At 43.1% G+C, this 49,912-nt stretch carries 36 protein-coding genes and 2 pseudogenes; 17 read left to right on the top strand and 21 right to left on the bottom strand.

Annotation, left to right across the window (positions count from 1 at the left end; genetic code table 11):
• Nucleotides 1-223 precede the first annotated feature (223 nt).
• The 6 genes from ACLGGO_RS21775 to ACLGGO_RS21750 all read left to right on the top strand — a co-directional run bounded on the left by ACLGGO_RS21775 (nucleotide 224) and on the right by ACLGGO_RS21750 (nucleotide 9,130).
• Nucleotides 224-1,447 carry an ISL3 family transposase gene (locus ACLGGO_RS21775; RefSeq protein ID WP_446420888.1) on the top strand — a complete coding sequence of 408 codons (1,224 nt, stop codon included), beginning with the start codon at nucleotides 224-226 and terminating at the stop codon, nucleotides 1,445-1,447.
• Between the two features lie 505 nt (nucleotides 1,448-1,952).
• Nucleotides 1,953-3,707, top strand: a complete 1,755-nt coding sequence (locus ACLGGO_RS21770) for a choline/carnitine O-acyltransferase (protein WP_446420887.1) — start codon at nucleotides 1,953-1,955, stop codon at nucleotides 3,705-3,707.
• Between the two features lie 252 nt (nucleotides 3,708-3,959).
• Nucleotides 3,960-6,716 (top strand): type I polyketide synthase, encoded by a 2,757-nt coding sequence (locus ACLGGO_RS21765; RefSeq protein WP_446420886.1) that lies wholly within the window; start codon nucleotides 3,960-3,962, stop codon nucleotides 6,714-6,716.
• Nucleotides 6,717-7,940 (top strand): hydroxymethylglutaryl-CoA synthase family protein, encoded by a 1,224-nt coding sequence (locus ACLGGO_RS21760; RefSeq protein WP_446420885.1) that lies wholly within the window; start codon nucleotides 6,717-6,719, stop codon nucleotides 7,938-7,940.
• Entirely contained in the window at nucleotides 7,931-8,731 is an 801-nt protein-coding gene (locus tag ACLGGO_RS21755; RefSeq protein WP_446420884.1) for an enoyl-CoA hydratase/isomerase family protein, read from the top strand. The genes ACLGGO_RS21760 and ACLGGO_RS21755 overlap by 10 nt, the downstream gene beginning before the upstream one ends.
• Nucleotides 8,732-8,878: 147 nt before the next feature.
• Nucleotides 8,879-9,130 (top strand): phosphopantetheine-binding protein, encoded by a 252-nt coding sequence (locus ACLGGO_RS21750; RefSeq protein ID WP_446420883.1) that lies wholly within the window; start codon nucleotides 8,879-8,881, stop codon nucleotides 9,128-9,130.
• 351 nt (nucleotides 9,131-9,481) lie between these two features.
• Here ACLGGO_RS21750 and ACLGGO_RS21745 read toward each other — a convergent pair.
• Nucleotides 9,482-9,667: pseudogene (locus ACLGGO_RS21745) on the bottom strand (IS701 family transposase); the annotation flags it as partial.
• 86 nt (nucleotides 9,668-9,753) lie between these two features.
• Here ACLGGO_RS21745 and ACLGGO_RS21740 point away from each other — a divergent pair.
• Nucleotides 9,754-11,166: pseudogene (locus ACLGGO_RS21740) on the top strand (transposase).
• A gap of 65 nt (nucleotides 11,167-11,231) precedes the next feature.
• Here ACLGGO_RS21740 and ACLGGO_RS21735 read toward each other — a convergent pair.
• The 15 genes from ACLGGO_RS21735 to ACLGGO_RS21665 all read right to left on the bottom strand — a co-directional run bounded on the left by ACLGGO_RS21735 (nucleotide 11,232) and on the right by ACLGGO_RS21665 (nucleotide 30,327).
• Nucleotides 11,232-12,143: a TauD/TfdA family dioxygenase gene (locus tag ACLGGO_RS21735; protein WP_446420882.1), complete on the bottom strand. Its 912-nt coding sequence runs from the start codon at nucleotides 12,141-12,143 to the stop codon at nucleotides 11,232-11,234.
• A 219-nt stretch (nucleotides 12,144-12,362) separates the two neighbouring features.
• Nucleotides 12,363-13,493, bottom strand: coding sequence for a beta-methylarginine biosynthesis bifunctional aminotransferase (locus ACLGGO_RS21730; protein ID WP_446420881.1), 1,131 nt, complete (start codon nucleotides 13,491-13,493; stop codon nucleotides 12,363-12,365).
• Between the two features lie 4 nt (nucleotides 13,494-13,497).
• A complete protein-coding gene (locus ACLGGO_RS21725; RefSeq protein WP_446420880.1) occupies nucleotides 13,498-14,031 on the bottom strand; it encodes a hypothetical protein in 534 nt (177 codons plus the stop codon).
• A gap of 11 nt (nucleotides 14,032-14,042) precedes the next feature.
• The gene (locus ACLGGO_RS21720; RefSeq protein ID WP_446420879.1) at nucleotides 14,043-14,897 is read right to left on the bottom strand and encodes a phytanoyl-CoA dioxygenase family protein; all 855 of its coding nucleotides are present in this window, start codon (nucleotides 14,895-14,897) and stop codon (nucleotides 14,043-14,045) included.
• 280 nt (nucleotides 14,898-15,177) lie between these two features.
• The gene (locus tag ACLGGO_RS21715) at nucleotides 15,178-16,209 is read right to left on the bottom strand and encodes a fatty acid desaturase (protein ID WP_446420878.1); all 1,032 of its coding nucleotides are present in this window, start codon (nucleotides 16,207-16,209) and stop codon (nucleotides 15,178-15,180) included.
• A 12-nt stretch (nucleotides 16,210-16,221) separates the two neighbouring features.
• Nucleotides 16,222-17,442 (bottom strand): phytanoyl-CoA dioxygenase family protein, encoded by a 1,221-nt coding sequence (locus tag ACLGGO_RS21710; RefSeq protein WP_446420877.1) that lies wholly within the window; start codon nucleotides 17,440-17,442, stop codon nucleotides 16,222-16,224.
• Between the two features lie 179 nt (nucleotides 17,443-17,621).
• The gene (locus ACLGGO_RS21705; protein WP_446420876.1) at nucleotides 17,622-18,917 is read right to left on the bottom strand and encodes a tryptophan 7-halogenase; all 1,296 of its coding nucleotides are present in this window, start codon (nucleotides 18,915-18,917) and stop codon (nucleotides 17,622-17,624) included.
• A gap of 115 nt (nucleotides 18,918-19,032) precedes the next feature.
• The gene (locus ACLGGO_RS21700; RefSeq protein WP_446420875.1) at nucleotides 19,033-20,577 is read right to left on the bottom strand and encodes an NAD(P)/FAD-dependent oxidoreductase; all 1,545 of its coding nucleotides are present in this window, start codon (nucleotides 20,575-20,577) and stop codon (nucleotides 19,033-19,035) included.
• Nucleotides 20,578-20,933: 356 nt separating this feature from the next.
• Entirely contained in the window at nucleotides 20,934-22,946 is a 2,013-nt protein-coding gene (locus tag ACLGGO_RS21695; RefSeq protein WP_446420874.1) for an iron uptake porin, read from the bottom strand.
• A gap of 60 nt (nucleotides 22,947-23,006) precedes the next feature.
• Complete coding sequence (pstS, locus tag ACLGGO_RS21690; RefSeq protein WP_446420873.1) at nucleotides 23,007-24,020, bottom strand: phosphate ABC transporter substrate-binding protein PstS; 1,014 nt, start codon at nucleotides 24,018-24,020, stop codon at nucleotides 23,007-23,009.
• Nucleotides 24,021-24,166: 146 nt separating this feature from the next.
• Nucleotides 24,167-24,712, bottom strand: a complete 546-nt coding sequence (locus ACLGGO_RS21685; RefSeq protein WP_446420872.1) for a hypothetical protein — start codon at nucleotides 24,710-24,712, stop codon at nucleotides 24,167-24,169.
• Nucleotides 24,713-24,814: 102 nt separating this feature from the next.
• A complete protein-coding gene (locus ACLGGO_RS21680) occupies nucleotides 24,815-26,248 on the bottom strand; it encodes a hypothetical protein (protein ID WP_446420871.1) in 1,434 nt (477 codons plus the stop codon).
• 832 nt (nucleotides 26,249-27,080) lie between these two features.
• Nucleotides 27,081-28,160: a hypothetical protein gene (locus ACLGGO_RS21675; protein ID WP_446420870.1), complete on the bottom strand. Its 1,080-nt coding sequence runs from the start codon at nucleotides 28,158-28,160 to the stop codon at nucleotides 27,081-27,083.
• Between the two features lie 90 nt (nucleotides 28,161-28,250).
• Nucleotides 28,251-28,760: a dihydrofolate reductase gene (locus tag ACLGGO_RS21670; RefSeq protein ID WP_446420869.1), complete on the bottom strand. Its 510-nt coding sequence runs from the start codon at nucleotides 28,758-28,760 to the stop codon at nucleotides 28,251-28,253.
• A gap of 997 nt (nucleotides 28,761-29,757) precedes the next feature.
• On the bottom strand, nucleotides 29,758-30,327 hold the full coding sequence (locus ACLGGO_RS21665; RefSeq protein WP_446420890.1) for a glutamate-cysteine ligase family protein: 570 nt from the start codon (nucleotides 30,325-30,327) through the stop codon (nucleotides 29,758-29,760).
• Nucleotides 30,328-30,523: 196 nt separating this feature from the next.
• Between ACLGGO_RS21665 and ACLGGO_RS21660 the strand changes: the two genes are divergently transcribed.
• From ACLGGO_RS21660 to ACLGGO_RS21645, 4 genes are all read left to right on the top strand, one after another.
• Complete coding sequence (locus ACLGGO_RS21660) at nucleotides 30,524-30,940, top strand: XisH family protein (RefSeq protein ID WP_446420868.1); 417 nt, start codon at nucleotides 30,524-30,526, stop codon at nucleotides 30,938-30,940.
• Nucleotides 30,928-31,263: a XisI protein gene (locus tag ACLGGO_RS21655; RefSeq protein WP_446420867.1), complete on the top strand. Its 336-nt coding sequence runs from the start codon at nucleotides 30,928-30,930 to the stop codon at nucleotides 31,261-31,263. Before ACLGGO_RS21660 ends, ACLGGO_RS21655 begins: the two co-directional genes overlap by 13 nt.
• A gap of 344 nt (nucleotides 31,264-31,607) precedes the next feature.
• Entirely contained in the window at nucleotides 31,608-31,862 is a 255-nt protein-coding gene (locus tag ACLGGO_RS21650) for a YlcI/YnfO family protein (RefSeq protein WP_446420889.1), read from the top strand.
• Nucleotides 31,855-32,277: a type II toxin-antitoxin system VapC family toxin gene (locus ACLGGO_RS21645; RefSeq protein ID WP_446420866.1), complete on the top strand. Its 423-nt coding sequence runs from the start codon at nucleotides 31,855-31,857 to the stop codon at nucleotides 32,275-32,277. The genes ACLGGO_RS21650 and ACLGGO_RS21645 overlap by 8 nt, the downstream gene beginning before the upstream one ends.
• Nucleotides 32,278-32,442: 165 nt before the next feature.
• Here ACLGGO_RS21645 and sph read toward each other — a convergent pair whose 3' ends face one another.
• The 3 genes from sph to ACLGGO_RS21630 form a co-directional block, all read right to left on the bottom strand.
• Nucleotides 32,443-34,008 (bottom strand): sphingomyelin phosphodiesterase, encoded by a 1,566-nt coding sequence (sph, locus tag ACLGGO_RS21640; protein WP_446420865.1) that lies wholly within the window; start codon nucleotides 34,006-34,008, stop codon nucleotides 32,443-32,445.
• Between the two features lie 322 nt (nucleotides 34,009-34,330).
• A complete protein-coding gene (locus tag ACLGGO_RS21635) occupies nucleotides 34,331-35,485 on the bottom strand; it encodes a hypothetical protein (protein WP_446420864.1) in 1,155 nt (384 codons plus the stop codon).
• A gap of 363 nt (nucleotides 35,486-35,848) precedes the next feature.
• The gene (locus ACLGGO_RS21630) at nucleotides 35,849-39,445 is read right to left on the bottom strand and encodes an AAA-like domain-containing protein (RefSeq protein ID WP_446420863.1); all 3,597 of its coding nucleotides are present in this window, start codon (nucleotides 39,443-39,445) and stop codon (nucleotides 35,849-35,851) included.
• Nucleotides 39,446-39,862: 417 nt separating this feature from the next.
• Between ACLGGO_RS21630 and ACLGGO_RS21625 the strand changes: the two genes are divergently transcribed.
• The 3 genes from ACLGGO_RS21625 to ACLGGO_RS21615 all read left to right on the top strand — a co-directional run bounded on the left by ACLGGO_RS21625 (nucleotide 39,863) and on the right by ACLGGO_RS21615 (nucleotide 41,680).
• Nucleotides 39,863-40,420: an EF-hand domain-containing protein gene (locus ACLGGO_RS21625; protein WP_446420862.1), complete on the top strand. Its 558-nt coding sequence runs from the start codon at nucleotides 39,863-39,865 to the stop codon at nucleotides 40,418-40,420.
• A 198-nt stretch (nucleotides 40,421-40,618) separates the two neighbouring features.
• Complete coding sequence (locus ACLGGO_RS21620) at nucleotides 40,619-40,924, top strand: histidine phosphatase family protein (RefSeq protein ID WP_446420861.1); 306 nt, start codon at nucleotides 40,619-40,621, stop codon at nucleotides 40,922-40,924.
• Nucleotides 40,925-41,368: 444 nt separating this feature from the next.
• Entirely contained in the window at nucleotides 41,369-41,680 is a 312-nt protein-coding gene (locus tag ACLGGO_RS21615; protein ID WP_446420860.1) for a hypothetical protein, read from the top strand.
• Nucleotides 41,681-41,729: 49 nt separating this feature from the next.
• Here ACLGGO_RS21615 and ACLGGO_RS21610 read toward each other — a convergent pair whose 3' ends face one another.
• Together ACLGGO_RS21610 and ACLGGO_RS21605 are read right to left on the bottom strand one after the other, a co-directional pair.
• Nucleotides 41,730-43,088, bottom strand: a complete 1,359-nt coding sequence (locus ACLGGO_RS21610) for an AAA-like domain-containing protein (protein WP_446420859.1) — start codon at nucleotides 43,086-43,088, stop codon at nucleotides 41,730-41,732.
• Nucleotides 43,085-44,035, bottom strand: coding sequence for a pentapeptide repeat-containing protein (locus ACLGGO_RS21605; RefSeq protein WP_446420858.1), 951 nt, complete (start codon nucleotides 44,033-44,035; stop codon nucleotides 43,085-43,087). Before ACLGGO_RS21605 ends, ACLGGO_RS21610 begins: the two co-directional genes overlap by 4 nt.
• Before the next feature lie 446 nt (nucleotides 44,036-44,481).
• On the opposite strand from ACLGGO_RS21605, the gene ACLGGO_RS21600 reads away from it, so the two are divergent.
• Genes ACLGGO_RS21600 through ACLGGO_RS21590 form a run of 3 tightly spaced genes read left to right on the top strand, consistent with a single transcriptional unit; the run spans nucleotide 44,482 to nucleotide 49,754 of the window.
• The gene (locus ACLGGO_RS21600) at nucleotides 44,482-47,082 is read left to right on the top strand and encodes an adenylate/guanylate cyclase domain-containing protein (protein ID WP_446420857.1); all 2,601 of its coding nucleotides are present in this window, start codon (nucleotides 44,482-44,484) and stop codon (nucleotides 47,080-47,082) included.
• 56 nt (nucleotides 47,083-47,138) lie between these two features.
• Nucleotides 47,139-48,629: a mechanosensitive ion channel family protein gene (locus tag ACLGGO_RS21595; protein ID WP_446420856.1), complete on the top strand. Its 1,491-nt coding sequence runs from the start codon at nucleotides 47,139-47,141 to the stop codon at nucleotides 48,627-48,629.
• 60 nt (nucleotides 48,630-48,689) lie between these two features.
• Complete coding sequence (locus tag ACLGGO_RS21590; protein WP_446420855.1) at nucleotides 48,690-49,754, top strand: substrate-binding domain-containing protein; 1,065 nt, start codon at nucleotides 48,690-48,692, stop codon at nucleotides 49,752-49,754.
• Nucleotides 49,755-49,912: the final 158 nt, after the last annotated feature.

Raw genomic sequence — 49,912 nt, 5'->3', positions numbered from 1 at the left:
AGCTAGTTATTAACTGGGGGCGCAAACTGAAAAATAAGGGTAATGCTCTTATCACAGTTTAAATGCATGACAGCTTATGATAAATTACCTGTAAAAAAAACAAATACTTGCAATATTTTTATGCTCAAAGTCGCTTTAAGTCCTTGCTGTGCCTTGATTTAAGGTTGGGTTTTATGATATAAAATATTCTGACGATTTACAGCAAAAATCAAGAGTTAATACTATGCCATCTAACTCCCTTCTATTTTTCGTTACAAAACTTATCAAGTTTGAGGGTTTTAAAGCAACTAACTATTGGTTTATAACCGAAAATGAAATATTAATTGAATTAGCGAATAAAGCCAATAGAGCAACCTGTCCTTATTGCCACCAATCAACTGACAAAATACATCAATCTCATCCCTATAAAGTAAGAGATATTCCCCTGAGTAGCTTTGATGTTTTTTTATTCGTTAATCGTCGCCAATTCAGATGCAAAAATTGTCGTCAAGTTTTTTCAGAAGAATTAACTTTTGTCAAAAAAAGAAGAACCTATACAAAAAGATTGGCGCAAAAAGTAATAGAAGAAGTTCTGGCAACAGATGTGGCTAATGCTGGCAAGAGAAACCGAATGACTTCAGCGGAAATAGAAACAATACTTAAAGAACTAGAGGAGGATTTATTGAAGGAGAAACCTCAGGGATTAAAAAGGTTAGGGATTGATGAAATAACCCATCTAAAAGGAGGTAAGAATTATGCCGCAGTCTTAGTGGACTTGGATAAACGAAAACCGATAGCATTGTTAGAGAAAAGAAATAAAGAAGCAATAGCAGAATACTTACAGAGCTTGGGTTCGGAGATATTAAGTCAAATAGAAGAAGTCAGCATAGATTTATGGAGACCTTATAAAACTGTAGTAGAAGAATTAATCCCTAATGCACAAGTAGTAGCCGACAGATTCCATGTAATGAAACAAATAAATGAAGAATTAGACGAGCAAAGAAAGTTTGAAAAAAGGCAGGCGGCGAAACTAAAAGACAAAAGAGAAAGAGAAAAAAAGGTGCGAGGAATTGCTCACAGTAAATATCCTTTACTCAAGAAAAAGGAAAGACTTAATGAGAGCGAAAAAGAGAAGTTAAACGAAGTCAAAAACGTGTCTGCTAAACTCATAGAAATGTATCAAATCAAAGAAAGTATACGGGATATATTTGAAAGTCAGATAACCGGGTATAAAGCTTTATGGGATATCGCGGAATGGATGAAAAAAGCTTATAAATATTTTCCCAAAAGTTGTCAAACAATAAAAAGATGGATTGATGAAATATTAGCCTATTTTGACAATCGTACTACACAGGGTACAGTGGAGGGAATTAATCAAAAAATTAAGCTGATCAAAAGGAGGGGTTATGGATTAAAGAATTTTGACAATTTTAGAAGAAGGGTTCTGCTTAATTGGCATTTTTGCTAGTAATTTATCATAGTTAGTCTGAAAGAGCCAAAAACCATCAAGCGCTGGTTGATGGTTGGCTAGAAGAAGCCAGACTTGCTGGAAAAGCTTCTAAATAATTTTAACTACTCTGGTGGTCAGAAGGTCGGATGCCTCGAACTACTGATATTTTCTCATTGACAAAAATTACTCGGCTTTAACTTGTCAAGAATGATCAGTTGAGCCAACCAAGCGCAGTTCCACTGGCACGATCGCTTTTCTTCAAATCGCGCCTCTTGGAACCAATCTGAGCTTCTAGTTGGCAAATTAATTGACCAATTTAGTATATTGACAAAAGCAAATAATTGTGTAGCTTGCAGCTTACAGCAATATAACTATACAGAAACATACCAACTTTATCTATTTGTTGTTGAGCTAAAAAACTGGATAATTACGAGGTAACGGGGAAATGAATTTGTTTTTCCTTTTCCCCCATCGCCACCAACTACTTATAACTACACTCAGTAGTCATTAAGAAAGATTCCTCATGTACCAATTTCAAGAGTCCCTTCCAAAACTGCCTTTACCACGAATTGAAGATACCTTAGAGCGCTATCTCGAAATAGTCGCACCGCTATTGAGCGATGCAGAACTGGCTCAAACAAAGGCAGCAGCGATGGACTTTCAGCAGGGGAGCGGGCCAGTTCTCCAGAAGCAATTGGAGATGATTGACCGCTCAACGAATACCAGCTACTTGCATGAATTCACACTGAATAGCCGACTAGAAAATCGGTTGTCTATTCCCTTTTGCCAAGGCAATGCAATCCTGGTTTCACCAGTCTTGACGACCGAGAAATACTCATGCACTCGCTTTGCTGCTACCGTAATTTCTCATGTACTCAAGTTCTACCTGAAAGTCAAACGTCGGGAACTAGAGCCAGACCGGGATATCTATCAAAAAAACAAACCCCCCCTGTGCATGGCTCAGTACGAGAACTTGTTCGGCGTCTCGCGAATTCCTGGAATAAAGCGGGACAGCTTGCAGCGAACAAAAAATCCAGAGCATATAGTGGTCATCCGGCGGAATGTATTTTACGCCTTGAAGCTCATCGAAGGAGAGGAACTGCCGACATGGGATGCAATCGCACAGCAGCTCGACTGGATTTTAGAAAATACTCTGGCTGGAGCACCCCCCATAGGAGCGCTAACTACCCTAAACAGAATTCCCTGGGCTATTAACCGTTCCTACATGAGTACTCTATCTCAAGAAAACGCTCACTCCCTAGATTTGTTGGATAGCGCTTTGTTTGTTGTGTGTTTAGACGAAACAATACCAACTGACACAGAGGCGGTGCTTAGGAACGCACTTTACGGAGATGGGCGCAACCGCTGGTTCGACAAGTCCATACAGCTAATTTTCACAGCCTCAAATCAGTTGGCAATTCATTGTGAACACACTGGATTAGACGGCTATACGGTGTCGCGCTTAATTGGGGAAGTTTACCAGGATCTTCAGCACCCAAGCGTTCCGCTCTTGGACACCGCTTTTATCCAATTGCAGCCACCAACGCAACTGCAATGGACTTTAGACCGGGAACTTCAGGAAGCGATTGAGCAGGCATCGACAACAGCGGAGCATCTGATTGCACAAGATTCAATACGGGTGCTGATTTTCAAAGAATTCGGCTCAGACTTTATTCGTCAACATGGCTTGATTCCAGACGCTGTGGTTGCCCTCTCGCTTCAGCTTGCACATTTTCGTCTGTGCGGTGAGCTGATCAGCACTAGAACAATGGTACATACCAGGAGTTTCCGATACGGACGAGTCGAGTCGGCGTTCGCAGTCACTCCCGAATTTGTCGAGCTAATCAGAGCCTTTAGTGAGGTGACTTCTGACGAGGTGCGGTACTTGACCCTGAAGCGTGCGGTTATGGCTTATGTCTGGCGACTGTTTGATTGTAAACAGGGGGAGGGAGTCTATCGTCACCTTTGGACTCTTCATACTCTCGCGCGTTACCAAGGAGATGTGCTTCCCGATATCTTCCTCGGCAAAGCCTACACTGAGTTTTTCTCCAAGAGTGGAATCACGATTGTGACCCTACCTGGCGAAATGGGTAGGGAGCTGATGTGCGGCTCTGTGTGGGATCATTATGCCCATGACATCAGGTATGTAATGGAGCGTGAAAAGATATCCTTTGCTGTAGCAAGCAAACGTTGGCAGACAGAAAAATTCATTCAGATTCTGAAGCAGAGCCTTTTAGAATTGGGAAAGCTTATGTATCAATTTTCCGAAAAAGAGTAAATATTTACAACAAAAAAGCAAGCAAAATTCTGAAAAAGTATCTTTCAAAAAGGGAGTAGTGATAAAGACAAGCAGTAAGATAAAATCCTAGGGGTAAAAATCGGAATCCGTTAATAATTTTAAGACGAATAAGCAAGAAAACGCGATTTGAGTAACAACCTTATCTCCACCAAGAGCTAGCATAATCAATGAGTAATATTAACACACAGCTAAAGCCCCTATCCAATTAGATTGTCGCTTCTTATTCAATTTATGAACCAAATAACAGAGTATTCCGCCTTAGCGGATGCTAAAACAGAACCAATTGCCATTATTGGTATGGGATGCCGATTCCCTGATGCCAAAGACCCGGAAGCTTTCTGGCAACTACTATGTGAAGGTAGGGTCGCCATCAGCGAGGTGCCGACTGATCGGTGGGACGTAGATGCCTTCTACGACAAAAATTTGGATAGCGATGATAAAATGAACACCCGCTGGGGCGGCTTTTTGGAAGATGTAGACAAGTTTGACCCCTCATTCTTTGGGATTTCCTCTGGAGAGGCTTCAGCGATGGACCCGCAACAGCGCCTACTATTGGAGGTTAGCTGGGAAGCGCTGGAGAATGCAGGGCTGGCACCTGACAAACTTGCTGGCAGCCAGACTGGAGTGTTTGTGGGGTTATTTAGTTGCGACTATTACAAGCTGTTACTCAACCCACCTCAGCGAGCAGGTACAGGCATCTTTAATAGCATTGTCGCTAACCGCCTGTCATATTTTCTGGATCTGCGAGGGCCAAGCATGACGTTGGACACAGCTTGCTCTTCTTCTCTTGTAGCCGTTCACATGGCTTGTCAGAGCTTGCGAACTAAAGAGTCAAACCTAGCCCTGGCTGGTGGAGTGAACCTCATCCTGTCACCTGAGTGGACTATCGCCTTTTCTCAAGCTGGAATGATGGCATCAGATGGACGTTGCAAAACTTTTGACGCATCTGCCGATGGTTACGTGCGGGGAGAAGGGTGTGGCATGGTCGTTCTCAAGCGCTTGTCGAACGCATTAAATGATGGCGATCGCATCTTAGCAGTGCTGCGGGGTTCGGCAGTGAATCAGGACGGTCGCAGCGTTGGCTTGACGGCTCCCAATGGACTCGCTCAACAGGCGCTTATCCGCCAAGCTCTGGAGAACGCTGGTGTGTCACCTAGGTCGATAGACTATGTGGAGGCTCATGGCACTGGTACACCCCTGGGCGATGCGACTGAGGTACAGTCTTTGGCTGCGGTGTTAAGACAAGGGCGATCGCCAGAGCAGCAGTGTGCCCTCAGTACAGCTAAGACCAATATCGGTCACTTGGAAGGAGCAGCTGGAATAGCTGGCTTAATTAAAGCAGTGCTATCTCTGCAACATGGTGAGATTCCTCCTCACCCGCATCTCAAAGAAATTAATCCCGACATTGCTTTAGAGAAAACTCCCTTTGTAATTCCTACCAAGCAACGCCCTTGGTCACCTCAAATCAAGCCCCGTTTTGCTGGGGTAAATTCTTTTGGCATCGGAGGCACCAACGCCTTTGTGGTGCTGGAAGCGGCACCAGATAATTTGGGTTTGACGATTTTAGATTTTGGATTGCAGGATCTGGACAATGCAAAATTCCAACCTACCAAATTCTCAGTCGATCGCCCGTTGCATCTCTTGACACTATCAGCAAGAACTGATAAAGCCCTCAAACAACTAGCCGATCGCTACGAAAGTCATCTAGCAGCTAATCCGGATCAGTTGCTTCCAGATATTTGCTTCACAGCGAACACTGGCAGGTCGCATTTCGACCACCGCCTAGCTATAGTAGCCGAGGAAGCCGATACTCTGCGCCAGCAACTCGGTAATTTTACCTCCGGGAAGGAGACTGACGGAACCCAAGAAGGCAAGGTAGGCGATCGCAACCGCCCTAAGATAGCGTTTCTGTTTACGGGACAGGGTTCTCAGTACATTGGTATGGCACGTCAGCTATACGATACTCAGCCCACATTCCGAGAAGCTTTAAATCAGTGCGATGAACTGCTGCGCCCTTATCAGTCCCAATCTCTGCTGTCGGTATTATATCCAGAGTCCGGGCAGTCCTCTGTGCTTGATAACACAGCCTATGCCCAACCTGCACTGTTTGCCCTAGAATATGCCCTAGCCCAATTGTGGCAATCTTGGGGAATAGAACCCGATGCAGTCATGGGTCACAGTGTGGGAGAATATGTTGCCGCCTGCATCGCTGGAGTATTCAGTTTAGAAGATGGACTGGGCTTAATCGCCGAACGCGGACGACTAATGAGTTCGCTGCCAAGCGAGGGTACAATGGCTGCGGTATTTGCTGAGGAAGCATTGGTGCTAGAAGCGATCGCGCCCTACCAAAACGCTATCTCCATTGCTGCGGTCAATGGTCCCACACAAACGGTGATTTCTGGTACAAGGCAAGCGGTGGAGGCGGTGCTAGAACGATTGGAAGACGATTGCATTACAACCCATCCTTTAAATGTCTCCCACGCTTTTCACTCGCACCTAATGGAACCCATCCTTAACACTTTTGAGGAAACAGCTTCTCAGGTAAAGTTCTTTGCCCCTACTCTCCCCCTAATTTCCAACGTAACAGGGCAAATGGTGCAGCCTGAAGAAATACTGGATGCCAGCTACTGGTGCAATCATATTCGTCAACCAGTACGCTTCTATCAAGGAATGCAGACCCTGGCTGATGCTGGGTATGAACTCTTTTTAGAGATTGGTTCAACAGACACGATGATTGGCATGGGTAAGCGTTGCTTGCCCAAAGGAACTGGCACTTGGTTAGCGTCCTTGAAAAAGGATGAAGATGAGTGGCGATCGCTCCTCAACAGTCTAGCAACCCTGTATGTGAGTGGCTGGGACATAAATGGGGCTGGATTTGACCGACATTACCCGCGTCGCCGAGTAGGGCTACCCACCTATCCTTTCCAACGGAAACGGTGCTGGCTTGAGCCATCTGAGATTAAGTCTTACTCAAAAAAAGGAGTTTAAATGCCTGTAGGAATTGAAAAAATCAATCTGTACGCAGGGCGATTCTATCTCGATCTAGCCGATTTAGCAAAGGCACGCGGTCAAGACCCCCAGTACATAGCTACTAATTTAATATGCGAACAGCGATCAGTCTATCCAATATGGGAAGATGCTGTTACCCTTGCCGTAAATGCAGCCAAAAAGCTCTTGTCACCAGAAGATATTGAGGATATAGAACTGCTCATTGTCGGCACCGAGTCGGCGGTTGATATGGGCAAGCCGATTTCAACTTGGGTGCATCGTTTTTGCAACCTAAGCCCCAATTGCCGCAACTTTGAAGTCAAACACGCCTGTTACAGTTCCACCGGGGCATTCAAGATGGCTGCATCTTGGGTAGCATCGGATATCCGACCTGGGAAAAAGGCTTTAGTGATTAACACGGACTTCAGTCGCAATTTTGTTGGTACTGAACATGAACCGATAGGCGGTGGCTGTGCTGTTGCCTTCATAGTTAGTGAAAATCCTCAGATTCTCGAAATCGAACTGGATAAGGCTGGCTACTGGACAAACGAGATTGCTGATACCTTTCGACCCACTTCCAGAACCGAAACCATGAACGGTCAAATCAGCATTTATTCGTATTTTGATGCGTTGGAGGGAGCATACGAACATTACGAACAAATAACTGGTAAAGTAGATTACGATGCAGATTTCAAAAAGCACATTTACCACGCTCCTTTTCCGGGGATGACGTTTCAGGCTCACCGCGACATAGTGAGTCGGTTGATTGCCGCAAACAAGAAGACCATCAAGTTGAACTTTGAGCAAAAAGTAGCAGAAAGTTTGTACTTTGCCAAGCGGATTGGTAGTTGCTACGGCGGCTCTAATTTTGTTTGTTTGCTGGGGTTGTTAACTTCAGCAGAAAATCTCAATCCAGGTGACCAGATTTCATTGTTTGCTTACGGTTCCGGTTGCCAGGGGGAGTTTTACAGTGCGATTATCGGGGCTGCGGCTTCTGAGATGGTGCGATCGCTCAATATCGACCAACATCTTAACGAGCGGCTGCGTCTTCAGGTAGAAGAATATGAACTGATAGAGTCTACGCGAGAGAAATCTATCGATTGTCCAGACTATGAGCCCGACCGCAACACTTTAAATGGATACTATGAGAAGCTTTACGACACTCAAGGTTTTCTAGTGTTAAACCGGGTGAAAAACTACCAGAGGATATACGGATGGAGTTAACGTCAAAAGCTGTTGAATACCAGCTCGATTCAGGGGTGGCTTGGATTAAATTGGCATCACCGCGATCTGGAAATGCTCTTAATGCTACCTTAATCTCTCAGTTAAGTCGAGCTATCCAAGAAGCAATAAACGATGAGTCTTGCCGAGTCATTACCATCTCAGCGATGGGTTCTGACTTTTGTAAAGGACTCGACCTAGAAGAAGCTTTTGCCAAAGGTGGTTTACCCGACCAGGAGTTCTTCAAAATTTTAGTTGATTGTTTAACGCTAATCCACAGTTCCAGCCGCCCTGTAATCGCTTGTGTAGAAGGAAATGTGATAGCTGGCGGTGTCGGTTTAGTAGCTGCCTGTGATATCGTGTTAGCCAGCAATAACGCAGTCTTCATGGTATCAGAAGTCATTGTGGGCATGATTCCAGCCATGATTGCACCTTTTCTGCTGCGTCGTTTAACACCAGCACGACTGAGGTACATGGCTCTCAGCAGTCGAGGAATATCAGCACCGGAAGCACAGATATTCGGCTTGGTGGATGAAGTTGTCACAGAGGGAACGTCCAAAACCCTCAACCGACAACTACAGCGACTGTTTTGCAGTTCACCCCATGCTATAGCCCAGAGCAAACAGTATTTCGAGCAGTTGCATTCGGTAGACTTGCATCAGCAAACAGAACTAGCATTAAATGAACAAATGTCTTGGCTAAAACAACCAGAAGTCACCGAAGGTATCCGAACCTTCACCGAGGGATTTTCTCCTCCTTGGTTTCAAAAGTACAAAGGCCAGACTCATGTCTAAAGTTTCAGTCACCAACCTTGAGCCGGGTAGCTTCCAACTACCAATCAACGACCCTGAAAACCAAAATCGACGAAAAGTAATTATTGGAAAATTATCCTGATTTTTCAATAAAATTAAAATCTACAAAAACGTAGGAGCAACCCTAGAATGAATCGAGAAGAAGTGCTGAATATCGTCATCAAAAACATCAAACTCAATGTTGATGGTCTTGAGGAAACTGAAATAAATCCGAAAAAATCAATGGCGGAATATGGAACTACCAGTTTGGATATTGTTGAAATTGTTAACTCATCGCTGCGAGAACTTAAAATTAAAGTTCCCAGAACTCATCTAGCTGACTTAATGAACATTAATGACTTAGTAGATTTGTTAACAAAAGCAAAAAATGAACAGCTATGAGAGAGTTTATATGATAGAAAAATCCCTTTTTGTGCCCGCTCCACCTTTTTATTTGGAGATATCTAATCCTGGCATTTTAGATGAGTTAACGCTACAGCCAACTACACGTCAACCCCCAGCTTCTGGAGAAGTTGAAAAAGAGGCAAGGGAGCAGGAAGCAGGGTTCATTTCCCCCCGCTAAGAGCCCCCTTCCCCCTGCCTCTTCGTTGAAGTTCATAGGGAGAGAAAAGACTCGGTGTCGAGAGGAAAGTGGTTCAAGTCTAGCAGGAGAGGATTGATTTTCCGCCTCGCCGCCTAGCATGACCATCCAAAGGGTGGAAACAGCGATGGCTAACGGGACTTAGACAATTTCTAAGCCCAGACAAAGCCAAAACTGGCTTTATAAGAGGCGAATACGTCCCGATTTTGAGTCAACCACTCAAAAAAACGGAAAGACATTGCTGTCCGAAACGCTTTTATTGCCTCAGCAAAAGTCTTTAAAGGTTTGGAAGCCCATCGCCTTCTAAGTCCTCCGGTTAAGGTATGCCATAAACAATACCTTCGCCAAAAAAAGGGAGGCCCAACGTAGTACACTTGTTGTTTACCACAACCACAAATGAGATTTACATTCGCATAAGAAAGACATCTTACCACTTTTACAATGCCTCAGTCCAGTCATAGGGACCACAAGTGTCCGTCAATTAAGCCGGATTGCTTCTTCCATACTGGCAATGGAGGGCCGAGTGACCATGTTGGGGATTTCTCGTTGGACCCCAGTTATCTGCAGTTATCGCACGGGACAACGATTTTTTTACACGGTTTTAGCTTGGGCTACAATGTTGTGGGTATTTTTTCGGGAGCATTTGTTCAACAAAGATGATATTTATTTGCTCGCTGGCGATGACGTTCGTTGTCACCAAAGCGGTCAAAGAAACTCACGGTCTTGACCGATTTTTTTCCCGCTTATACGGCAAGCCAGTGCCGGGGTTATCTTTCTTTGCTTTGTCTTTAGTTAGCGTTCAACAGAGCAAATCCTTTCCTATTCACATCGAACAAACTCTAAAAACTCCCGAAGAAAAGGCAGCAGCCCAAGAGAAAAAGTAAGCTAAATCCGCAGAGAAAAAATCAGCGAAAAATTCTAAATTATGCCCCCCAGATAAAAGTAGCCTTCAGGATAAGGGGGATAAAGATCTAGTCAAAAACAAAGGAGGCCGACCCCTGGGGAGCAAAAATAAAGACAAAACACAAGTAACTTTTACTCCAGAGTTATTGCGAATCAAGGCAGCAATTGCGCGATTGCTGGGCTGTATGAATCAATTTCTCCCTTTGACGTATTTATTGCTAGACGGGCATTTCAGAAATAATAACGCCTTGCAAATGCCTCGTCAATTAAAGCTTCATTTAATTTCTAAATTGCGCCAAGACTCCGCTTTGTTTTTTTCCTTACAAACCCTGTAATTCAGAACAAAAAACTAAGGCCAAGTATGGACCCAGGCTTCAGATTGGTCAAATTCCCGCCAAGTATTTGAAAAAAAAAGACAACGGACAAAAACAAAATCACCACGGAGATTTATCAATCTACTCTTCTGCACAAAGAATTTGCCCAAGATTTGAATGTCGTGATTATAGTCAAAATCAACCAGCGGACTTCAAGCCAAAGCCATGTCATTTTATTCTCCAGCGATGTAAGATTAAGTTATGAAAAAATAATTGACTATTATCGACTGCGATTTCAAATAGAATTTAACTTTAGAGATGCCAAACAATTTTGGGGATTAGAAGACTTTATGAATATTAAAGAGACGGGAATGACTAATGCAGGGAACCTTTCCTTCTTGATGGTGAATTTATCCCATTATCTCTTAAATCTTACCCCGAAGGGGCCTCTGTCCAGTGTTCGGGATCTCAAAAGTCAATGTAGAGGTTATCGATATGCTTCAAGAACCATAAAACTGCTTAAGGAAAAACCTGACCCAGTTTTATTGGGTCAGATTTTGAAACGCTTATCCGGCCTGGGCTGTATCCATCAACATTCAGAAGAGGTCAGTGACCATTAAATTATTGAAGGTATTGCTTTACAATCAAGACAGTAGCTACAAGATCAGCGATTGCACTGGCATTCTTATTTAACAATTTGTAAATAGGGCATTTCACGACTTGGCCACTGACATTTACCACTATTCCAAAGGTTGAAAGAGACAAAAGTCTTCTTAAGCCAGCGATCGCTACCATCGAACCGAGGCGTAAATGGTTTTCTGCCGTGTAGAGTGCGATTATTATTAATAATTAGCAAATCTCCTTGAGTTAGAAAAACTCCAGTCGCTAATTCTGCTGCTTTTTCACCCAATCTCTCATAAGCCGCTTGTACCTCTTCTATGGGACTACTTGCAGTAATTCCTCGCGACCTCCTAATATCTTCATAAATCAGATCCACACAAGGGTTTTCCACTGTACCAGTAATAGCTGGTTTTGAGAAAAATCCTTCAGTGTTGGCATCTCGCCGTTCAATCGGGTGAAGGCGCAGTAACTCAATATCTAAGGGTTCTAACGCATTGCATAGAGTCCGTGCATCACATAGCATCGTGTAAGCTTTTTCGGTAGGAACCGTATCGTTGATTAATCCGCCTCTCTCCTTGTTCTGGGAATAGTTGAAAGGCTGACCAAAACATCTAGCAATACCTAGTATTAACCCTTCACTGATGGGACATTCACCTGCACTCGTCTCAGCGCTTTTTGGGGTTAGGGGTAACAAGTTATCTATAGGTAGATTTTTGAAAAGTAAGGCACTAGGGGCGTTGGGAGCGAAACAAAATTCCTCGATCGTCCTTAAGACTTCTACCGTCATCTGTTTATGAACTAACCAATGGGCTTTGGTAATAAACACTTCCGGTTCTATTCGCCAGTCACAGTTCCCCATCACTTGGGTAAATTCCTCCGAAAATCCTGACCAAGATAAGTCTAGACATTGGAGACTGGCTTTGTTGACTTTCAAAGGGGTTTGGTGATACTTGAGGGATGATGCTATTTCAGACATAGGATTAAGGAAGATTATTAATGCAAGTGGTGTGTGTAATTTATAAGTAAACACTGCTCACGATTGTCCGTTTTGTAGCCTAAGATCTGTGCTTTTTGCGGTTTAGGGTGCTGGTTAATATCACTCAACTTTTGAGTTGCCATTCATACATCCAATACTTCAGTTTTTCAGCTCCTGCTAGGCGTACTTCTACGTCAGCAATTGTTTATGTCCTAGCTTTCAATTCCATTTTTGCAATCCTTTCTTAAGTAATTCAATTCCCTGAAGGATAGTTTCAGTTGGATAGCCAAGAGGAATTCTAACGTAACCGTCAGGACAGGCTCTAAAAGTTCCAGAAGTTACCAGAACCAGCCCAAATTCAGTCAACATAAAGTCAGCAAACTCTTCAATATCTAGAACGGGAAGTTTTACAAAATACTGAAGTCCGCCTGCGGGCTGCTCAAAGGCGATTTCACTCATCTGTGATAAAACAGCGTCAACAGTTTCTCTATTTTTAACTACTCGTTCTACTAAGGATTGATTGCCGCGTTTCAGGATTGTTAGTGCTTGTTGTTGAGCGGGATAGCAGATACCCAGGCACTCCTCGGTTAGCAAAGCCGTTAGCGATTGAATGTTATCCGAACTAGAAATAATCCAGCCAACTCTAAGACCAGGAGCAGCAAAATTTTTACTCATCGAGTTGACGACATAAAGATTTTGCCAGATCCCTTGCAGGGAGAGAGGCTGGATGAGCTGATTTTTTTCAAAAACAAACTCATCATAAACTAGGTCTGCAATTAAACTAGCTTGACAACTTTGGGTTAACTGCAAAAGCTTCCTGAAGCAATCTTTTGAAAGAATTTCACCTGTGGGATTATTTGGAGTGTTGACGAATATAACTTGAACATTTTTTGTGAATTTTTCTTGTAAACTAGACCCGTCTATTTGATTGTTTTCTAACGAAAAGTATTCAACCCTATAACCGCAAGTCTGTAATAGTTCTGCAATACACCAAAATACAGGCGCTTGACACAGTGCTACAGCACCGGGACGGTAGAGAGAACGAAAAATGAGCGACAATCCGTGTAAAGCACCATTGGTTACTAGCGCTTCCGAGGGGTCTACTTTGAGGTGATACTTAGAAAATTCCCGGTGACAAATGGCTTCGATAATTTGGGAAGTCCCTTGAGTTGATGGGTAATTTCCTACAATTGATAATTCATAGTTAAAATCATCAAACTCCGTTTCTAACCATTGAGAAGTGTTGCCAGTTATGTTTATGGAATGTCTAATGAAACGGTGAGCATACTGAAGTCTTTGTACGACAAGAGAGGTAGGAGAATTTAAATCAATGACTGTAGTTTTTACCATTGTTTCACAATTTATTTAGACTAGCTATATAAGACACTCGATTACCATGCTTGTAATTCCCCAAATTTGTCCATTCTTCAACTCCAGCGTTGTGCCAATTCAATTTTCTGAAGTGAAAACCATACTTGATTAATAACATCTGCATAACCTTATCGGTTGCATAGAAACGATGGTATTCAAAGGGCAGTATTTTTTCATTATCCGAGAAATAGTCCAGGTAAACGAGGTATTTTTCGTCTAACAGTTGATCGATATGTGAAATGGGTTCATTGCCAAGTTGTTTTTTATACGACTTAAAGTCTGTACAATCGAGACGCTGATGTTCAATTAACCTCAATAATCCAGTTTTTCTCAAGAATTTAGCTACTTTGAGAAGCCTGGGAACTTGAGCAATCAATGTATCCAAAATCAGTGTTTTGGGTTTAATGCGCTCGATCTCTGACAACAATTCAGCTTGCCTCATCCCATAATAAAAAAAACCGAAGCAAATAATTGTATCAAATTGCCCTACCTCAAATTTTCTCAACTCTTCAAACACTTTACCGACTATTACGAGATCGGTGTTGTAGCCAAGTTAGCGCAAAATAGGTGGTCAACTTCTTTTTTACTTAGAGTCTGTAGTGGTGTGCAATCTTGGCTTCCTCTGAATTTTAATGGTGATATGCTATTGATATCTTTATAGATTATTCCTAACATGTCGCGATTAAACGGAGAAAGGTTATGAGCTGATCCGTGCATTGTGAGAAAATGACAAAATAAAACAGATCCCGCAACACCTTTGGGCGCTACAATTCCTCTGTTTTCTACTATTCTAGAGATGGTTGTGTTTGGGGCTGTGTATGACATGATAGTGTATGACATGATAGAACTGTAATTAACCTCCAAGCCACTTTTTTCGTTAACAACTCTATTTGCATTGGCGTTTGTTTCATGATTGAGGAGACCTTCTTTATGGGAGCCAGGGATAAAATATATCGGTCCATTAAACTCATTCACCTCATCCAAAAACACAAACGTAATTACTCCTAGTGGCGGGGGCGAATTATCTAATTTCTGTGAGTAGGCTGCATCTTGGTGCCACTGCCACATCCCTCCTGAGAAGGCTTTTTTCATACCTATCTTGCTACGAGAGAGATACAAATCGCTACCACATAACTGCCGCGCAGGTTCTAGTAAGCGTGGATGTCGGACTAAGCTACGAAAAAATTCATTGTTGATATGGAGTCCAACGATAGCACGTAAGGTTTTGTTGTCTTCTTCCCAAGCTTTCACAACTGAATCATCGGTCATCAAAGCTGGAATATAATCTCGCACGACCGCGACTTCCTCTTGGGAAAAACAGGCTGGAATTAACAAAAAACCCTGCTCTTCGTATTGCTCTAGTTGCTCTGTCGTTAATTTCATAAATTCCTCCTTACAAAAATATTGTCAAGTTTGTAGACATGAATGAAGAGAAGATTCGCTTCAAGATAAATTCAGGTTTGATTTTTCGGGGAAGGCGAGCAGACTGAAGGCTATAAAAATGTTTGAATCTCCTTTACACACTTGCCATCCGACCACTTGCCCATATCGAATTTCAATTCATTTGCCTTAGCACCAAAGCGAATTACTTGATCGAGCGCACACCATATATAACGCCAGTTTAGGTTGTATTTTGTGCCAGTTGAATTAAGCGACACATAGGTTATAACTCCAAAGATTCAGTTACATTTGGCGGCATAGCTTCCTTAAACAGAGCCAACCAACCTCTTTCTTGATTGCGAGAAGCATAAACTTCGTCCTTCATCAAAATCTGGTGCGCTAGCCTGTACCGCCACGAAGGAACACCAGGAAAAAGATGATGCAACAAGTGATAACCTTCCCAATGAATCCCTAGTAAAAAATTCGCCACTGGAGAGCAAAGCCGATTGCGAGACATAAACAAGTCCACCGATTTGGGATTTTGGATTTGGGTTTGGGGATTTTTGAACTTGCCCTCAATTCCCTCCGAAGTCACCTCCATCAACGGGTAATGCTCGAACAACTCAATAAACGCTCCAACCCAATTAGCCGTTGTCAGCAGAGGAACCCACCAATATAGCACTAACAACCACCCCCAACCCAACCCGATAAATATTGAATTCAACACAATCACATAGACTAGGCGCACCAGTTTCTCTGTCAATTCCTCCTGCGGATTCAGAATTCTGTTTTTGAGCAGATAGCGCAGGTAAGTCAGAGTCGTTGCCGGGTGAATAATGTTCCATAAATAGAGGCGCACGCTGTTAGCTGAAAGATTTTCTCCGTACAATCCACTCTCCTGCAACCCAATGTAATCTGGGTCTAGCTTGGAGTCTCCAAAATGACCGTGATGCAGGATAACGTGGGAGGAGCGATAACCCGAATAACTTTGCAGCACCAGATAACCTGAAGGAAACGTCCCCAAGACCAAATTGAGAAATTTATTCTTCGCCAAGGTTCTGTGAGTTGACTGGTGCAGCAAATCTGCCAAAGCACGCATCCTGGCACCAATGATCAAAATCGCAACGAAGTAAACCATCCCGCCCAGGACTAGCGGCAAGTGCTGCCACGTCCACCAAGAGGCAAGCGCTGCAAGAGCAATAATCGCCCAATCCTCAACAAGTTGAACGAATCCATGCCAATTATCTAGCTCAAAGCAACGACTCAACTCTCTCAGGACTGCACCGTCGAAGCGATAACGCTCAACCCTTAACATTAGCGACACTTCCTACTTAGTTGAAGCAGAGGTAAGCTTCTTCTCCAATTTTTCTGTGTATCTGTTGTATCCAAAACGATCTTCACCTCTGAGCAGAACCGCTCTCCACTTATCCAAATTAATGTTTTTCAGCTTTAAGTAATTGTTGCGATGGAAGCCTTCTAACATTCTCTTGGTGTAAATGCGAGTGCTAGTTGTGGCAATCCGTCCATTCAATCCCCATCGTGATTTATCAGTCTTATTTTCGACTGAACCGTGAATCGCTCGCTCAGTAAACAGATAAAACTGCCCAGCTTTCATTTCGATGTAATGGGGTTGTGGCAACTTACCTGGGTAATCGATCTTGAGATCCCGATTGAACTCAGGCATATTATTAATCGAATCCTGGGTGACTTCCTCTAATTTAATGGGATAAATTTCATTATGAGTTCCTGGCAGAATCATCATACAGCCATTCTCTTTGTTGGCATCGGTTAAAGCAATCCAGCAGCTTAATTGAAAAAGAGCCTCATCGTCTTCTGGAGTCACTATCGATTCTTGCTGGTTGGAAAAAAACCAAGTACATTCTTGATGTAATTTTGTTTCTAAGCCAGGCAAAATTTCAAAAAATTTAGTTCTCCACAAAAGAAGATCGGGTCCTAAAAGTTGAGTGGCTCGTTCAGTAATCGCCGGATGCTTAAACAAATTCAATAATTGATCGTCATCTAAATGAAGATCAATCTGATTTCTCAACTTGATAAGGTGTTTTTTATAGCCCTCTGTCACTTCTCGATTCCAAAGTGTTACTAAACAACCTTTATCAGTCGTGTCAAATTCAAAATCTCCATGAGTGGAAGACCAATGTTTTGATTCAGTTTTCAGCAATGAATTGATGAAATATTGCCGTAAATCCTCCATTTCGTTTGGAGGCAGTAAGTCGAACGGTCCGGCATAGCCACTTTCATAGAAACCACGGATCTGTTCCTCAGTAAGATGAAATTCATGGGCAACCGATACTCTAGGTTTGTAAGATTTCGGTTCTTTCAATCGGCAATAATACTCATAGTAAGTTGTTTTTCCACCGGATTTAAAAGCTATCCAGAACATCTGATTATTCCAGCCAGTTGGTAATTTTTCTCTCAAGATTTCTGGCAAACAACCATGAACAAACTTGAGTTTTGCCAGGATATAAAGGAAAGCCAGTTTAAGAGAAAACTTCCAATCAAATAAGGAAGAGGTTGTTGTTGCTGTCATGTGGAAGTCTCCTAAATTTTATAGCTAACGGGGCGACGGAGAGAGGTAGAAAAGCTTATGAAGTAAAGAGTGTAGACATTTTTGTGAAGGTCAAGTGGGTGAAAAGTAAGAGCTATCAAGCTCTTGAGCCACTCGTTACGTGAAGAGTGCGATCGCACTCTTCCTGTTTATGTTGAAATTCATTGAAGAACTTCCTGTTCTAAAAGATACTGAAGCGCCTCAATGACTCGGTAGGCAGAAAGCTTGCGCGAGGTTTGGGTGAGAAATTCAGAAACCACGTCGCTGGCTTTGTTGGAGGCGGTACACAACTGACAAAGCAATCGCAAATCTTTGGCTGGTAAATACATATTTAACCTTAATTTGCTGGCGATTTGAGGCGATTCTCGAAAACTCAGGAGTTTTGAGGGTGAAAGTGTAATTTGACCTCTTCTTGGTTGCCAGAAAGGTGAGTTGGGCCAACGGTTTTCTTGGGCATAGTATTTGCACCGATCTTGCAAATAAACTTCAAACTGATGCAGAGTTTGAGATTCGTATGCGGCAAGAGCGTCCCGATCACCGTCAGAATAACGGGCGATCGCAAAGGCAGCCTTAATTCCTGACTGTAAAGCCTTGTAAATGCCAGCAGAAGAAAGCGGGTCAAGAGTACAAGCCGCATCTCCAACAGCCAGCCAGCCATGACCTGTCATCCGATCTAAGTACTGGGAAAAGGCGGGCTGAATCAAAAGCCTGGATTGAGAAGAGGCGTGAGAGGTTAACTCCTGAATATACTGCGTTTTCTTTAAATAAGCTGTCCAGGTTTCTGGCCGGAAGATCTGATGTTTTCGCAGCAGTTCGCTATCGGTCATTAAGGTGACGATCGCACGGTCATTGGGCAGACGGGCTGCGTACCACCAGCCAAATTCCGTTGCTTCTACCAAAGTGTGGTAATCTTTTGGAGCCTCTTTTTCCCAAGTAAACACTGAGGCAACACCGATCAGGCGATCCATCCGTACTTTGTTTGCCCCAACCCTGGTAGCAAAAATACTTCGATGTCCACTCGCATCAACTACGAATGAAGTTGTCACCTGGAATTGGCAACCTTTTTTGGTTCGTAGTGTCAGTCTCCATTTGCGATCAGCAAGTTGGTTACATTCCAGCACTGTTGTCTCCCGCATTAAAATCGTACCAGTTTCCTCTGCTGCATTAGCCAGCGCTGTATCGAATCGTGCCCGATTCAGATGCCAACCGTTCCCCCCGGGATAGAAAAAGAAATCCTGAAATCCCAATTGGGTTCCACCCCATGCAGAACAATTTCCCAATGAGGGGAGGTGACCATCTCGTTCAAAGGAATCAAGCACTCCTAATTGCCCTAAAACAGTTCGTATATTGGGGGGAACTGTTTCACCAATGCGAAAGTCATCCTGGCGGGATTTTTCTAGGAGCGCAACGCGCTTTTCCCCTTGCTTTTGCAGAGCTTGGCGTTTAGAAGTAGTCATTGTATTGCTCCTTTGTGTTGCAAACAGTCAAGATACTCGCTATTAGACGGGATAACTTGCCCAAATAAACTAGACCAACCCCTTCCTGAGAATTGCGCCGTCGAAGCGATAACGCTCAACCCTTGACATTAACCGCACTCTTGGCAACGCTGCCAGCTTTACCATTTGTCAATTGGGGGTTAACTTGCGGCACAGAAGAAGGCACGGCGGTTTTGATAAATTCGTAGTAAATGGACAGGAAAACTTCATCCAATGGCACATCGCGCATCATCTGCTTCGCCTTATCCCGCAGCGCCGCATGGGCAGAATTTTCCAAGACACCCATTTCAAACAACAGGCGAACAAAAGATTCGAGTTCGCGGGTACGGTTGTAAGGCAAAAAGCCACCGGGTTCCCGTACCGTAGCCATCAAATCGCGAGCACCCACATCCAGCAACCGCTGGAACGGATTTTCATTGCGACGACGTTCAATCATCGGCGAGAACACATTCTCAGTGGGGGATTGTTTGCCAAGTAACTCTGCCGTCACCACCTGGGCAACTAACGGTGCCATCAGCATCCCATTCCTGTAGGTTCCCGTCGCCACGAACAACCCTGAAAATGCAGTTTTTCCAACTAAAGGAATCCCATCAGAGGGAATGGGCCGCAATCCATAACGCATTTCCTCGATTCTGGTATTTCGCAGCGCAGTATTGAACTGACTAGCCCCATCACCAAGAATATAAAGAAGGTCTTGCGGTTGAACTCCTAAGCTCATTTGGGCAGTCAAGCTCAAAGAATTGGTTGCCCCAATGTATAAGCGTCCCCCACTACGAGGAACAACGTGCAGTCCGCAAGCAAAGGAACGATTGGGGGTGCGAAGCGTGTGGGGAAAATGGGGAGCATCCGCCAAGATACAACTGGTGCCTTTGCCAAATAACACCGCAGGCAGTTTCAGCTTGGAAAACAGTGTCTCACCGATAACTTCTGGAACCTTAGCTCCCGCACACACAACCACATTTGGAGTGGAAATGCAACCGTGGTTTTCGGTCTGGATGTTCCATGTGCCTTCGGTGTCGCCAAAATCGATCTTCACAACTTTATCGTTTAAGACCTCCCCTTTGGGGTGTTGTGCGATCGCCACCTCAAGGGCTGACAGTAAGTTGTGAGAATCAACTGACCCTTCACCAGGGATGAACAACGCTTGGTACGCCGGACAGGAATTGTTAGTGTCTAAACCGGGAACATCTTCTGGATCGACCCACTCATGGGGTTCATTATAGGTTTCTAGTTGGGCTTTCATGCGCTTGAGATTGGCGCGATCGCGATCGCCTGCACTGTTACCGATAATAAATGTCCCTTGTGTGGTGAAGATATCTTGCTTTGATGCCTCCCTTACGCTATCGATCCAATCAGGGTAAATCTTCTGTGCTTTAATCCGAAACTCCAGTTCAAGCTGTTCTTCGAGAGTCTCTTGGTCGGCAGTGATTTCGCCGTATGCGCCCAACATAGCACCACTAGCCAGCGAAGCACCATCACTATTCTGCTGCTGCGGATAGATCAAGAGAACACGCACCGAGGAGCGAGCTAGTTCAAAAGCAATGGATTTCCCAATAATTCCACCACCAACAACCACAGCATCGTATGAGTGGTGGCTGGTGCCGTTGTTCTGTAAAGTCATTCCTTTTCTGCCATTTTTGTAAAAGCTTTTTAGTTACTTAAAACGAAACATTCTCCAAGATTACGGGGCTGTTAAAAGCACTTGTTAATGACATTAACTTTTATTCCCTAATAAATCAAGTAGGAAAAGTAGGAAGACTTATCAGGACGACTATATAAAGCAACTCCACCTGGTTATCAGTTGCCAAAACGGCTCTTGATTGATACCAATCCGTGTCCCCTTTTCATCACAAACTGGGTTACGACCACACCCAATAAAGTCAAGTAGGAAAAGTAGGAAAAATATATTTGCTTTGCCTGCGATCGCAAAATCGCTAAACTCTCAGGAAATGTTTACTCATCCACTTCTGGTCTTAATCAAAACGTAAAAGTCGTTCGCAATAATCCAATCCAAATACTGCCATTAGCAGCATTATGCTCAGGATTAGTAATCAAAAAAACACCCGGAGTAATAAAAATTCTATTACTAATTGGATAGCGATAAGATAGCTCAAAATGCATCGACGTATCCCGATCTAAACGAGAAGCAACATCATTACTTGTTACCTTCGGAGGCATACCCAAGACAAAATTTAACTGACTCCCTAACTTACCCAAATCTGGCACTACCGCCGTAAAAGCCCAACTCCAGATATCCGCATTAGCTCCAATTGAACCATCTAAACCATTAACAACAGGCGAACTTTCAGCCCTCGCATTAAAATAACTAACCCAACCCCCTAAAATCAAGCGATCGCTCAACTTGTAAGTAGACTGTAAGCCATAAGCATTAGAGGAAGTCGCCGTACTTCCACCAAAAGGCAACTGAGCAAATCTGCTGCCCTTACTCCCAGTGACATTAACCGTTGCACCGGGTTCGGGAGCATAATAATGACCATAGGTAAACGCGATCGCTAACTTATCAGATGGAGTATAAGTGACCTGAGCTAAAGCCGTATACTGACCCCCAAACAGTCCCTCCACTGGATTTCCACCACTCGTAGTTAAATAACTAACACCAGCAGCAAATTGATCAGTGAAATTATAGTAAACTACAGCACCCGTACCAAAAGCAAACGAATAAATAGGACTTTCAGCACCAAAATTGGAAATAGGAGAAACAGGATTCAGTGCCGGAAAAATGCGAGTGGGAAAGTCAGCAGCCGGTGCGATCGCTACTTTACCGCGTCTGCCTCCAATTGGAAACTCATAAAATAACGAACCTATCCTAACATCGTTACCCGTATTAACAGCACCAATCAGGCGAGTCATATCTGTTCCAGTAACAGTATTACCAAAATTGCTAACATTTCCAGCTCGAATATTAGTCCGTAATCGGTCTTTCCCTGTAAAGCTAGTATCAAAATTGAGATTTACCCGCGCTGATAGAGTAAGGTTTTCATTCAAGTCTTCCCTTGGGTTTCCCCCAGAAGCAACAGCTTTCTGCTCTCCAAAAGCACTAATTAAATTAAAATCTACTGTCCCCCGGACAACTGTAGTCGTGCTAAACTGATTTTCATTAAGAAAATCTACTCGCTGTTCTAAATCATCTAGTTGAGTAGTGAGGGTTTCCAGCTCTGTAGCAAAGTCGGCTTGTAGCCTTTGTACAACTGCCAAGTCTTCTTGATTAGGAAATGTATTATTCAAGCTATAAATTATACGTCCAATCTTGAGCAAGCAAGTATTAAAAGCAGCCGCAAATTCATAACGAGTAATAGCACGATTTCCCTCAAAAGTCCCTTGACCAGAACCAGCAATGCAACGATATTTTTCTACCAAGCTTCGCAGTGCCTCATAAGCCCAGTCTCCAGGACTAACATCTCGCAAATCTTCAACACGGGTAAAATCCTCCATCAAATCTGGAGGTTGGCTATAGAGTTGAGGCGACTCTAACGGGTTAGTAGGAATTTCTGGGATTTGAGGTTGAGCGAGAGAGGCAGAAGGCAGAGGGCAGGAGGCAGAAGGAATACTGTCCTGGAGTCTCTGCTGCGACCTCATAGAGCAAGGGTTTAAGACCTCCACTGAACTCCCGTTTAGTGACTCCAAATCAGGAGGCGTGGAATCCCCTGACGTTCGTAGCCTCGCTACCGCTGACGCTCGTTCGCCCTTGGCGTCGCCCCTTGGGTGAAGACTTGCTCTAAGCGTTTGCGGAGCATGGTCGAAGAGCATAGCATCCCGTACTCCCAAGGAGAACCCGAAGGGTAGGGCATACGCTTGGCTATCGCTATCTGATTTGTTGCTTCTGCCCTTTGCCTCCTGCCCTCTGCCTCCTTCAATTTCAGGTACGGTCGTATTAGTATTATTTTCTTGCGCCAAGACCGGAGGTAATACTAACAAGTTACAACCCAGTATTACCGAACTCAGTGGCAATGACACACCCAATTTAATCATAATTTCTGCTTCCTCTACCTCTTACCTTATGCCTCCTGCCCCCTAACTCCTGCCTCCTGCTTAGGGACGAACCCTCAATTCCTTATTGGCAGTTTCAATCACTTGCTTCGCTACATTTTCTGGAATTTTCGTGTACTCTAACTCTTGATTAAATTCTTGACCCTTAGTCAAAATCCAGCTCAACAAGTTCTTATTCGCTTGAACCAGAGTTTCATTAGGATACTCTTTAGAAAAAAGTAACCAACTCAAACTAACCAAGGGGTAGCCATCTTCTGGGTCATCAATATCTTCAGTCGTGAATTCATCGTTAAACTTTATATTAGCTAGAGCTTTTTCCGTCTCTGCCAAAGTTGGTTCCACGTAACGACCAACCCGATTTTCAATCCTAGCTGTAGGCAGATTGCTCTGACGAGCAAAATTGGTTTGAACATAGCCAATCGCACCATCAATTCTTCGCACTTCTCCAGCTACTGCACTATCTTGAGGAAAGGCAGCAAAAACCTGAAATCCCCAATTCGGTTCCCGTGCCGCTTCTATCTTTCCACCCGTAATTTTTCGTAAGTATCTAGTCAGTGTCAAGGTAGTACCGCTACTACCAGATTGAACTACAACTTGAATTTTTTTGTTAGGAAATCTAGAATCAACCTGGTTCCAATTGGCAATTTTACCTGTAAATATTTTTGCCAGTTGCTCACGAGATAATTTAACATCAGAAGTCACATCTTCAAGATTATAGACAATAGCTATAGACCCTCCCCCTGTAGGTACCATCAGCAACCCATCTTGCATTTGATTTTTCTCAATTGGGGTAGGGATTAAAGTAGTACCTCCAACGTCCACAGTTTGATTCATAAACAAACGAATACCACCACCACTGCCAGAGGCGGTATATCTGAAATTTACACCTGTTTCCCGTTCGTATTCTGCACTATAACGCTGATAAAGAGGTTGAGAAAAAGAAGCACCAGCGCCTCTAAGTAATTGCACCTCAGCAGCATTAGTAGCGCCAGAAAATATTATAGCTAATGTGGTCGTTAAAAGTCTTTGCCAGTTACCGATTGTAAAAGTCTTCATGAGTGTCTTGATGAAGTAAGGTTTGATAGCGATTAGAAATCATCGCTACATCAACCTAAATTTAGATTTTTGATAAGTCCTTACCTTGCCGAGGTGGTTTTTGTTGCCACACAGCTCTATTTTAAAAATAAGGTATTTTCGATTAACTAATACTGAATTTTTTTGCGGTAAATTATGACCTTATTACCATCAGCCGCAATTTCTAACCAAAAATCCTGAATGACAAATTGATAGAAAAATTCGCCAAGACGGGTACTCCGCCAAGTGCTGATAAGTGGGTCATTGGGTGCCCATCGTTTAAAAGCTTTTACAGCAACTTCAGGAACTCCGCTGATCTCTATTTGCTCGTCAACTTGAATAAGAGTGCCATTGGGAGTAACTTGCACTTCAGCTTCAAAACCTTGTTGGTTTTGACCTCGGAGTATGTATATTAACGAACCATCTGATTTCAGTTCAATTCGGGCTTGATTAAATTCAGCATTAGTCGCTGTCTTTGCTGAAGACATTGCTGGAAGTGCTACTTCTTCTAAGGGAATTTTTCGGACTATTCCCCCTAGATTTTGGACAATTAATACATTTTCTTTTTTCCCAAAAGATTGAGCATAAACGTTACAAGAATACATGGAAAAAACACTAACAGTTATTCCTGTAACGATGAAAATTTTCTGCCAAGTATTTGTGGATAAACTCATCAGTTTTTTATTTGGCTATTTTTTGTTAATCAAGTTAGGGAGAAGGGGTAACGTTAATACATCTCAATTAACCTCAACTATTGTTTTGTAAATGAGAGGCAATTAGGGTTGGATTAGAACCGGACTAAAACCGAATGGCAACTGCCAATGGTGTATGTTTCTGGAGCTTTGTTTGTACTGGTCAAGAATGTGATACATAGCCTTGTGAATTTCCGTCATACCGTTTTTCACACTCTCACCCTCTACTTCATAAGGAGCAATTCTTGCCATGAAGTAAGCTCCGCTCTGATTTCGGGCAGTACCTAATGATAAATTCCGCATGATTCGTAATTCAACAGAACAGTCAAAATCCAATCCCTGTTCAGAGACAATATATTTAAAACGCTTTTTGACCAGATAGGGCTGTAGGATGAAGCCTTCTGGGACAGAATACTTGTCTTGGACTTTGACTATTGACTGATTTGCACCCCCATGACCATCGACTGATTTTTGAAAATATACTCCAGGGGGAACGTCACCTTGTTGAATAGTTTCAACATAATGCTGCTGTGCCGTTGGCAAATTTTTAAAGGCTGCTAAATCTCGTTTATCAAAAATGTTCTGCCAAGCCGGATGCCAGATCCAATTTAAGCTTGAGTCTGAAAAGAAATCTACAATTTCTTGTCTTCTGTCAGGTTGGTTTTGTAGCGTACTTAGAACCTCTCTGACCTCGCCAGGCACCATCCGACAGATGATATTAACGACTTTTACAGTCTTTAATAACCTACCTGCACTATCGTGGATGTCAGCTAGCCAGTTGTTTCCCTGACGATAAATTTCGTAAATCGATATGAGATGAGAACCAGAACCAGATACTAACTCTGACATGGCTTGTAGATCTATTCTAGTAACCTGTCTGATCGGATCGACATCAACTATAAAAATCTCAGGGGTTTGGCTTAGCTGCTTAATAGCTTTTAAGCCTTTTTCTGGCTCAAAAAGTTTATCCAGTAACTCTTCATGACTCTTCCCTAATGCTGTTCTTGCCGCCTGTAACATTAGACGCATCCAGCCTAGATGACAACAAGAAGTTTGCACCTCAGTAGATTTTAAACTTAAGCTACTCTGGAAATTGTCGGTTACGAGTACATCATAATTTATAGGAATTCCTAAGCCTGATTGAAGATGTTTAACTAAATAAGAGTTGATAGTCTTGAGGTTTAGAGGTTGTCCCACAACGCTATTAAATCTCTGAGTTATCCGTTCGTTCAGGGCATCAGCATCAGTTGCCAAGGCTAGTATGTAATCTTCAAGTTCCTGAGAGGCTTGGTACAGTTGGTCAGCAATTTCCGCAGAAATGATGAGTGGAAACCCATACTGATGGGGTTGATTTTGGTGAATGAAATTGAGCTTTAGCTGATTTATAGAATGCCAGTAACTTTTTGCCTGATCAGTTGTGAATTGTGCAATTTCAATCATATTTCTAACTCTTAACGGTTGAAGAACGCAGGAGGCAGCAGGCAGAGGGCAGAAGGCTCCATTCCCAAGAGGATTCAAACCCCTCCATTCGGGGAGCCAATGCAACATTGTTACAGGGGGCTTGATATCCTGACTCCCAACAGTAGTGGGCAGAGATTCGGAAAGCATTTCCTTGTGCCTCCTGCCTTCTAACCTCTGCCTTTGTTGATCACTAGTCACTGTTTCACCGATTCGGGAGAGCCAATATTGCTTGAGGACTAAAAGCAGATTTTTTTTCGTCACCCTCTCCCCTATGGCTTTGGAAAGGGTTTGCCACAATTGGGAGCCAATATCCTTGATGTGAGCGATACTATAGGCACATTCGGGTGACATCTCGCTATAACCGCGTCCGACCCATGACTGACATAGGATGAATCGCTCCAGAGAACTCAGTTGCCTAGAGAGCAGACTTTGTTCTACAGTTTCCAGAACTTCGCCAACATTCATATAGTGGTTCCATTTGAGTAATATGTGCATAGCAAGCTAGCTCTAGATTCTGATGCTCCTAATCCCAAAACAGGCGGTTAATACAAAAAGGCTTTGATCCAGATAGCTCCAGAGCAGAAAAATAAGGACTGAATTAAGGAGAGTGGACATTCACCAAAAAACTTCACTATTTATTATTCAGTTCTTGCTCTCAACAAGAAATAGATAAAGTTGGTATGTTTGTGTATAGTTATATTGCTGTGAGCCATAAGCTACACAATTAGTTGATTTTGTCAATCATCTAAATTGGTATCTTTGGTCAATTAATGACCCTACTAGAAGGGGTGTGAGTATCAATGGATACAGTTGGCGAATTCCTCAAACAGCTAAACTTTGACATCTAGCTGTCAGAAGAGCATTATAAAATAACTTAATGCTCTCCTGATTATGGCAATTTGGGTATGTCCATTGTATGTTCCCACAGCCAGAAGCTGGCGGGATCAATCATAACATCGCTTTGCGCTCGCCTTGAATCTCTGAAGAAAGCCGAACCCAGTTTCTGATCTAGGATGTGGGTTGCCAGTAATCTAAGTGCTTTTTGTTCGTCGTCAAAAATCGACTCGGCATAGACGATCCGATCTTCCCGTTCCGCCGCTTCGCCCTGAAATTCGTTGAACACGTGTTCAAAATATTGAGTGACAACCTCACCGTGTCGTGCTTGATGAGCGCTACAAATCACCACATAGGGAGATTGCCATTTATCCTTAGATAGCAATGTTTTTATCTTGTCATTTATTAGTTCTAGTTCTGCTACTGCTGCCTCATTCACCCCTCCTATAATTTTTGGACTCACCAAGCGAACATAATTGTTTAGCTTCTCACTATTTATGTATTTTTCGACTAAGACTTGATTGATGTATTCTATTGAATCTGTGAGAAGCGCTTTCTGGTTGCCAACGATATTTTGAGACCAATTTTCTTCATTCAGACTCGTTAATGTTTCTTGTAATAAGTTGGATCGCTCTACCAAAAAATCTTTAAGAGAAGCTGTAAGTTTCTGACCTTCAAAGGATTGTAAAGTTCCATAAAGAGTTAGTGGGTGATGCTCAATAGCCTTGAGTTGATGATAAAGAAGAGGGATAAATTGTTGTTCTTCCCTGTTACCGTTGTGGTATAAGATTAACTTTTTCATTGTAAAGACAAGTACCGTTGGACCTCCTGATTTTCCGAATGTAGAGGTTATTTCAGCAATTAGTCTGTCATAATCTTCGTGAAATTTTTGGTTAACCTCTGCCAATGTCCCGCTTTTAGGCTCAAATAAAAATTGCTTTTCTTTGACTGCTCGGCTACGGTCTTTGGATACTTTTTGGTTAATCTCTGTCGCTATACTGCTTACTGGAGAAAGTTCCTGCGCTATTGCCCAACTTGCGCTCCCCACAAAGATGGCGATAACAGCGAATGATACCAAGCAAAAGGTTGCCAAAAAATTGTAGATTTTAGAACGATAAGATTGGTTGGTTAACATCAAAAATCACTCTCCTCGTCTCATTCAAAAAAATTGGTGACAGTTGGAATGGGGGATTTGGCAGACAAGTCACACTAATTGCCTGGAGCGCTACCGGCCTGTCGCTGGTTCATAAACTACAAAGGAATAATCATAAGGATTGAGGGCATCTTTTGTATGAGTAATGCGGCTCACTTCTTGCCACTGAGATTTATCGATTTCCGGGAAAAAAGTATCTCCTGCAAATTCATTGTGAATTTCTGTAATCATTAATCGATCAACTAAAGCGATTGTTTGCTGATAAATTTCACCACCGCCAAGAATATATGCCTTTTGTACTCCTTTTTTTTCAGACAATTGTAAAGATTCTTCAACCGAATGAGCCACTTGAACATTAGGACTTTTATAAAATTTATTTCTGCTCATAACTATACCTTTTACTCCTTTGTGAAATACCTCTCTTCCCTGAACTGATTCAAAAAAAATTCGACCAGCGATGAGAAATTTATTTTCGATTGTTCGCATAAAAAAATCTAAATCCGCTGGTAAATGCCAGGGCAGAGAATTATCTTTTCCAATTACATTATTGGCTGCTTTGGCAGCAATGATTATTTTTTCCATAGATAATAAACAGGTAGAAAATAATTTAAAAGGTTTATTTACTTTTTGTCCTTACCTGCAACTGGCTGTAGCTAGAATTACTAGCTTTATTTCTCAGTTGTGAAGGGAGCATATCCCACCGCAATTCAGCTAATAAAATAAGGGCAAGCACCATTACAGATCCGGTGAATAGAAACGACCAAGACCTGACGTAGGGCAAAACTCTGATCGCGAGCAGATGGACAAGACCAACAGCTATAATGGCACGGGAATGCAGGGCTAGCCCAGTACACCAATAGCCAAGAGCGCTTAACCCCAACCACAATGGGCAAAGGTTAGCTATCACCCCACTCCAAATCAGAATCACCCCTAAGTCGGTGATGAGAAGTCCAACAAGCATTAGAATGACCCAGCAATAAAGCACCCAACTGACGCGCTCTACTTTCACCCAATCATGCGAAATGACTACCATCGCGTAAAGCCAAACCAAGCTCAAACCTGACCATAAACCAGCTAGAACCGTCCAACTCACGGGAAAAAACTGAGGTATGACAAATATCGGTATTAGTACTAAAGCCCACAGCAGGCAAGCTAAGTCAACACGGGTATAAACCCTTGAACAAAACCTATGTTTTCCTCTTCTACAGCAAAGGTGCAAAACTTTTCCCTGATGGTAAATATCAAGATTAGTTTGCTTGAGACAAAGAGGCGGTACAGAATTATCAAAAAAGCTCATAATAATTTTTATTGATTAATTTATTCACAAAATCTACTCTTTCATTTATGCGATCGCTAAACAATTGGTGTGGGAGTAAACAAGTTAACTATGTATTATTCAGTTTTTTAGCTCAGCGAGAAATAGATAAAGTTGGTATGTTTGTGTAAAGTTATATTGCTGTGAGTTTCAAAAAACACAATTAGTGGATTTTGTCAATATACTTAATTGGTATATTAATTCCCCAACAAGAGCTACAGGTTGGTTCCAAGAGACACGCTTTTGTGAATCTGAGTTAATTCACTACACTTCATGGTCGGCGATCGCTTGTCCTTCATAAAAGGGGCAAGCCCGCGTTAGAGAAATAAGTGCTGAGTCGCAAGCTGTAGCTAAATTGTAGATATTGAGTAGCTCTTCTCGCTCTGCTGATGTGGAGTTGTAAGAGACGGCAACACGAGGATTAATTACCCCAGGCGTGACTTCCAAATGCAGATGCGTACCTGTACATTTTCCGGCGTGCAAAAATTTATCATAGCCGACAGTCCGGGCTTGGATATGGTAATTGGGGCGATCGCGCATTACTCGCATGATATGCAAGGGATAGCTAGACAGAGGATAAAGTCGTAAATTCATCTGTCGCGCGACAGCCAGCGCCATTTTGAGATTTTTGAGGTATTTTCTGGCTAGTTCTGTACCCGTGTAGGCGGGTGGTGTGTTAATCTCCACTATACTCTTGACAAACTCCGGCACAACGTAATGGGGGTTTAAGCCATGCGCTTGCGCCATTAAGTGACAACCCTGCAAAAACTCATCAGCGCGATCGCTCAGATAACCCGCCTCATCTACTAGAAAAAACTCTTGCTCAAGACCGATCCGACGCTTGACTACATCCAGATGGCTAATAAATCCGATGATGAAAAACTCTAGGTTTGGAGAGAAGTTAGAGTGTATCGCATCTAATCGAGAAGGGCGATGATGACCATCAGTTACAAATCGAGCAACCCAACTCGCTCTACTGAGTTTTCCTATAAAATAAAGTTAATCATAATCAGGATGAAGAGCATCCACGATGGCTAAAGATGTTTTCCATCAACAGGTTAAAAAGGCATTAATCAAGGAGGGATGGACTATCACCCATGACCCTCTCACCATTCGCATTAGCGAAGCCGTCAAATTACAAATTGATTTGGCAGCAGAAAGTGCGATCGCCGCAGAACGGGATTCAGAAAAAATTGCGGTAGAAATTAAAAGCTTTGTTGGGGACTCAGATATTAGCGCATTTCATACAGCTTTGGGTCAATATCTTAACTATTGCCAAGCACTTGAAGAACAAGAACCCGACCGAATTGTATACTTAGCCATTCCCTCGGAAACCTATCAGGATTTTTTTCAGCTTGCCTTCATCCAACGCGCTCTTAAACGTTACCAAGTCAATTTGATGATTTACGATCCTAAGCTGGAGGAGATTAAGCAATGGATAAAATAGAACGTTATCGACAATTGGTCAAGCAAATTTTGACTGAACATGCCCAACTAGGAACTAGCAGTGATACGGTGAAGGCAGAGCTAATATTTGACAGCGAACATGACCATTATCAACTTACCTATGTGGGTTGGCAAGGAGATAAGCGGGTATTTGGCCCTGTGATGCACTTTGATATTCAAGATGGCAAAATTTGGATTCAATATAATGGTACGGAAGACGCGGTTGCTGAAAGGTTAGTTGAAATGGGCGTACCCACTTCAGATATTGTCCTGGGTTTTCATTCTTCTTTTAAACGTCAGTTTAGCTGTTATGCGGTTGGTTAAAGGTGTGGAAAGATAGATTTGAGCGATACCTTCGGTAAGCGTTCCTTCGGAACGCTGCGCGATCGCTAACGCACCCCCTTACCCTCAAACCCAATTAAACCGCGATCTGCTGAAAGCTCTACTCGCTTCGCTATCTCTCTCCTGATTTTCCAGCCAAATCGTCAAACACGCCCGCGATCGCTAGTCGATTTTGACATCCTCACCGCCCTACAAGGACGGTGATTCCCTACCAGTCGAACAGCGATAACTGCACGTACTCTCGGTGGGGTCAAGGACAGTAGCTGAATGATTCAGAAAATAGTTACAATATATGATATCGTTTTATGATTACATATATTGTAACTATGGAGCGAGAAGCTGTAACTATCCGCATTCCTGCTGATCTGCTTGAGCAAGCAAGGCAGTTTCGAGAGGGCAGTGAGTCTTTTAACGAGATGATTGTCGAAGCGATCGCCCGCGAGGTGCGACGACGGCGAAGTCTGGCAGCACATCAGCGCATTGTGGCTCGTAGTGCCGAAGTAGAAGCCAAAACAGGGATTCAATCAAGTTGTGTGGACTTGATTCGTCAGCTTCGAGCTGGTGAGGGACGGCGTGACTAAGTGTATTGACACTAGTGTTTGGATTCCTTATCTTGTACCTGAAACACTGCAACCCCAAGCGAGGAATTTGATCGTTCCCTTGCTGACATCAAATGAGCGTTTGGTTGCTCCAGCATTTGCATGGGCTGAAGTTGGCTCAGTGTTGCGAAAAAAAGTAAGGTTGGGGGCAATTACCGCTTCCCAGGCGGCAGGTTTTTATGATGACTTCTGCCAGATGCCTGTTGACTACCTGGATAACAATGCTATCCGTGCAAAAACATGGGCACTCGCCCAACAGTTCTCCTTGGCAACTCTCTATGATGCTGCTTTTCTTGCAGTTGCGGAGCTAGAATCTGCCGATTTCTGGACAGCAGATGAATCTTTGCTCAATACGCTTACACCTTGTCCAGGATATGTGCAAAAACTGGAAGCGTGAATTATGTCCTACTCTTTAAACTGATAGAGAAGCAATTACCGCTGTTTGAAGGGTGATCGCACTGGCGAGAGAAGCGATCGCATTCCTATCCCTGAAATTCAATCAAAACAACTGTAGGTAGAGTAGAGCTATCCCTCTACCCTACCTACGAGCGATCGCAGTACTTCAGCTAGGATAGTGCAATTTAGACAACCAGTTTTGATATTGAGGATGGGGTTTGGAGAGGCTCACCACAAACTTGTGATCATTGCCAACACTCCCAGGCCAGAGGAAGAGGTGATCCTGCCAAGAACCATCAGGCCAGCGCTTGACATATTTATCTTTGAATCCAGCTAATGTGTCTGTATCTTTAAATGCCACATTATCGCCGTCTTGCAGGCAACCGCCAGTGCCATTGATAATTTCTAAACGCAAGCGGTTGGAGGGATCGTCGTTCTTAGGGTAGTATCCGTACGTGCCTGTACCAACGCCGTACCAGTTCCAGTAATAGCCCGGATAGTATATAGACTCTACCTTGACGTAGTCTCCCGAGCTAATGCAGGAGGTGCTGGGGTAATACCAATTAGATAAGTTGAAGTGGGTTTTGCCATCACTTGAATTGTCAGCCTGGATTGTCAGCCAGTCATTTTTCTTTGAGGCATCAACTTGAACGTAGCGATTGTTGCCAACGTTTTTCAAGGTGATGTCGCCATAGGGTTTATTAATTGCCTTGAAGCTGTGGGTTGGCGTTTGGTCATCAGCATAGGCAAAGGCGGCAACTGGATAGTGATCGGAATAGTCCTTGTACTCGTAGGTTTCAAGTCCAGACTCAACCCTCCATCTTGGGGAAGGCACATCCAAGGCTTGATTGTGCCAGAAGTTTGGTTGAGCGTGTTTTTTGGCAACTAGGATGTAATCTAAGTATTCCGGCGATAAATTTTGGTAGTAGTTGTAGTTGGCAATACCATTAGTTACTGTGTCCCATGTTGCCGTCCAACCAGCATAGGAATTTGGGGCATTAGCCTCCAAATCAGTTAACATAGTAGAGTATTCGCTGCTGTTGTTGCGATTTACATTTAAGTCGCCACCAATGAAGATGATTTCATTTGAGGGGATATTCTTCTCCTCAATAAACTTCTTGATTGTCTGGAATTGTGAGCTACGAATTTCGGCAGCTTTACCGCTCCCACACATACTGTCTTCAGATTGAGTATGAGTGTTGATGACGTGGTAGAAGCGTCCCTCTTTGTTTAACTTGACGTACACAAACCCTTTATTGGATCTTGCCTCAAAACCACAGCCTCTATCAAAGACATACTGCACTTTTTCCTCAATCGGCCAGCGGCTAACAACGGCAACACCGCCATCTTCAAACTTGCCATCAAACACTTCTCCATAATTGAATGTCCCATCCCAACCATCTTGACTGCGGCCAAGGACTGGAGTTTGATGGGGGTATTCGCCTTTTAGCCCTGAAAGTAGCTTATCTGATGCAGGGTTGTCAAAAGCTTCTTGTAAAAGTACCACATCATAGCCTTTGATATAGTCGGCTTTGGCGATTAGATCAGCACGATGATCTTGCCCCCAATTGGTCAAAGGCAACATATAGACGTTATGCGCCAATAGCTTAAAATCATCGGGATAGTTATTAGTCTGAGCCAAAGCTCTGTTTCCTGAGAAAGGGGGTAGAAACAGAAAAATAAAAGTCAACAATGTGGCAGCTAAAACTACCCTTTTAAACAAGTTGTTCATGGTTTAATTCCAACATTTACTGTTTTTGTGTTTATCTACATTTCAAAGATGATTTCAGAGAGCCATCTGTGAATTTTTGGAGTGAGAGGGGCTTTTACAAAAAAGGTGCAAAAGTTTAAAAAAGCCTCAAAGAGTGAAGAATAGCTAACTAAGGGGCGAACACCGATTATTATCAAAAAGCGATCGCCCCTTAGTCAGCAGCAAAGATAATAGTGTGGCTGGTGCGTTACCAAAGGTTAACGCATCCTACAGATAGAGTCTTTGCGTAAGTCCTGAGGTTGTTTTTCACCAGATGTCTAATCTGGCTTGACTTATCCTTTCCTTAAATAGGTTCACCTAATTTTGGCGGAGTAGGACCTGTTGCTGTGTGCTGAGTGAAATTGAGATCGTAATACGTTGTTCCTGACCAGGTGCCGCAGGATTGTACGGTATTGCCAGTAGGTGTACGGTAGTACATGACGTAGGGTACACTTAGTTGTGCTTGAGTTGCTACAGCCTCTACTACTTCTGTTTTGCCTGGAGCAACCGTTACCTCATAATCTGCCCCGAAGGAGTTGGTAAAACTCTCTTCCTCGCCATAGGTATTACTACGATTTGTTGATACTTGAATGGAACCGCTAACACTAGCAACTTCAGGAATACCAGCGGTAAAAGTTCTTCCTATAGTCAATTCCACACCCTCAGTTCTAGAGAAGTTTGAGGTTTTGATCTGGTCTATAGTTAGTTTTACCGTTAATTTGCTTGGAGTGCTTCCACTAGGATTTGTATTTGTAGCAGTTCCCCGACCAACCACGACTGGAGTAGGATCGCTAATTTTTCTCTTCTTTGTATCGTATTCAATGCGTTGGAAATCCAATCTCCTCAAATCGTAGTCAATAAACTGCCATTGATGAGCGTCATAAGTTGTAGTGAGATATCCCTTGCCATCCGGTTTGAGGTACTGGTTATTATAATAACCATTAGAAATGAGCACAGGTTCGCCATATTGTATGGGTCCTGTATTTTCGGAATTACTAGGCCGGGCAACTTTCCAATCACTCTTATCGCCGTAGTCATTCCAATAATAGAGTGCATTATTATTGCCAAATGCTCCCAGCAAGTCATAGGATAGCCAAGATTCTTTCCAAACGTCTTTATCTAGAGTTTGGAGATGAATTGTACCCCCATTTTGTAGATTTCCAGTAATGTTTTTAACTACGAGCCTGCCAGCTTGTGAGGCATCATTTGTTGATTTTGGATAGTAGTAACGGTCGCTATTAGAGTCTGCTTTACCAACATATTTAGGGTCATCACCCAACTCCTTCAACTGAAGGTAATGCCCACCTGTCACGATATTCGAGTAACCACAGCTATCAGCTAATACAGGGCTAACGGGTAGTCCGACAAATTGCAGGAAGAGTACAGAGATAAAGGCAAAAAGTACTCTGGCTATACGATTAACCGAGAACTTTTTCTCAAGGGATTTTGTTGAATTCATGATTTTTGTTTTCTTGCCTAATTTAACCGAGCAATTTGGCTAGTAATTGCGCCAAATGTATAACTCAAAACACCAAGCGATCGCTTTTTCACCCTGAAATTCAATTCATACGCGATCGCCTAAAAGCGAAGACTTTCCTCCCTTGCCCTTGCTTTCAATTTTTTCTTTCAAGTTCCACTAAATTAATTATTCAGTTTTTTAGCTCAACTAGAAATAGATAAAGTTGGTATATTTGTGTAAAGTTATATTGCGGCGATCTTCTTAACCCACAATTAGTGACTTTTGTCAATATACTAAGTTGGTCAATTAATTGGCTAATTAGAGCTACAGGTTGGTTCTTAGAGGCGCGATGACGAATGACTATTAGGGAGAGCGATCGCACAAATGTCTATCCTCCTCCTTCACCTCTACATTAGTTCGCAGATAATCTCGCACCCAATCGCAACCCACTGCTACTACCTTATCCAACTCTACAGACAGCTCTAAATTCCACAAAATTACCGTTTTGTCCTCAGCAGCCGAAGCCAGAGTTTTGCCGTCAGGAGCAAACGCTAAACCCTTCACCCCACCACTATGTCCAATTAAATTTGTTATAAATGTGCCATCACTCTTCCAGAGTTTAATCATCCCATCATTACTCCCTGTAGCAAAAGTCTTGCTATCAGGGCTAAACGCTACACTCCAAATTCCAGAATTATGCCCCTGAAGAGTATGCAGTAACTTGCCGTCATGACTCCAAAGTTTAACCGTCCTGTCTTCACTCACCGAAGCAATCAATTCACCATTAGGGCTGAAAGCTACGCCAATGACTGTATTAGTATGACCTTGAAGAGTCTTGAATAAGCTACCCTGCCCATTTTTGGCGGTTGTGGGGTGTGGGGTTGCAGGTTTCGGTAAAGCCAAACGCCAAAGCTTTACCGTCTTGTCGCCACTGGTCGATGCAAGTGTCGAACCAACTCCTTTGGAGAACGCTGACGCTCGTAGACTCGCTAACGCTTCGCTATCGCGAACGGGACTAAAAGCAACCCCCCAAGTCCCCGCCGTGTGTCCTCTAAAAGTAGCGATTTCGGTGCCATCTAACCGCCAAAGTTTGACTGTGCGATCGCTACTCGAAGATGCAAGCATACTACCGTCAGGGCTAAAAGCGACGCTCCTAATACTACCCTGATGCCCTTTGAGACTATGAAGCAACGTACCGTCAGGACTCCAAAGCTTGACCGATTGGTCTGCACCAACAGTAGCAATTGTTTGACTATCTGGACTGATCGCAACTGAGCCAAACCGAGGACTTGGCTGTTTTAAGCGCCGATAGCTAATCCCATCCTTACGCCAGAAGATTGTTTCATTCGGACTCGATGAAGCGATTAACTGTCCGTCGGAACTAAAAGCGATTCCCCAAATTCCCGCCGTATGTCCCCGCAGAATTGTTAGTAAAGAACTGCGTAATTTCCACAGTTTTACAGTGCCATCCCCAGATGCAGAGAATAGGGTGTCGCCGCTGGGACTAAATGCCAGATCTTGAACGGTACTGTCATGGCTTTTAATGGCATTCAACAAAGTACCGTCCTTGCTCCAAAACTTGAGCATCTTGTCGTCAGAGCCAGAGACGATGATCTGCCCATTCGGGCTGAACGCTAGGGCGTTAATTGCCGCATCGTGTGCAGTGAAAGTCCCTAAAAAACTGCCCTCACGCTGCCACAGTTGCAGCTTGCCATCTCCATTGCCAGTTGCCAGGGTTTTGCTGTCAGGACTAAAGGCAATTGAGAAAACAGGAGATGGAATATCTGAAAGTGTTTTCAGCAATGTGCCATTACTCTTCCAGAGTTTGACAGTGCCATTGTCAGCAGCCGAAGCCATCAGCTTGCCATCGGGGCTAAAAACTACTGGTGTCAGGATTACACCATGCTTCAAGGTCTTGAGCAATCTGCCATCGTCGCGCCAGAGTTTTATCGTACCGTCCCCACTGGAGGCAACAATCACTTTTCCGTCAGGACTAAACTTGACTTTACCCGTTGCAGCTTTAAACCCTGTCAACGTTTTCAATAGAGTGCCGTCACGCCGCCAGAGTTTGACGGTTGTATCTCCGTTTGATGAAGCAATTAGCTGACCGTTGGGACTGATGGCTACTCCTATAACTGGGCTTTGATGTTTGAGAGTGCCGAGCAACCTGCCATCGTGCTGCCAAATTTGGACACCATCTCCGATTGTTGCCACAGCAATTATCTTGCCATCAGAACTGACATCTAAGGCATTATTTACAGAAGCATAACCCGAAAAGCGGTTAAATTCAGCAGCTCCATAAATTGACCGTCGCAGAGCTAATTCCACCATTGTTTCTGTTTGCGGGTCGCTTGGTGCCAAGTGTTTGAGTTCTCTTCTAGCCTTGAGCGCTTCAATTAACGCATCTAACCTTTGATCTAAGGCAAAGAGGGCTTCCGAATATCTAGCCATCTTTTGAATTTTTTCGATTGTCTCATTGCGTTGACTAAAGAGGGCTTTTTTGTACTGAAAAAAAGCAAAGATTCCGGCTGCGATCGCGCTTACCAAAGCAAACGAAAGTGCCGCAATCCAATATTTTTGGCGTTTGGCATTTTTTCTCTTGAGTGCTAACCTAGCTTCTACTTCTTTAAGACGTTCTGCTTCTAAAAATAATTGCAATTCTTGCCTGTCTACGTCTTGGCTAGCCGCCAAAAACTTATAGTCGAAATCGCTTAAACTTTTGCCCTGCGACCAGGTTTGAGCATCTGTTAAAGCTTGTCCGCGCAAGAGGCGGGATTTATCCTGTTTCCCAGAAGCCACCCAAGCCTCAAACGTCTGCGAGTAAGGACGCAATGCTGCTAATTTTCTTTCAACCCATTGCAGATTAAAGACTTGTTCATAGATGCGATTTTTGACCTTTAATACTCCCTCGTGCCTAACCACTAAGCCACTGAGTAACAATTCAATCTGTTCTTGACTATCATCACAATTTATTTCAATCCCTTGCCAAACTTGTTGATAAATGCCTAAAATTCTACCAGCCCGCTGACCGTTACGGTCGATGCGATCGCGTATCGTTCTCAGATGTTCTGGTTCATCCTGGGATTCCCAACGTTCAATGATGCGGGTTTTGACCAAGTTCTCAATCCAGAATGATTCCGTACCCGGTGGAATACTCATCTTGCCACCGTCTTCAATTGTCCGCTGGCTCAATTGCATGACTAAATGACACAACTTCTGAGTCAGAAACGGTTGTCCAGCCGTCCAATCTAAAATCGCCCTCACGACTGAAGCAGGCGCATCCACCGTCTTTTCCAACCCTTGAATTAAGGGTGTCACTTCCTCCCACTCAAACCCAGTGAGTTCTATTGCTTGTCCAATGTTGAATGGTGTCTTTGTTCTATCTCGAATCAGATCCGAGGGAGTGGCTACCCCAAAAATCGCAAAGGTAATGCGTCGATAATCTGGATTGATTGCCCGTTGGTTATAGCAGAAGCGAATAAAGGCAAAAAAGTCATCAATTGAAAAGTTAAGTCCCAGCAGAGAGTCAATTTCATCGACAAAGATAAACAACTGTTGTTGGGGAAACTGCACGAATAGCAATTCCTCAATAAACCACCGCAGCCGTTGCAGTAAACCCAAATCGTTGCGTTCAAGCCACCAATTTTTCAGGTTCAAGGTTTCCAGTAGCCCCAACTGTCGCCACAAGTCACCGACGAATCCCTTGTACCATTGCACTGGAGTAATTTGTTCGCTCCCCACCACACTCAAATCCACGGCAGCGCAGCGAAAGCCGTCTTGTTCAAGGCGATGCTTGGTTTGCACCAAAAGTGAGGATTTGCCCATTTGCCGGGAGTTGAGGACATAGCAGAACTCTCCTCGCTTCAAGGCTTGATACAGTTGCTCGTCGGCGAAGCGCTGTACGTAACTCGGTGCATCAATGGTTAAACTGCCACCGAGTTGATAGCTATCTTGGGGCATAAAATGTTGATTATTAAAGTCAGTTATTTTAAAAATAAAGTAGCTGGGATTCTTCAAAAAAAAAGCTTCACTACATAATCTATAATACCATACTCTTGTGGGTTTCCTTACTTTGTCTAGGTTTTTTAAGTTTTAAGAAGTAAAAGTACATTTGTAAACTAATCTATAAAACTTTAGCTTTGACGTTTTAGGTTAATAAAAAATATGTCTTATATAGCTTTTAATTTTCGTAAAATAAAAGAAAAAATAACAATAATTTTAAGTCAATTATTTGAGCAATTTTTACAGGAAAATCCCGTGTCAGTCTTAAAGATCGAAGTAGGAAAAGTAGGAAAAGTAGGTGGATTCTAAAAAAGCTGGCTTTAGTTCTAAAATTAAGGTTTAATATATTATGTACGAATCGCAGGAGAATCGTAAATGTTAAGTCAACTATTGCAGAAAAAACACAGTAAAAACTTTCAGGTATACGATGTAGATGGAAGTGGATTTGTAGAACTAGTTGATCTAGAACGTTGTGCCAGCAATCTGGCTAAATTGCGAAATTGGGAATCCGATTCATCAGAATTTCTAGAATTAAAAGCAAAATATTCAGCAATCTGGACTAATTTTTGGCAGCCTGCTGATATTAGTGGTAATGGTCAAGTGAGTTTAGAAGAATACTTGAAGGTAGCAGATAGTTCGATTAGTAATTTTTCTAATTCAACGGAACTTCAAGATGCTCACAAAAACAAAGCTGATCTAATATTCGGCGTTTTGGATGCTAGTAATAATGGTCAAATTAGTCTTGTGGAATATAAACAATTTTGTGTGGCGATTGGTCTGACTAAAAAAGATGCTGAAACAGCTTTTGACCATTTAGATCGCAACGGGAATGGACATATTTCACGCGATGAATATTTCCAAGCTTCCAAAGACTTTCATATTAGTGATGATTTGAATGCTTCTGGGAATTGGCTTTATGGTTCTTATGAGTAGACCTCTCCAAAAACTACAAAAGTCTTTATAATTCATCAAAAATTCTTGAGGGCAATGAATATTACCCTCTAACCCTCTTCCACTTTTTTTGAGGTTCGCAGATAATCTCATAACCAGTTACAGCCATATTCCAGCAAATTAAAATTGAGTATGGGCGGTAAATTTCAAACAACGAAAGTGTACGAAGGATTCGAGGAAATGTTGCATTCACACAACGAAGCACCTCCGGCTGGCGAGAAGATTGCACAAGTTTACGATCGCGCTGCACGTTTCTATGAGGAGAAGGTTGTACCGCACTTGAAACGGGGTGAAACGGTTCTGGTGGTATGCCACCAATATGTATTGGAGCCTTTAGCACTTTATTTAAGTGATTTACCACCGACGGCTTATAAACACCTGAAAATCCCTAATGGTAAAGCTCTCAGTAAAGAGGAGCTAGTCAAGTTTCGCGATAAGGAATCCGGTGGTGCCGCTGCCCTGCGTAAAGAGATTAACGATCTTTAACGGATACGGCGCGATCGCTAGCTTGTCTGCAACAACTGGCAATTGCCACCCTAGTATTTGTCTCCATGCGCGTCTTGGCTGTATTAACTTCAGTATTTACAAAGGGCAAGTTAAGCAAGGCAGAAGCTCAGGATGCTTATATCCTGCTTGTCAATCCAAACTTTTTCCTTTGGGCTGCTCTTTTCATTGGAGCTAATGCGATCGCTCCCGAGGTGAAGTATGCAATTTTTTGGGCGTCGCTAGGGTTCTTCTGCATCCCCCTCATCGAGCAGATACTGTTTATGACTGCATTTAGCAATGACATCTTGAGAGAAACACTGGGACATTACACTATCCACAAAAGAACTAATTAGCAAAGTTCAACAACTCAAGTCTCGATTTACCGATCCGGTTTCCCCGTTGTTTATTGATTTTTACTGCCAATGCAAACAGGGCATTGACTACTTGCTCACACCCCTCCAGGATTCGGTTCGTTTATTAGATATCCTGAACTACTTTGTTGATTGTGTACATGAGGAAAAGCCTACACCCCTAATCGAATTGATGTGGAAGGATATTGTCGGTCCGACGCTGAGCGAATACATGGAAGATGAAGCAATAGAAATAAGACTCAGAGAAGCCTTTGAAGGGAGTGAATTAAAGAATCAAATTCAGGGTTGGGACATCAAGAGAATGAACGATGGCAGTGTGAAGTTGATCTTGAGGGACTTACTCGGAGAAATCAATCGGATAGAACGAGAGTATAAAAATCAATAACTATTGTTAAACTGAGCGAATAGCAAGTTTGGATAATGCTACTCAAAAATTAATAAAAATAATCGCAAAAGTACTCTCGATATAGCTCACAGCTAACAGTTACTTGACGATTGACAAGATGCACCAATCCTAAGCTTTTTAACTTAAACGCTACCTCCATCTCTAACTGGCTTGGAGCTGTTAAAATCTGCCCAAAGGCGTCAGCTAATTTAGGATTATGTTGCAGATTCCACAACTGAGACTGAAGATGTTGTTGATAGATTTCAGTATTTCTCGTAGCATCTTGCAGTAACGTTTGCACAGGAATGTTCAAGCGGACACTTTGATACAATGATAGCCGGATTAAATACGGAAAGCCGCCTGTGAGCTTCATTAACCGCTCAAGTTCAGGAAGAGAGAGTTGCAGTTGGTGACGTTCGGCTAAATCCTGCACCTGTTCTGGGCTAAAGCTTGGCAGTTCGATCGCCAATCCCACATTAAACGGAGAGCGATGGGTAGGTAAAGGAATGTAAACTTCAACGGCATGAGCGATTATAACTCGTAACTTCTGCCAAACTGAAATGTCCTTTGTTTCCTCATACCAGGAACGCAACAGGACGAAAAAATCACTAGCAACTTCTGGATACTCAAATAATTGGTCGATGCCATCTAGTGCTAAAATGATAGGGTGAGAAAGTTCCTTGAGGAGATAGCCCTGAAAATAAATCGTGCTGTTAATCAAAGCTCCCATATCCTCGTCCCAGTAGTCATTTATTCGAGATGACAAACCCAACTGCTGAGTGACATTGGTACAGAACCAGCGTAAGAAGCGATCGCTCTTTTCAAACACCTGTGTTCCGGCGTGATAAAAGCTGAGTCGCACGGTGTGGTAATTCTGACTGCTCCCATAATCCAGAATTCTTGCGATTAGGGAAGTCTTCCCCATCTTCCGAGGTGCTTGAATGCGAATGAATGCACGGGGTTGGAGAATTTCTTGATAACAGGTTTGTTCGATAGTTGATCGCTCTATGTACAGAGAGGAAGCGAGAGGAACCTGTCCTTCTGGAGATTCTAGAATGTAGTGTTCCTTAGGAATGCCCGCCGCCGGCATTGCTTCTGTTATCTCAGCCGTTTGAGGATTATCTAAAACAGCGAACTTTTCTAAGCGCTGTTCTAGCAGCGCTAGGAAATTCGTCTTATTAACTTTTTCACCAAGAACCTGTGAAAGCAAGAGCCATAGTTTAGGCGCAATGGTGAATTTAATATAGCTTTCAGAGTACTTATTTTCTTCAGCCAGTTTAGCATAAGTTTTTTTGTTTTCCAGTAGAGAGTCTCGCAGGATTACCTTTTGAATATAGCTCAGAGAAAACCCTGTTTCTGTAGCCACTAACTGGAGCGCAAATTCAACAAGCTCTTCAATGTTTTTCATTCCCCTACACCCCTTGACAGGCAGGGGACATTCAACGCTCCATTAACTCTGAGCCACTGCTTCTGTTGCAAAGTTAACCCTTGAGCATCTGCAAAGCAGGCTCCTTTGACGCGAGAACCCGAAAAATCAGAACCCATTAGCTGAGTATCTTTCAAGTTGGCGTGTCTTAAGTCAGTTTCAACCAGATTGGTATCCTGTAAGACGGCTCCTTCTAGATCCGCTTGAAATAGAGAGGCTCGTTTTAGAGTCGCACGGCTGAAGTCAGCGCCGACTATGTTGGCTAACTCTAAGGCAACTCGGCACAGGACTGCTTCTGTCAAATCGGCATATCTCAAATCAGCCTTAACCAAATCAGCCTCCGTCAAATCAGCTCTCCTTAGAATTGTCTCATTAAGCTGGCTCTCTTCCAGATCAACTCGCTGCAATGAGGCTTGACTTAAGATGGCACCTTCCAAATTGGTCTGACGCAGATTGGCTTCATCGAGGTTGGCTTCCGTAAAGTCCGCCTCTTTCAAGCTGGCTTTGAATAAATTGGCTCGACGAAGATTTGTTTGAACCAAACAAGCACTTTCTAAAGACGCTTCAGTAAAATTAGCACCCGTTAAACAGGCAGACGTTAGATTGGCATGATTGAGGAGAGCATTACTTAGGTTGGCGTTAACTAATGTGGCTTCCTTTAAATTCGCCCAAAAAAGGCTGCTGTGGAGCAAGCAAGCTTGAGTTAAGTTGGTCTGAATTAATTTGCCTCGGTTCAAATCTACCCAAACCATATTTGTGCTGCTTAAGTTTGTATAACTCAAATCAGCTCTATTGAGGTTGCTATGACTAAAATCAGCTCCCTGTAGGTCAACATCCTTCAAGTCAATTCGACTCAGGTCAAGATTTTGAAAATTTCGTTCTTGCTCGGCATAGTGCTTAAGAATGTCACTGGCATTAATAATGTTCATAAACCTTAACGCATTGTTCGGCTTAACGATTGTTTTTGAACAAGCTCGGTTTTGATCCCCTGTACTCATACCTTTGCTATCTCTATTGGTACTCCCTCTTTGTTCGTTGCCAAGAGTGAGACTAGTTTCTTCTTCTGAAGTTCACTTAGCCTGGGTTAATCGGTATTGTAATAACTCAACCAATAATAAGCTTTATTTGTAATTTTTATCTTGACTTATACTAGCTTCCTACTTTTCCTACTTTTCCTACTTTAAACTCAGGAATAACTAATTTGCAAGTTTGTAAATAAATTGTCATACCACTTGACTTAAATAAAATAATCTGAATAAATAGATAAAATAAAGAAATGTAAGGACTAAGGATGAAAAGCTTAAAAAAGTTAAAAAGTCTCCTGCCTTTTTTGTAAGCAACAGGCTAAGTATTCACCATCAGATTAATAAAAAACATGTTAAATCCCGAAAATCGCTTGCGTAAATTCCGTAATGGCTCCCTCATTAATCTCAAACTGGGCAACTGGACTATTCAATCCAAGCTGCAAGCGTTACTCATCGGAGTTAGCCTTGGTTCTGTAGTGGTAGTAAGTGGAATTGGTTGGTATCAAACACAAGCCACCCTGAAAAAGAAAATCACTGAACAACTTACAGGAATACGTACAACCAAAGCTGAACAGTTTGAGTCGTACTTTGAAAATTTGAACAACCAAGTGGGGATGCTGGCAGCCGACGGCAACATCGTAAAAGCGATGGTGGAGTTGAATGGGGGTTTCCGCAACCTAGAGCGTAACGTGATTTCCCCCGAATGGGATACAGCGTTGAATGCTTACTACACCGAGCAATTTTTCCCTCGATTGCAAAAGAATCTATTCCCTCAAACCCTGAACCCCAGTGTCTATATTCCCACCGGACAAGCGGCTCGCTATCTCCAATATCACTACATTGCTTCTAATCCCAATCCAGTTGGTCAAAAACATAAGCTCCTCGATGCTGGTGATGGCAGCAATTACAGCCAAGCTCATGCCAAATATCAAAAATTTTTTGCAAGAATTATTGAAAAATTTGGTTATTACGATGTATTTTTGATTAACCCTAAAACTGGGGATATCGTCTATTCCTATTTTAAAGAGACAGATTTTGCCACCAGTAGACTACAGGGTTTGTACTCTGAGAGTGCACTAGCGGATGTGGTGCAGGTAGTCCAGTCAAATCCGACACAAGGTAGCATTCAGGTTGCTGATTTCCAGCCTTACCGCCCCTCTTATAATGCTCCAGCCGCTTTCATGGCAACGCCCATTTATAGCGGTTCTAATCTGGTTGGCATCCTGGCTGTGCAAATCCCCATTGAAAAGATCGACCAGGCTATTAGCCGGAATAATAATTGGCAAAGCAGTGGTTTGCAGAAAACGGGGGAAGCTTATTTAGTTGGACCCGATTCCCTCATGCGTTCGACATCCCGTTTTTGGGTTGAAGACCCCAAAAAATATCAAAACACGGTGCGTTACACGGGGACTGACCCAAGAACTCTGCAACTGATGGAGGTCTTCAACACCACCATTGACTTACAGAAAATCAACTCAAAAGCTGCAATAGCTGCCTTAGCCGGGAAACAAGGCATGATGGTAGACCGCAACTACCGGGGAAGAGAAGTATTGAGTTCCTACTCTCCTTTGAAGTTGAACGGGTTAAATTGGGCGATTTTGGCAGAGATGGAAGTGGGAGAAGCCTATCGTCCGCTTTACGTTTTACAGGTAATTTTGCTGATTGCGGCGGCGCTTTTCCTACTAGGGACGGCGTTTTTAGCGGCAGTTGCGGCGAAAATTTTTACCTCTCCCCTGCGTCGCTTGACGGAAAACGCTCGGAAACTTGCTGCTGGGGAACTGGATGCGGACGTTGAGGTCAAGTCGCAAGACGAATTTGGGGAATTGGCAACAGAGTTCAAAGAGGTAGCGAACAAATTACGCCAAACTGAGGAAGAACTGGAAACTAAGAAGCAGGAGAGCGATAGTCTCTTGCACAATATCCTACCAGACGCGATCGCAGAACGCAGGAAACAAGGAGAGGTGTCCATTGCTGACAACTTCAAGCAAGCAACCATCCTCAATGCCCATCTGGCTGGGATTTCTGAGCTAAACAAACGCCTTTCACCCCAAGAGATGACAGAATTGCTCACTGAGCTATTTGACGAATTTGACTCAGTAGCAGAACAGTACGGTTTGGAGCGACAAAACTCCCTGAGTACAAGCTATATGGCAGTGTGCGGACTCAGCGAAGCCAGATTTGACCACAGCAAGCGAACGATTGATTTTGCCTTAGTCATGATAGACATAATCCAGCGTCTGAATGTTAACTATAATTCTGCCTTGGCTTTACGCATCAGCATTCATGCAGGTCCTGTAACAGCAGGGATAGTTGGAACACAAAGACTTGGGTACAGCATTTGGGGAGAAACAGCCTATATAGCAAACAGTCTCCAGAGCAAAGCTGATTTGAACTATATTTTACTGACTCGGAGTGTCTACGAACGAATAGCAGATAGCTATACTTTCATCCAAAACCCGGTCGTGAAAATTCAAGGTTTGGGAGAAATAGAAACCTGGACGCTGGTAACCACCAGGAAGTTAGTCATAACTCAGGTGGAGTTAGTGCAGTCATCCTTCGCCAAAGTCAAGCCCATCTCTGATCAGGCTGCCGAACTATTCTACAACCGACTGTTTGAATTAGAACCTTCTTTTCGTCCTCTATTTAAGGGAAATATGAAAGAACAGGAGCGTAAGCTAATGGCTACGCTTGCGCTCGCCGTAGAAGGTTTGCGTCAGCCAGATAAGATTATCCCCGTCGTCCAAAAGCTGGGTCGCCAACATGCGGGTTTTGGGGTCAAGGATGAATACTACGATACTGTCGGCGAGGCGTTGTTGTGGACCTTAGCGCAAGGACTGGGTGAAGAGTTTACTACGCCAGTCCGAAAAGCATGGGAAGAAGCCTACACATTCCTGAGCGAGATTATGAAAGAGGCAGCAGCAGAACTTGAGTTGGAAAAGATAGGTGTTTGAAGGAGGCAGGAGGCAGTCCTGCCTCCCTACTCACTATTGTTCATAAAAAAAAAGTCATGGATAAATCACTTTTGGGATGGATATTGCTTTTGGGGCTGGGATTTCCCTTGTTTGGTATACTGCTTGGTGAAGCCGCCTCAAGGTTGGAACGGCAGCAGCACCCCTTAGCCGTTGGTCTACGTCAGGTGCGCGAGTATCTGTTACCGCCCTTAGCCGTGCTATTGGTAATGCGGCAGCTTTTGAGCGTCACGGGCAAAGATTCCTGGACACGTTTTGTGGAAACCTTAACTTGGGTTGCCGTTATTGTAGCGGGACTTTCTTTAATCAACGCTTTGTTGACTACAAAAAAGCAACCCATTAAATGGCAAATTCATGTACCTAGCTTGTTTTTTCAAGTAGCTAGGGCTGTAGTGATCTTAGCCATTGGCTATCACATTCTCAATGGAGTTTGGAATATCAGTTTGAGTGGTTTGGGCAGCAGTATAGGGATAGCTTCAGCAGTAATTGCCCTAGCTTTACAAGATACCCTCAGTAACCTGGTGTCAGGATTATTACTGTTATTTGCTAAACCGTTCAGAACAGGTGACTGGATTGAGTTAGACGGAAAGCAGGGGCGGGTACTCGAGCAAAACTGGTGGTCGGTCACGATAGCAACTCCTTTCATGAAATTCAACGTTCCCAATGGGGTTTTGTCGAAGGCAAGCATTATTAATTACGGTCAGGGAGCTATCTGGAAAAATATTTCTGCCAGCTTTTCTTATGATGATTCTCCTGATGAAGTGATTCCAGCATTAAATAGCTTGCTGGAGGGTATAGACCTGATTGAAGGCGAAGGTCTTGCTAAGGTTAGTTCCTACGGAGACTCCAGTATCACTTACAACCTTTTGTATCAAGTGCTGCCTGAAAAAGATCCTATTGTTTCTGGGCAACTCAAATACCGACTTTACTATCTGACCAAACGTTATGGTTTTACCGTTCCCTATCCAATTCAAGTGCAGTACGACATCGATACTAAACAAGGAGTGCCTAGCCGAATTCCTCAAGTAGTCGATAACCGCAAAGAGGAATTAGTAACTTATTTGCGCTCACTGCCTTATTTTCTAACGCTTAATGATAATCAGATTGAAAAATTGACGGAACGAGCTAGATTTAAAGCCTACGGCAAGGGAGAGTTAATTATTCAGGAAGGCAAAGAAGATGAGGGGCTTTATATTATGTTCAAGGGTACAGGAGAGGCTTACCTAAAGGATGAAAAAGGTGACCGCAAGGTAGTGGATGAGCTTGAACTTAACGAAGCTTTTGGTGAAATGGCTATCTTTCCAGGAGAGGTCAGTCCAATTACAGCCGTCGCCAATGAAGAGGTTGAAGTTGTAGTGATTCCCGTCAAAGAGATTATCGAAGCAATCGAATCTAACAACAAATTTGCCTCAGAATTCATTGAATATATCGAAGAACGCAAAAAAATGGTTTTAGTTGCTAAAGGAATTAAGGAAGATATGAATCAGTTGATAAAAAATAATGGTCGCCGAGTGCAAGTGGGAAGATAATATATGTCATTAATCAGGATAAGGATAACTAGAACCAAAAATCACAGAAATCACTTGCTTTTGCTCAGCACAGTTTTACTATTAACAGCCTGTTTTGATCAATCAAAAACCTCAAAAATAAATATTGATGGGTCTGCCAGTACGGACAAATCTTCAAAAGAGAACTTGGGTATTCAGACAGTCGAGAGGAAATTAGTTAAACTCCCTTCAACCCAAGATTCCGCTAAACAGGGGATTGTGCTGCCGGAGGTAAAACCCCTGGAACTGGAGGGAACACTTGCGATATCAGGAAGTCAGGTCGTTTTGCCGATTAATCAGGCTATTGCTCAACGTTTTATCGAAGACGGCTACCCCAACAAGATTAATCTCTCTGGTATTGATACGGTCATTGGCTTCAAGCTATTTTGCGAGGAGAAAAAGGTAGATATTGTCAGTGCGGTTCGCCCGATTACTAGTCAGGAGTCAGCCGCCTGTGCCAAGTCAGGTGTTGAGTCGATAGGCTTTCCAATTGCCACTGATGCCGTGACTATTGTCGTTAGTTCTCAGAATAATTTCGTCCCCAATAGTTTGACACGCGACGAACTGGCAAAGGTATTCACCGCTCAAAAGTGGTCAGATGTCAATCCCAAATGGCCAAACGAGCTGATTAAACGCATTGTTCCATCTGGAGCTGGTGCTGGAGGTGCAGTTGATTTGTTTGCCCAAGCTATCCTCAAGGGGAACGCCAGCCCACTGATGAATGCTCCCAATACGGTGTTTTATGACTTTGTGGAGCAGTTGCACTCGGAAGCTTTAATCAATCCTTACATGGTTGGCTTTTTAGAGTATGGCTCCTACCAACAAAACCGAGACAAATTGAAGGCGATCGCAATCGATCAAGTAGACCCTTTCCTGTCAGGGTATCCGATAACTCGTCCTTTATACATTTATGTAGACGCCAAAGCGATTCGGAAACGACCCGAAGTAGAAGGGTTTGTTAACTATTACTTGACTTATGTGAGCGAAGAAGTTCCTAGTCTGGGTTACTTCCCCGTCAAACCCACCGTATCGGATGAGTCAAAAACTAAATTTTTGCAAGTGAAGGGTAATAAAGAGTCGTTGAAGGAAGCAGGTAAGAAAAATTAGTTACTTGTCCTTGGACTTGAAGAACCCCCTGATTGTAGAACTCACCTACACCAAAATAGTTAGAGATATGATTGACATTGCCCCGCATTTCTCACAAAAGGCGTGATTGCGAATAGCAGAAACCTTACCAGACAAGGATTTAAGCCCATTTCTTCACC

It is taken from the genome of Coleofasciculus sp. (assembly GCF_046565525.1).
Classification (GTDB): Bacteria; Cyanobacteriota; Cyanobacteriia; order Cyanobacteriales; family Coleofasciculaceae; genus Coleofasciculus.
Note: the sequence above shows the minus strand (reverse complement) of the source record. Positions and strands in the feature narration are given on the sequence as shown.

Coding starts and splice junctions, on each gene's coding strand:
- ACLGGO_RS21775 (WP_446420888.1), top strand. CDS start 224: ATGCCATCTAACTCCCTTCTATTTTTCGTTACAAAACTTATCAAGTTT.
- ACLGGO_RS21770 (WP_446420887.1), top strand. CDS start 1,953: ATGTACCAATTTCAAGAGTCCCTTCCAAAACTGCCTTTACCACGAATT.
- ACLGGO_RS21765 (WP_446420886.1), top strand. CDS start 3,960: ATGAACCAAATAACAGAGTATTCCGCCTTAGCGGATGCTAAAACAGAA.
- ACLGGO_RS21760 (WP_446420885.1), top strand. CDS start 6,717: ATGCCTGTAGGAATTGAAAAAATCAATCTGTACGCAGGGCGATTCTAT.
- ACLGGO_RS21755 (WP_446420884.1), top strand. CDS start 7,931: ATGGAGTTAACGTCAAAAGCTGTTGAATACCAGCTCGATTCAGGGGTG.
- ACLGGO_RS21750 (WP_446420883.1), top strand. CDS start 8,879: ATGAATCGAGAAGAAGTGCTGAATATCGTCATCAAAAACATCAAACTC.
- ACLGGO_RS21735 (WP_446420882.1), bottom strand. CDS start 12,143: ATGTCTGAAATAGCATCATCCCTCAAGTATCACCAAACCCCTTTGAAA.
- ACLGGO_RS21730 (WP_446420881.1), bottom strand. CDS start 13,493: ATGGTAAAAACTACAGTCATTGATTTAAATTCTCCTACCTCTCTTGTC.
- ACLGGO_RS21720 (WP_446420879.1), bottom strand. CDS start 14,897: ATGAAATTAACGACAGAGCAACTAGAGCAATACGAAGAGCAGGGTTTT.
- ACLGGO_RS21715 (WP_446420878.1), bottom strand. CDS start 16,209: ATGTTAAGGGTTGAGCGTTATCGCTTCGACGGTGCAGTCCTGAGAGAG.
- ACLGGO_RS21710 (WP_446420877.1), bottom strand. CDS start 17,442: ATGACAGCAACAACAACCTCTTCCTTATTTGATTGGAAGTTTTCTCTT.
- ACLGGO_RS21705 (WP_446420876.1), bottom strand. CDS start 18,917: ATGACTACTTCTAAACGCCAAGCTCTGCAAAAGCAAGGGGAAAAGCGC.
- ACLGGO_RS21700 (WP_446420875.1), bottom strand. CDS start 20,577: ATGACTTTACAGAACAACGGCACCAGCCACCACTCATACGATGCTGTG.
- ACLGGO_RS21695 (WP_446420874.1), bottom strand. CDS start 22,946: ATGATTAAATTGGGTGTGTCATTGCCACTGAGTTCGGTAATACTGGGT.
- pstS (WP_446420873.1), bottom strand. CDS start 24,020: ATGAAGACTTTTACAATCGGTAACTGGCAAAGACTTTTAACGACCACA.
- ACLGGO_RS21685 (WP_446420872.1), bottom strand. CDS start 24,712: ATGAGTTTATCCACAAATACTTGGCAGAAAATTTTCATCGTTACAGGA.
- ACLGGO_RS21675 (WP_446420870.1), bottom strand. CDS start 28,160: ATGTTAACCAACCAATCTTATCGTTCTAAAATCTACAATTTTTTGGCA.
- ACLGGO_RS21670 (WP_446420869.1), bottom strand. CDS start 28,760: ATGGAAAAAATAATCATTGCTGCCAAAGCAGCCAATAATGTAATTGGA.
- ACLGGO_RS21660 (WP_446420868.1), top strand. CDS start 30,524: ATGGCTAAAGATGTTTTCCATCAACAGGTTAAAAAGGCATTAATCAAG.
- ACLGGO_RS21655 (WP_446420867.1), top strand. CDS start 30,928: ATGGATAAAATAGAACGTTATCGACAATTGGTCAAGCAAATTTTGACT.
- ACLGGO_RS21650 (WP_446420889.1), top strand. CDS start 31,608: ATGGAGCGAGAAGCTGTAACTATCCGCATTCCTGCTGATCTGCTTGAG.
- sph (WP_446420865.1), bottom strand. CDS start 34,008: ATGAACAACTTGTTTAAAAGGGTAGTTTTAGCTGCCACATTGTTGACT.
- ACLGGO_RS21635 (WP_446420864.1), bottom strand. CDS start 35,485: ATGAATTCAACAAAATCCCTTGAGAAAAAGTTCTCGGTTAATCGTATA.
- ACLGGO_RS21630 (WP_446420863.1), bottom strand. CDS start 39,445: ATGCCCCAAGATAGCTATCAACTCGGTGGCAGTTTAACCATTGATGCA.
- ACLGGO_RS21625 (WP_446420862.1), top strand. CDS start 39,863: ATGTTAAGTCAACTATTGCAGAAAAAACACAGTAAAAACTTTCAGGTA.
- ACLGGO_RS21620 (WP_446420861.1), top strand. CDS start 40,619: ATGTTGCATTCACACAACGAAGCACCTCCGGCTGGCGAGAAGATTGCA.
- ACLGGO_RS21610 (WP_446420859.1), bottom strand. CDS start 43,088: ATGAAAAACATTGAAGAGCTTGTTGAATTTGCGCTCCAGTTAGTGGCT.
- ACLGGO_RS21605 (WP_446420858.1), bottom strand. CDS start 44,035: ATGAACATTATTAATGCCAGTGACATTCTTAAGCACTATGCCGAGCAA.
- ACLGGO_RS21600 (WP_446420857.1), top strand. CDS start 44,482: ATGTTAAATCCCGAAAATCGCTTGCGTAAATTCCGTAATGGCTCCCTC.
- ACLGGO_RS21595 (WP_446420856.1), top strand. CDS start 47,139: ATGGATAAATCACTTTTGGGATGGATATTGCTTTTGGGGCTGGGATTT.